Annotated in this window: 67 protein-coding genes, 1 tRNA gene and 4 pseudogenes (2 of these 72 cut by a window edge); 11 read left to right on the top strand and 61 right to left on the bottom strand. The window is 40.4% G+C overall.

Features of this window, described 5'->3' with window-relative positions; all coding sequences use genetic code 11:
* On the bottom strand, positions 1 to 1,069 hold the 5' portion of the coding sequence (locus RIN70_RS04955) for a DUF6688 domain-containing protein (protein WP_049506512.1). Its footprint begins 368 nt before the window's first position; the window shows 1,069 of its 1,437 coding nt (coding positions 1-1,069); it begins with the start codon at positions 1,067 to 1,069; the stop codon falls past the left edge of the window.
* Between the two features lie 241 nt (positions 1,070 to 1,310).
* Here RIN70_RS04955 and RIN70_RS04950 point away from each other — a divergent pair, with 241 nt between their 5' ends.
* The gene (locus RIN70_RS04950; RefSeq protein ID WP_049474876.1) at positions 1,311 to 2,219 is read left to right on the top strand and encodes a LysR family transcriptional regulator; all 909 of its coding nucleotides are present in this window, start codon (positions 1,311 to 1,313) and stop codon (positions 2,217 to 2,219) included.
* A 37-nt stretch (positions 2,220 to 2,256) separates the two neighbouring features.
* Here the strand turns inward: RIN70_RS04950 and RIN70_RS04945 are convergent, their stop codons facing one another.
* The 9 genes from RIN70_RS04945 to rpiA form a co-directional block, all read right to left on the bottom strand.
* Positions 2,257 to 2,988, bottom strand: coding sequence for an NAD-dependent protein deacylase (locus RIN70_RS04945; RefSeq protein WP_223345581.1), 732 nt, complete (start codon positions 2,986 to 2,988; stop codon positions 2,257 to 2,259).
* Positions 2,989 to 3,756: a hypothetical protein gene (locus tag RIN70_RS04940; RefSeq protein WP_272143573.1), complete on the bottom strand. Its 768-nt coding sequence runs from the start codon at positions 3,754 to 3,756 to the stop codon at positions 2,989 to 2,991.
* Positions 3,756 to 4,466: a purine-nucleoside phosphorylase gene (gene deoD, locus RIN70_RS04935; protein ID WP_070586244.1), complete on the bottom strand. Its 711-nt coding sequence runs from the start codon at positions 4,464 to 4,466 to the stop codon at positions 3,756 to 3,758. Before deoD ends, RIN70_RS04940 begins: the two co-directional genes overlap by 1 nt.
* Before the next feature lie 354 nt (positions 4,467 to 4,820).
* On the bottom strand, positions 4,821 to 5,534 hold the full coding sequence (locus RIN70_RS04930; protein WP_201087871.1) for a type 1 glutamine amidotransferase: 714 nt from the start codon (positions 5,532 to 5,534) through the stop codon (positions 4,821 to 4,823).
* Positions 5,531 to 6,763: a chloride channel protein gene (locus RIN70_RS04925; protein WP_272143577.1), complete on the bottom strand. Its 1,233-nt coding sequence runs from the start codon at positions 6,761 to 6,763 to the stop codon at positions 5,531 to 5,533. The genes RIN70_RS04930 and RIN70_RS04925 overlap by 4 nt, the downstream gene beginning before the upstream one ends.
* Before the next feature lie 4 nt (positions 6,764 to 6,767).
* Entirely contained in the window at positions 6,768 to 7,577 is an 810-nt protein-coding gene (locus tag RIN70_RS04920) for a purine-nucleoside phosphorylase (RefSeq protein WP_049491154.1), read from the bottom strand.
* 12 nt (positions 7,578 to 7,589) lie between these two features.
* The gene (locus RIN70_RS04915; protein ID WP_247913675.1) at positions 7,590 to 8,135 is read right to left on the bottom strand and encodes a DUF1697 domain-containing protein; all 546 of its coding nucleotides are present in this window, start codon (positions 8,133 to 8,135) and stop codon (positions 7,590 to 7,592) included.
* A 1-nt stretch (position 8,136) separates the two neighbouring features.
* Positions 8,137 to 9,348, bottom strand: a complete 1,212-nt coding sequence (locus RIN70_RS04910; RefSeq protein ID WP_272143580.1) for a phosphopentomutase — start codon at positions 9,346 to 9,348, stop codon at positions 8,137 to 8,139.
* A 93-nt stretch (positions 9,349 to 9,441) separates the two neighbouring features.
* Positions 9,442 to 10,113, bottom strand: a complete 672-nt coding sequence (gene rpiA, locus RIN70_RS04905; RefSeq protein WP_195487226.1) for a ribose-5-phosphate isomerase RpiA — start codon at positions 10,111 to 10,113, stop codon at positions 9,442 to 9,444.
* A 162-nt stretch (positions 10,114 to 10,275) separates the two neighbouring features.
* Here rpiA and mnmE point away from each other — a divergent pair, with 162 nt between their 5' ends.
* Positions 10,276 to 11,649, top strand: a complete 1,374-nt coding sequence (mnmE, locus tag RIN70_RS04900) for a tRNA uridine-5-carboxymethylaminomethyl(34) synthesis GTPase MnmE (protein ID WP_195623051.1) — start codon at positions 10,276 to 10,278, stop codon at positions 11,647 to 11,649.
* A gap of 40 nt (positions 11,650 to 11,689) precedes the next feature.
* Here the strand turns inward: mnmE and RIN70_RS04895 are convergent, their stop codons facing one another.
* The 14 genes and pseudogenes from RIN70_RS04895 to RIN70_RS04830 form a co-directional block, all read right to left on the bottom strand.
* Complete coding sequence (locus RIN70_RS04895; protein WP_195327117.1) at positions 11,690 to 12,502, bottom strand: PrsW family glutamic-type intramembrane protease; 813 nt, start codon at positions 12,500 to 12,502, stop codon at positions 11,690 to 11,692.
* A 153-nt stretch (positions 12,503 to 12,655) separates the two neighbouring features.
* Positions 12,656 to 13,147 carry a hypothetical protein gene (locus RIN70_RS04890; RefSeq protein ID WP_195327116.1) on the bottom strand — a complete coding sequence of 164 codons (492 nt, stop codon included), beginning with the start codon at positions 13,145 to 13,147 and terminating at the stop codon, positions 12,656 to 12,658.
* 169 nt (positions 13,148 to 13,316) lie between these two features.
* Positions 13,317 to 14,285, bottom strand: coding sequence for a DUF6287 domain-containing protein (locus RIN70_RS04885; protein WP_195327115.1), 969 nt, complete (start codon positions 14,283 to 14,285; stop codon positions 13,317 to 13,319).
* A gap of 471 nt (positions 14,286 to 14,756) precedes the next feature.
* A complete protein-coding gene (locus RIN70_RS04880) occupies positions 14,757 to 15,470 on the bottom strand; it encodes a DUF6572 domain-containing protein (RefSeq protein ID WP_229042370.1) in 714 nt (237 codons plus the stop codon).
* A gap of 174 nt (positions 15,471 to 15,644) precedes the next feature.
* Positions 15,645 to 16,067 carry a hypothetical protein gene (locus RIN70_RS04875; protein ID WP_031575749.1) on the bottom strand — a complete coding sequence of 141 codons (423 nt, stop codon included), beginning with the start codon at positions 16,065 to 16,067 and terminating at the stop codon, positions 15,645 to 15,647.
* A gap of 69 nt (positions 16,068 to 16,136) precedes the next feature.
* Positions 16,137 to 16,691, bottom strand: a complete 555-nt coding sequence (locus RIN70_RS04870) for a hypothetical protein (protein WP_031575747.1) — start codon at positions 16,689 to 16,691, stop codon at positions 16,137 to 16,139.
* 459 nt (positions 16,692 to 17,150) lie between these two features.
* Positions 17,151 to 17,222 (bottom strand) — tRNA-Arg (locus RIN70_RS04865).
* A gap of 43 nt (positions 17,223 to 17,265) precedes the next feature.
* Positions 17,266 to 17,613 carry a 50S ribosomal protein L19 gene (rplS, locus tag RIN70_RS04860; RefSeq protein ID WP_003003254.1) on the bottom strand — a complete coding sequence of 116 codons (348 nt, stop codon included), beginning with the start codon at positions 17,611 to 17,613 and terminating at the stop codon, positions 17,266 to 17,268.
* A gap of 123 nt (positions 17,614 to 17,736) precedes the next feature.
* Complete coding sequence (locus tag RIN70_RS04855; RefSeq protein WP_313790772.1) at positions 17,737 to 18,900, bottom strand: chloride channel protein; 1,164 nt, start codon at positions 18,898 to 18,900, stop codon at positions 17,737 to 17,739.
* A 46-nt stretch (positions 18,901 to 18,946) separates the two neighbouring features.
* Complete coding sequence (locus RIN70_RS04850) at positions 18,947 to 19,219, bottom strand: chorismate mutase (protein ID WP_313790744.1); 273 nt, start codon at positions 19,217 to 19,219, stop codon at positions 18,947 to 18,949.
* Positions 19,220 to 19,282: 63 nt separating this feature from the next.
* A complete protein-coding gene (locus RIN70_RS04845) occupies positions 19,283 to 19,726 on the bottom strand; it encodes a flavodoxin (RefSeq protein WP_009730912.1) in 444 nt (147 codons plus the stop codon).
* A 162-nt stretch (positions 19,727 to 19,888) separates the two neighbouring features.
* Entirely contained in the window at positions 19,889 to 20,587 is a 699-nt protein-coding gene (locus RIN70_RS04840; RefSeq protein ID WP_313790743.1) for a hypothetical protein, read from the bottom strand.
* Positions 20,588 to 20,684: 97 nt separating this feature from the next.
* A complete protein-coding gene (locus tag RIN70_RS04835) occupies positions 20,685 to 21,332 on the bottom strand; it encodes a hypothetical protein (RefSeq protein ID WP_013903472.1) in 648 nt (215 codons plus the stop codon).
* Positions 21,253 to 22,017, bottom strand: a pseudogene (locus RIN70_RS04830) (DUF3114 domain-containing protein); the annotation flags it as partial. The gene RIN70_RS04835 and the pseudogene RIN70_RS04830, both read right to left, overlap by 80 nt.
* Positions 22,018 to 22,153: 136 nt before the next feature.
* Between RIN70_RS04830 and RIN70_RS04825 the strand changes: the two are divergent.
* From RIN70_RS04825 to RIN70_RS04815, 3 genes are all read left to right on the top strand, one after another.
* Positions 22,154 to 23,098 (top strand): DHH family phosphoesterase, encoded by a 945-nt coding sequence (locus RIN70_RS04825; protein WP_313790742.1) that lies wholly within the window; start codon positions 22,154 to 22,156, stop codon positions 23,096 to 23,098.
* Positions 23,099 to 23,194: 96 nt separating this feature from the next.
* Positions 23,195 to 23,779 (top strand): DUF5336 domain-containing protein, encoded by a 585-nt coding sequence (locus RIN70_RS04820; RefSeq protein WP_070665942.1) that lies wholly within the window; start codon positions 23,195 to 23,197, stop codon positions 23,777 to 23,779.
* A 161-nt stretch (positions 23,780 to 23,940) separates the two neighbouring features.
* Positions 23,941 to 24,183 (top strand): type B 50S ribosomal protein L31, encoded by a 243-nt coding sequence (locus RIN70_RS04815; protein ID WP_021153079.1) that lies wholly within the window; start codon positions 23,941 to 23,943, stop codon positions 24,181 to 24,183.
* Here RIN70_RS04815 and RIN70_RS04810 read toward each other — a convergent pair.
* Positions 24,176 to 24,355, bottom strand: coding sequence for a hypothetical protein (locus RIN70_RS04810; protein WP_049497593.1), 180 nt, complete (start codon positions 24,353 to 24,355; stop codon positions 24,176 to 24,178). The genes RIN70_RS04815 and RIN70_RS04810 overlap by 8 nt on opposite strands.
* On the opposite strand from RIN70_RS04810, the gene RIN70_RS04805 reads away from it, so the two are divergent.
* Positions 24,342 to 24,761 (top strand): SP_0198 family lipoprotein, encoded by a 420-nt coding sequence (locus tag RIN70_RS04805; RefSeq protein WP_049497591.1) that lies wholly within the window; start codon positions 24,342 to 24,344, stop codon positions 24,759 to 24,761. The genes RIN70_RS04810 and RIN70_RS04805 overlap by 14 nt on opposite strands.
* A gap of 49 nt (positions 24,762 to 24,810) precedes the next feature.
* Here the strand turns inward: RIN70_RS04805 and RIN70_RS04800 are convergent, their stop codons facing one another.
* The 9 genes from RIN70_RS04800 to RIN70_RS04760 form a co-directional block, all read right to left on the bottom strand.
* On the bottom strand, positions 24,811 to 25,575 hold the full coding sequence (locus RIN70_RS04800) for a (S)-acetoin forming diacetyl reductase (protein ID WP_003006860.1): 765 nt from the start codon (positions 25,573 to 25,575) through the stop codon (positions 24,811 to 24,813).
* A gap of 467 nt (positions 25,576 to 26,042) precedes the next feature.
* A complete protein-coding gene (glpK, locus tag RIN70_RS04795) occupies positions 26,043 to 27,551 on the bottom strand; it encodes a glycerol kinase GlpK (RefSeq protein WP_313790740.1) in 1,509 nt (502 codons plus the stop codon).
* A 187-nt stretch (positions 27,552 to 27,738) separates the two neighbouring features.
* Positions 27,739 to 28,410, bottom strand: a complete 672-nt coding sequence (locus tag RIN70_RS04790; protein WP_313790739.1) for an ankyrin repeat domain-containing protein — start codon at positions 28,408 to 28,410, stop codon at positions 27,739 to 27,741.
* Positions 28,411 to 28,568: 158 nt separating this feature from the next.
* Positions 28,569 to 29,324 (bottom strand): CPBP family intramembrane glutamic endopeptidase, encoded by a 756-nt coding sequence (locus RIN70_RS04785; protein ID WP_313790738.1) that lies wholly within the window; start codon positions 29,322 to 29,324, stop codon positions 28,569 to 28,571.
* The gene (locus RIN70_RS04780) at positions 29,321 to 30,076 is read right to left on the bottom strand and encodes a CPBP family intramembrane glutamic endopeptidase (protein WP_313790737.1); all 756 of its coding nucleotides are present in this window, start codon (positions 30,074 to 30,076) and stop codon (positions 29,321 to 29,323) included. Before RIN70_RS04780 ends, RIN70_RS04785 begins: the two co-directional genes overlap by 4 nt.
* Before the next feature lie 60 nt (positions 30,077 to 30,136).
* Positions 30,137 to 30,988 (bottom strand): CbrC family protein, encoded by an 852-nt coding sequence (locus RIN70_RS04775; protein ID WP_313790736.1) that lies wholly within the window; start codon positions 30,986 to 30,988, stop codon positions 30,137 to 30,139.
* A 66-nt stretch (positions 30,989 to 31,054) separates the two neighbouring features.
* Positions 31,055 to 31,468, bottom strand: a complete 414-nt coding sequence (locus RIN70_RS04770; protein ID WP_313790735.1) for a hypothetical protein — start codon at positions 31,466 to 31,468, stop codon at positions 31,055 to 31,057.
* Positions 31,469 to 31,538: 70 nt separating this feature from the next.
* Complete coding sequence (locus RIN70_RS04765) at positions 31,539 to 32,048, bottom strand: DUF6630 family protein (protein ID WP_013903458.1); 510 nt, start codon at positions 32,046 to 32,048, stop codon at positions 31,539 to 31,541.
* Positions 32,049 to 32,133: 85 nt separating this feature from the next.
* Positions 32,134 to 33,021: a DUF4300 family protein gene (locus tag RIN70_RS04760; RefSeq protein WP_313790734.1), complete on the bottom strand. Its 888-nt coding sequence runs from the start codon at positions 33,019 to 33,021 to the stop codon at positions 32,134 to 32,136.
* 211 nt (positions 33,022 to 33,232) lie between these two features.
* Between RIN70_RS04760 and RIN70_RS04755 the strand changes: the two genes are divergently transcribed.
* The gene (locus tag RIN70_RS04755) at positions 33,233 to 33,355 is read left to right on the top strand and encodes a hypothetical protein (protein WP_013903456.1); all 123 of its coding nucleotides are present in this window, start codon (positions 33,233 to 33,235) and stop codon (positions 33,353 to 33,355) included.
* Positions 33,356 to 33,376: 21 nt separating this feature from the next.
* Positions 33,377 to 33,598, top strand: a pseudogene (locus RIN70_RS04750) (type II toxin-antitoxin system death-on-curing family toxin); the annotation flags it as partial.
* A gap of 141 nt (positions 33,599 to 33,739) precedes the next feature.
* On the opposite strand, the gene RIN70_RS04745 reads toward RIN70_RS04750, so the two are convergent.
* From RIN70_RS04745 to relB (RIN70_RS04680), 14 genes and pseudogenes are all read right to left on the bottom strand, one after another.
* Complete coding sequence (locus tag RIN70_RS04745; protein WP_003006843.1) at positions 33,740 to 34,051, bottom strand: hypothetical protein; 312 nt, start codon at positions 34,049 to 34,051, stop codon at positions 33,740 to 33,742.
* A 150-nt stretch (positions 34,052 to 34,201) separates the two neighbouring features.
* Positions 34,202 to 35,062, bottom strand: coding sequence for a MerR family transcriptional regulator (locus RIN70_RS04740; protein ID WP_101770532.1), 861 nt, complete (start codon positions 35,060 to 35,062; stop codon positions 34,202 to 34,204).
* Positions 35,063 to 35,281: 219 nt separating this feature from the next.
* Complete coding sequence (locus tag RIN70_RS04735; RefSeq protein ID WP_313790733.1) at positions 35,282 to 35,725, bottom strand: 8-oxo-dGTP diphosphatase; 444 nt, start codon at positions 35,723 to 35,725, stop codon at positions 35,282 to 35,284.
* A 59-nt stretch (positions 35,726 to 35,784) separates the two neighbouring features.
* Positions 35,785 to 36,324 carry an RDD family protein gene (locus RIN70_RS04730; protein ID WP_195915727.1) on the bottom strand — a complete coding sequence of 180 codons (540 nt, stop codon included), beginning with the start codon at positions 36,322 to 36,324 and terminating at the stop codon, positions 35,785 to 35,787.
* A gap of 84 nt (positions 36,325 to 36,408) precedes the next feature.
* Positions 36,409 to 38,157, bottom strand: a complete 1,749-nt coding sequence (locus RIN70_RS04725) for a glycoside hydrolase family 13 protein (RefSeq protein ID WP_313790732.1) — start codon at positions 38,155 to 38,157, stop codon at positions 36,409 to 36,411.
* 254 nt (positions 38,158 to 38,411) lie between these two features.
* Positions 38,412 to 38,711: pseudogene (locus RIN70_RS04720) on the bottom strand (Fic family protein); the annotation flags it as partial.
* A gap of 3 nt (positions 38,712 to 38,714) precedes the next feature.
* A complete protein-coding gene (locus tag RIN70_RS04715; protein WP_003017298.1) occupies positions 38,715 to 38,891 on the bottom strand; it encodes a hypothetical protein in 177 nt (58 codons plus the stop codon).
* 119 nt (positions 38,892 to 39,010) lie between these two features.
* Complete coding sequence (locus RIN70_RS04710) at positions 39,011 to 40,030, bottom strand: DNA/RNA non-specific endonuclease (RefSeq protein ID WP_313790731.1); 1,020 nt, start codon at positions 40,028 to 40,030, stop codon at positions 39,011 to 39,013.
* 186 nt (positions 40,031 to 40,216) lie between these two features.
* Positions 40,217 to 40,657 (bottom strand): GNAT family N-acetyltransferase, encoded by a 441-nt coding sequence (locus RIN70_RS04705; RefSeq protein WP_313790730.1) that lies wholly within the window; start codon positions 40,655 to 40,657, stop codon positions 40,217 to 40,219.
* A gap of 18 nt (positions 40,658 to 40,675) precedes the next feature.
* Positions 40,676 to 41,113 carry a hypothetical protein gene (locus tag RIN70_RS04700; protein ID WP_024054822.1) on the bottom strand — a complete coding sequence of 146 codons (438 nt, stop codon included), beginning with the start codon at positions 41,111 to 41,113 and terminating at the stop codon, positions 40,676 to 40,678.
* Between the two features lie 13 nt (positions 41,114 to 41,126).
* Positions 41,127 to 41,780 (bottom strand): DUF443 domain-containing protein, encoded by a 654-nt coding sequence (locus RIN70_RS04695; protein WP_313790729.1) that lies wholly within the window; start codon positions 41,778 to 41,780, stop codon positions 41,127 to 41,129.
* Positions 41,781 to 41,947: 167 nt separating this feature from the next.
* Positions 41,948 to 42,610, bottom strand: coding sequence for a hypothetical protein (locus tag RIN70_RS04690; protein WP_313790728.1), 663 nt, complete (start codon positions 42,608 to 42,610; stop codon positions 41,948 to 41,950).
* Between the two features lie 40 nt (positions 42,611 to 42,650).
* Complete coding sequence (locus tag RIN70_RS04685) at positions 42,651 to 42,989, bottom strand: type II toxin-antitoxin system RelE/ParE family toxin (protein WP_313790727.1); 339 nt, start codon at positions 42,987 to 42,989, stop codon at positions 42,651 to 42,653.
* The gene (gene relB, locus RIN70_RS04680) at positions 42,982 to 43,275 is read right to left on the bottom strand and encodes a type II toxin-antitoxin system RelB/ParD family antitoxin (protein ID WP_045001854.1); all 294 of its coding nucleotides are present in this window, start codon (positions 43,273 to 43,275) and stop codon (positions 42,982 to 42,984) included. Before relB (RIN70_RS04680) ends, RIN70_RS04685 begins: the two co-directional genes overlap by 8 nt.
* Before the next feature lie 432 nt (positions 43,276 to 43,707).
* On the opposite strand from relB (RIN70_RS04680), the gene RIN70_RS04675 reads away from it, so the two are divergent.
* The 3 genes from RIN70_RS04675 to RIN70_RS04665 are packed head-to-tail and all read left to right on the top strand — an operon-like array spanning position 43,708 to position 46,036.
* Positions 43,708 to 44,511 carry a MerR family transcriptional regulator gene (locus RIN70_RS04675; RefSeq protein ID WP_313790726.1) on the top strand — a complete coding sequence of 268 codons (804 nt, stop codon included), beginning with the start codon at positions 43,708 to 43,710 and terminating at the stop codon, positions 44,509 to 44,511.
* Positions 44,508 to 45,323, top strand: coding sequence for an ABC transporter ATP-binding protein (locus tag RIN70_RS04670; RefSeq protein ID WP_023917889.1), 816 nt, complete (start codon positions 44,508 to 44,510; stop codon positions 45,321 to 45,323). Before RIN70_RS04675 ends, RIN70_RS04670 begins: the two co-directional genes overlap by 4 nt.
* Entirely contained in the window at positions 45,320 to 46,036 is a 717-nt protein-coding gene (locus tag RIN70_RS04665) for an ABC transporter permease (protein WP_023917887.1), read from the top strand. The genes RIN70_RS04670 and RIN70_RS04665 overlap by 4 nt, the downstream gene beginning before the upstream one ends.
* 235 nt (positions 46,037 to 46,271) lie before the next feature.
* Here RIN70_RS04665 and RIN70_RS04660 read toward each other — a convergent pair whose 3' ends face one another.
* From RIN70_RS04660 to RIN70_RS04600, 13 genes and pseudogenes are all read right to left on the bottom strand, one after another.
* Complete coding sequence (locus RIN70_RS04660) at positions 46,272 to 46,715, bottom strand: GNAT family N-acetyltransferase (protein WP_023917885.1); 444 nt, start codon at positions 46,713 to 46,715, stop codon at positions 46,272 to 46,274.
* A gap of 15 nt (positions 46,716 to 46,730) precedes the next feature.
* A complete protein-coding gene (locus RIN70_RS04655; protein ID WP_003003236.1) occupies positions 46,731 to 46,982 on the bottom strand; it encodes a hypothetical protein in 252 nt (83 codons plus the stop codon).
* A gap of 200 nt (positions 46,983 to 47,182) precedes the next feature.
* Positions 47,183 to 47,521, bottom strand: a complete 339-nt coding sequence (locus RIN70_RS04650; protein WP_313790724.1) for a type II toxin-antitoxin system RelE/ParE family toxin — start codon at positions 47,519 to 47,521, stop codon at positions 47,183 to 47,185.
* Complete coding sequence (relB, locus tag RIN70_RS04645) at positions 47,514 to 47,807, bottom strand: type II toxin-antitoxin system RelB/ParD family antitoxin (RefSeq protein ID WP_247913655.1); 294 nt, start codon at positions 47,805 to 47,807, stop codon at positions 47,514 to 47,516. The genes RIN70_RS04650 and relB (RIN70_RS04645) overlap by 8 nt, the downstream gene beginning before the upstream one ends.
* 259 nt (positions 47,808 to 48,066) lie before the next feature.
* Entirely contained in the window at positions 48,067 to 48,804 is a 738-nt protein-coding gene (locus RIN70_RS04640) for a DUF4336 domain-containing protein (protein WP_048716239.1), read from the bottom strand.
* 32 nt (positions 48,805 to 48,836) lie between these two features.
* Entirely contained in the window at positions 48,837 to 49,613 is a 777-nt protein-coding gene (locus tag RIN70_RS04635; protein ID WP_070594504.1) for an alpha/beta fold hydrolase, read from the bottom strand.
* Between the two features lie 165 nt (positions 49,614 to 49,778).
* Positions 49,779 to 50,852 carry a hypothetical protein gene (locus tag RIN70_RS04630; protein WP_070594503.1) on the bottom strand — a complete coding sequence of 358 codons (1,074 nt, stop codon included), beginning with the start codon at positions 50,850 to 50,852 and terminating at the stop codon, positions 49,779 to 49,781.
* Positions 50,853 to 51,247: 395 nt separating this feature from the next.
* A pseudogene (locus RIN70_RS04625) lies at positions 51,248 to 51,538 on the bottom strand (alpha-amylase family glycosyl hydrolase); the annotation flags it as partial.
* Between the two features lie 28 nt (positions 51,539 to 51,566).
* A complete protein-coding gene (locus tag RIN70_RS04620; RefSeq protein WP_003003528.1) occupies positions 51,567 to 51,887 on the bottom strand; it encodes a PTS sugar transporter subunit IIA in 321 nt (106 codons plus the stop codon).
* Between the two features lie 13 nt (positions 51,888 to 51,900).
* Positions 51,901 to 53,214: a PTS sugar transporter subunit IIC gene (locus RIN70_RS04615; protein WP_003003586.1), complete on the bottom strand. Its 1,314-nt coding sequence runs from the start codon at positions 53,212 to 53,214 to the stop codon at positions 51,901 to 51,903.
* A gap of 10 nt (positions 53,215 to 53,224) precedes the next feature.
* Positions 53,225 to 53,527, bottom strand: a complete 303-nt coding sequence (locus tag RIN70_RS04610) for a PTS sugar transporter subunit IIB (RefSeq protein WP_003003699.1) — start codon at positions 53,525 to 53,527, stop codon at positions 53,225 to 53,227.
* A gap of 12 nt (positions 53,528 to 53,539) precedes the next feature.
* Positions 53,540 to 54,970: a 6-phospho-beta-glucosidase gene (locus RIN70_RS04605; RefSeq protein WP_003003486.1), complete on the bottom strand. Its 1,431-nt coding sequence runs from the start codon at positions 54,968 to 54,970 to the stop codon at positions 53,540 to 53,542.
* 148 nt (positions 54,971 to 55,118) lie between these two features.
* Positions 55,119 to 55,324 carry the end of a MurR/RpiR family transcriptional regulator gene (locus RIN70_RS04600; RefSeq protein ID WP_003014478.1) on the bottom strand. It continues 547 nt past the right edge of the window, so 206 of the gene's 753 nt are visible here — the last part of the coding sequence; its start codon lies beyond the right edge, outside the window — the gene reads right to left on this strand; it ends in the stop codon at positions 55,119 to 55,121.

The raw sequence follows: 55,324 nt of genomic DNA, 5'->3' as shown, positions 1-55,324 counted from the left end.
AGTGCTCATCAATGATAAGATTCTGAGGAGGGATCTTCTGTGAGAAGGCCCAATCAGCTGTATTGGTCCATGCCTTGATCATGGAATCCGGCTGCTGCCCAAAGAGCATGAGAACAAGGACAACAAGGGCAAGGGTTGGAATAGCGATAAGGACCGCTAGCCATGGCCAGTTGCGCGACTTGTTTAAGAGCTGATGGAGCCATTGAAGTAGACGATTCTCATAGCTTATCTCTGTTCGATCTTCCTGCCACTCCTTAATGCGAACCCATAAGAGATGGATGGAATAGATCAGTAAGAAAAAGGTGTGAAAACTTGCTACCTGCAGTTGATTATCAAAAACTAAGAGGAGAACCACTCCTCCTAGAATGCCACTAATACAGAAGACATTTGCTAACGGCGAAAGTGAATTCGCATCCCGGTAGGAATAGATAATCAAGGCTAGTAAAGTAAGAGCTGCCAGTGTAAAGAAGGTCGGATAGGCGCCAGACCAGATCAAGGCATGTTTCTGAGAATTGATCAAGGGCTCATTCCATTCGTAAAAGGTCATCTCCTTGACGATGTAAATGAAAATCGCTTCGAGAAAGCAACCAAAGAGACCAAACCAAAGAACAATTGTAGGCTGTTGCTTTTTCTTTTTGACAGGCTTAGGATTAGGTGATTCTTGCTTTTCCTTCATAAGAGATGCGTCATCTTCTCTTGTCCCTTTTCCTTCCTTTGGCACCCTATCTTCAAACAAATCCGGATCTTTGAGAGCTTCTTCTTCAGCTTCTTTGAACTGGAGGCTAGACCACCGACCGATCCCATAGATAATGACAAAAATATTGGGAACAAAAAGGGCTAAGGTCACACCATAGGGCAAGACCTCCATCGTAAAGGATACTATAGCAAGAAAACTAAATTGAATGAATGGATCCTTAATTGCGTAGAGCGACTGACTAATAACCAAATAGATGTAAAAGGCCAATAGAATCAGAGCATTGGTCACAAAATTGATCTGCAACAGACCAGCTGTGAAATGGGTTTCCAATTCCTTATCCTTTTTCTTATACCAGGAAACGAGTTTTTTCATAAGATCTCCTCAATCAATTTTTTACCATTCTATCAATCAGATCTTACCTTCAGCAAGGCAAAACTGTATTTTTCCATCAAAATCAGTCCCCAGATGTAGATTTTGTTTCCAATCTTCTATTTTTTAACTATTTGATCTAGCCTACTTCCTATTACCTACCTCAGCCTGTCTTATTCTCATACAGTCCTTGAAAGACCACATTTTACGGGAAAAACGCGCTTTTTTATGTTAAAATAAAAGCATGAGAATACAACAATTACAATACATTATCAAAATCGTCGAAACCGGCTCTATGAATGAGGCCGCAAAACAACTCTTCATCACTCAACCTAGCCTTTCCAATGCTGTCAAGGACTTGGAAAATGAGATGGGAATTGAAATCTTTATCCGAAATCCCAAAGGGATCACTTTGACCCGCGATGGGATGGAGTTCCTCTCTTATGCCCGCCAGGTGGTGGAGCAGATTGACCTCTTGTCCGAGCGCTATAAAAATCCTGTGGGCTCTCGTGAGCTTTTCAGCGTCTCTTCACAGCACTACGCCTTCGTGGTTGAGGCCTTCGTTTCACTATTGAAGAAAAGCGACATGGAAAAATACGAGCTCTTCCTACGGGAGACGCGGACTTGGGAGATCATCGATGACGTCAAGAACTTCCGCAGCGAGGTTGGCGTACTCTTTTTGAATAGCTACAACCGCGATGTCCTCTCTAAGATGCTGGATGATAATCACCTGATTGCCACCCACCTCTTTACAGCGCAACCTCATATCTTTGTCAGCAAGACCAATCCTCTTGCCAAGAAGGAGATCGTCCACTTGTCAGATCTGGAAGATTTCCCATACCTTAGCTATGACCAAGGAACCCACAACTCCTTCTACTTCTCAGAAGAGATTCTCTCTCAAGAGCATCATAAGAAATCCATCGTTGTCAGTGACCGGGCGACCCTCTTTAATCTCTTGATTGGTCTGGATGGCTACACCATTGCGACCGGGATCCTCAACAGCAATCTCAACGGAAATAACATCGTCTCCATTCCCCTTGATATCGAAGACACAATCGAGTTGGTCTACATCAAACATGAAAAAACAGCTCTCTCAAAAATGGGAGAAAAATTCATCGAGTACTTGCTTGAGGAAGTGAAGTTTGATAAATAAAAAATATCTGAGTGTCTCATGTTCACTCAGATATTTTTTATTGTCTTAATTGTGAAAATACTTGGCCAATTTTCCCTTCAATAACCAGGTCTGCTTGTTTGTCTTGAGGGATACTGGTTTTATTGATGACAACCAGCTTCTTCCCTTGAAAATACTGGATCAAGCTAGCCGCTGGGTAGACCACAAGGGAAGTTCCACCGATAATCAGGAGATCAGCCTCTTGGATTGCTTGGGCTGCTTGGCTAAAGACGTCCATATCGAGAGGTTCCTCGTAAAGAGTCACATCAGGCTTGACCACCTTGCCACAGTTCAGGCAATGTGGAACCGGGCCTTCTAAAGCTAGAAAGGCCTCCAAATCATAAAATCGCTGGCAACCCGTACAGTAATTGCGGTCGGCACTGCCATGGAGCTTCAAAACTTTTTTAGAACCAGCCATTTCATGGAGACTATCGATATTTTGTGTCACCACTGCCTTGAGCTTACCAGTCTCCTCAAGCCGAGCCAGATACTGATGGGCTGCATTGGGCTTGGCATCTGGGTAGAGCAAGTACTTCTTATAAAAGTCGAAAAAGTCCTCAGGATAGCGCTCAAACATGGTATGGGAGACCAATTGCTCGGCTGTCAAATGCCGCCCTACCTGAACACTATAGACCCCGTCTGAGCTTCGAAAATCTGGAATGTTTGACTCCGTGGAAACTCCTGCCCCTCCGAAAAACACGATCCGTTGACTCTGATCAATCATCTCCTGTAGTTGAGCAATTTTATCCATCTACTTCTCCTTTAGTAGCTCTTCCATGACAGCATTGGCCTGATCAAAATAAAAGTTAGCTTGATCATAATGGATGCCTGTGTAGCTTGCAAGGTCAATCAAATTCTTCATAAAATCCTGAGAAGAGAAACCCGTCGTCCGATGGAGCTCTTCTTCATCAAAGGGCTTGATCAAGTGGGCCAAGGGGTTGCGAACTGATTTTTCTAACTCCCGCAATTGTTGGGTCGCAACTTTGACGCTATCTGACAAATCCAACTGCACAATCAACTCCGTCAAACTGGAGGAATTGACCACACTTTCGCTGTGGAATTGCTGCAGGATAGGGTTATCAGACGCATGCAGGCTCTCAAACTTCCAACGGTCATAACTCGATTCTTTGGAATTATGGATATAGTTTGTAATATCAGGAATTTTCAACTGAATCAATCGCATAAAGATCCGATAGATGGCTGGGCTGACGGCACGAACAAAGTCAATGATCTGTTCATTTCGCAATTTCGCCTCTAAGTCATAAAGGTAGTTGGCCAACTGTTCATCTTCTGGATCCTCATGCCAAAAAAGCTGAAAACCAGTCGCCTCTAGCAACTCGGTTCTCAACTTTTGATTCATGACGGGTTGGATATTGAGCTCTCGACGTTCCGCCATTAACTGCAGTAAACTCACAAGCAAATCCGGTACTTCTTCCTGCTGCTTGATAGAGCGCAGAGCCCGGCTGTAGTGATAATTTTGGAGATCGTAGAGCCATTCATCATGAAAGAATTTTGCCATTAGTCTGCAATCAAGGTCTCAAGACCGACTTTCATCATGTCTGTGAAAGTAGTTTGACGTTCTTCAGCAGTTGTGTCCTCATCTGGATTGACCAAACTGTCTGAAATAGTCATGATAGCAAGCGCATCAACATGGTGTTGAGCAGCAAGATAGTAAAGAGCTGCTGCTTCCATTTCTACAGCTTTCACACCCCATTTACCAAGCTCGATATTCTTTTCACCATAGTTTGAATAGAAAACATCTGATGACAAAACATTACCGACGTGAGTCGTCATGCCAAGGTCTTTGGCAATATGGTAAGCCTTGTCTAAAAGATCAAAGCTAGCGATTTGTGGGAAATCGTATTGAGGCCAGTCGTTGCGGATGATGTTTGAGTTGGTTGCAGCAGCTTGTGCCAAGACCAATTCACGAACATGGACATCCTCATTCAAAGAACCAGCCGTTCCCACACGGATCAATTTCTTCACGCCGTAGTCGACAATCAACTCACGCGCATAAATAGAGATCGATGGCATCCCCATTCCAGTACCCATGACAGAAACACGATGACCTTTATAAGTACCTGTGTAACCAAACATGTTACGGACTTCGTTGAAGCAAACAGCGTCTTCAAGGAAGTTTTCAGCAATAAATTTCGCACGAAGAGGATCTCCAGGAAGAAGAATTTTATCAGCAATTTCACCCTGCTTAGCAGCAATATGGATAGACATAGTTTATGATACAAAGAGCGACCAGAAAGCGACTGAAAATTAGGAATCTGACGAGAAATCCTGATTTCTCAGTCAGATTATCTATTTTCCGAGCTTTCCGCTCGTGTTCAAATCAGAACACATGCTCTACCTTTCTTTTTTATTTTTTAGAATAGGCGTTAAAGAGGCAAAGTAAAAATAGGAAATCCGACAAAGATGCCTCGCATCTAGGAGGATTTATCTTTTTTACACAGTTCTCCGCCCGTATTCAGTTCAGCGAATACGGTAAACCCATCCTTTCTTTTTTATTGAGTAATTAGGAGAGCTTTCCGCTCGTGTTCAAATCAGAACACATGCTCTACCTTTCTTTTTTATTTATTTTGTTAATGAATCCAAAAACTCAAAAAGTTTGGCATTCATTTCTCGATAATCGTAAGCACGAATGGCTTCAGGTTTTTGAACAAAGGTCAATTTTTGACTTTGTTCTTCTATAACCTCTTCACCGTCCGCAGCAATCAAGAGATCAACTGCTTCTGGATCAAATTCCAAGTGGGCTTGGAAGGCATAATGTTTAGGACTGAAGCGAATCATCTGACGTGGACACCCTTGACTGGTCGCAAGAACAACAGCATCTTCTGTCAATCCTGGCATATCACCATGCCAGTGACCAGTTTCAAGAGTTTCTCCAAACTCACCGACATGCGGATCTGTGAGTCCTTCAGGCGTCAAGGTCACAGGATAAACCCCAATCTCACGTTCCGGACTGTGCTCATACTTCGCGCCATAAGCAACAGACAGGAGCTGGGCACCAAGACAGACCCCAACAATATAACGATCAGCCTTGATGGCTTTTTGAATCAGGTCGATCTCTGCCTGAGGATCGTAGTATGGAAAAGCTTCTCGATTTTCATCTGGCGATTGAGGTCCTCCCATTACGATCAAAAAATCAATCTCATCCACTGTATCAGGTAATGCTTCGTTCTCATAGACTTTGGTCGTGGTCACTTGATGACCACGCTCCTGTGCCCATTTTAGATAAGCGCCCGGCACTTCAAAAGTTTCATGCAGTACAAAATGTACCTTCATCATTTCTTCTCCCATCTCTTTCGAATCACATAAGACAGACCAGCCGCAAGTACAAGCGGGATTGTCAAACTCCAAGCTTGGCCTGTAAATCCAAGGCTAAGAGCAATGGCTGTCAAAGGAGCTTCTAGGGTCGTCCCTAAAAAGACGGTCGCTCCAAGTAACATCCCTATAGCTGGATCCAGATGAATCCCAAGGACTGTCAAAAGCAAGGTCACTAGATAGCCAGATCCAATCCCAAGGGCAAATGATGGTGTCAAAGTTCCTCCATAAGCACCATTGCGCAAGAGGAGGTAAACCAGAAGCCCCTTCACTGCAAGAGTCAGTGGAAGATAAGGAATCGACTGGCTAGACAAAAGGGCTTGCGCTAGTACCTGGCCATTTCCCATAAAGATAGGGAAAAAGGTTACTAGGCTCCCTAGCACTAGAAAGGCTAGAGGAAGAGCCCAAAGAATCGTCCCATCTTTCCGCCGTTTGTGACTAGCCCGCTTGGCGAGGAAAGCAAAGGCCAGAGCCAAGGGAGTGACCAAGAAAGCAATCAAAATAGCCTGTAAGAAACTGCTAGCCGACCATGAGCCTGCGGACAGGTGATAAATGGCCTCCTGACCAACGATGGGCTGGGCAACCCAGGTGGCCAGATAAGTACTGGTCAAAACCAGTAGAAGGTTCTGCAAACTGTAGGCAAGTCCTAAGGTCTCAAAGACAAACAAGCTACTGGCAAAGGGGACCTGATAGACCGCAGCCAAACCAGCTCCAGCCCCACAGGCGATCAAGACTTTTCGCTCTTTGAGAGCTAGTGAGAACCCCTTCGCCAAACGACCAGCTAGAAGAGCCCCGACCTCACGTGGGGCTCCTTCTTTTCCGACCGATGCTCCTGCTCCAACAATTGCCACCTGCATCCCTGCATGAAGGAGGTGGGCTAAGGGCGCTGGATCCCTGTCTCCAGCTAAGTCAATTTGCTGGCGAATAGACAGGATCTGATAACGCTTTTGCAGGACATACCAGAAGCCAGCTGCCAAGCACCCAGTCACACATAAGATCAAAAATCTACGGATACCTCCAGCTTCTTGAAATTGCTGGAGCAAATCGGAACTAGCTTGGTCAAAAGCCAGCTCTTGCACCCCTTCTAGTAGATAATGACAGGCAATTCCGACCAGGCCCGTCCCAATCCCTAATGATAAGGTGGCTAGAAGCAACCTCAGTCCGTAGGGCAGATTTTGAAGTCGTACTTTCATTGGATTAGAGTTCAGCAAGAATCGCTTTCAGCAATCCTTTGAAGTCGCCTTTGACGCGCTCTGTCACTTCCACTACTTCTTCGTGGTTGAGCTCTTCTTGGAAACCAGCCGCAAAGTTAGTAATACATGAAATACCAAGAACCTTCAAGCCAGAATGCGCTGCAATGATGACTTCCGGAACAGTTGACATTCCGACAGCATCTGCTCCAAGAGTCTTAAACGCACGGATTTCAGCTGGAGTTTCATAAGTAGGACCTGTCACACCGATATAAACCCCATCATCCAATTTGATACCCAATTTGTCTGCTACTTGATGAGCTGTCTCACGGTATTCAGGTGTGTAAGCTTTCGACATATCTGGGAAACGTGGACCAAAATCATCCAAGTTTTCACCGATCAATGGGTTTTGACCAGTCATGTTGATGTGGTCTGTGATAGCCATCAAAGTACCAGGACCAAAGCCGATACCACCGGCAGCGTTGGTAACAAGAACCCCTTCACAGCCCAAAACTTTCATGACACGAACTGGGAAAGTCACCACTTCTAGTGGGTTTCCTTCGTAGAAATGGAAACGTCCTTGAAGGGCCAAGACTTTACGTCCAGCGAGATCACCATAAACCAATTTACCAGCGTGTCCGACTACTGTTGAACGACCCCAGTTTGGAATTTCAGAGTAGTCTACTACGACTGGATTTTCGATTTCTTCAGCCAGTTCTCCAAGACCTGATCCAAGGATCAAGCCAAACTCAGGTGCTTCCATTCCTTTGCCTTTCAAAAAAGCAGCTGTTTCATTGATTTTTGCTAATAATGTCATTGCATATCTCCTTTATGATTTCCTTAAAAATTGGCCAATTTTGTCAAATGTATTGGCATTGCGAATGGTCAACAGACGGTAATCTGGCATCTTGAGGACTTGTCTGTGGTAAGTTGTCTTTGTATAGGTCTCTTCTGAGTATTTGCCCCAGTAGATCCCTAGATTCCCACGATGGATGATTTCATCACCGAGTGAAAAAGAGGAGACCAGCTCCCAGACAGCATCCTGATCAAGGCCTTCTGTGTAAAAAAGAACATCCTTGCGGGCCAGATCCTCCTGCCACCAGGCTGGTAGAGCAGCGAGATCTTGCGCATAGTCCTCAGCTGAAAAGAGAGAAAAAGACTGGATAAAGGGGTAGTGATCACGAAAGAAATGTCCCAGCAAATCTACCAATTCTGCTTTAGAAGCAGCAGATTCAAAGAAGATATTGCCACTATTGATGTAGGTCTCTACCCCATCCAGCCCGATCGTTTGAAGCTCCTTTCGAAGCTCTGCCATCACGACCTTGTTTTTCCCGCCAACATTGATCCCTCTTACGAGGAGAGCGAAGCGTGTCATCTTAGTTCAATTTATCTAAGAAGCTTTCACCGATCATGGCTTTTTCAACACCAAAGTTCTCTGCAATTGTCGCAGAGATATCAGAGAAATGTCCGACTGGAATCACACCATTGCCCTTGAAGGATGGGCTATAAGCCAAGAATGGGATGTATTCACGCGTATGGTCTGTACCAGCGTAAGTTGGGTCATTCCCGTGGTCTGCAGTGATCATCAAGAGGTCATCTTCACGCATGACTGCAATGATTTCTGGCAAGCGTTCGTCAAATTCATGCAAGCAATCGCGGTAGCCGTGAGCATTGCGACGGTGACCATAAAGAGCATCAAAGTCTACCAAGTTGGTAAATGAGAACCCTTCTTGGAATTCAGGAAGTCCCATGGTCTTAATCAAGGTATCCATACCGTGGCTATTTGATTTGTTGTGGCCCATATCGTGGTTAATGCCAGCTCCGTTAAAGATATCGTTGATCTTACCAACTGCATAAGTATCGATACCTGCTTCGTTCAACTTGTCCAAAACAGTTGGCGCAAATGGTGAAACAGCCAAGTCACGACGGTTGGCTGTCCGTGTGAAGTTGCCTGGTTCCCCAACATAAGGGCGGGCAATGATACGTCCTAGAAGAGCTGGACGTTCCAAAGTGATGGAACGAGCGTATTCACAAATACGGTAGAGTTCATCCAAAGGAATGACGTCTTCGTGAGCTGCGATTTGAAGGACAGGGTCTGCTGACGTATAGATGATCAACTCACCAGTTTCCATTTGACGTGGTCCAAAGTCATCGATCACCGCTGTACCAGAATAAGGCTTGTTAGCTTCACGGATGACCTTACGTCCTGAGAATTCTTCAATTTTAGTCAAAATTTCTTCAGGGAAACCATTCCAGAAAGTATCAAAAGGTTCTGTAATGTTGAGCCCCATGATTTCCCAGTGACCAGTCATGGTGTCTTTCCCAAGAGAGACTTCTTGCAATTTTGTCGCATACCCAGTTGGGTTGCTTTCAGCTGGCACCGTCTTCAATGGTACTTCACGAGGAATATTTCCAAGACCGATTTTGGCCATGTTTGGTACATTTAAGCCAACGGTTTTAGAGATGTGACCCAATGTATCAGATGCTCCATCTGGAACACCTGCATTGACAAAGTTATTGGCATCTGGTGCAGCACCGATTCCAACTGAATCCAGCACAACTAAGTGCATGCGTTTAAATTTTGACATATACTGCCTCTTTCCTTTATTAAACTAGCTATATTATACCATATCCCTATAAGAAGAGAGCCGTTGATAGATCCGGCCCCTCTTTAGAGAAACCTATTTTTCAATGATGACAGGGCCATCTGGTGTCCCTACAATCACTTTTGATATCATGTTCAAGAATAAACCGTGCTCTACAACCCCGACGGTATGATCCAATTCATTGGCTAGAGCTTCTGCATCCTCGATCACTTTGAGATCCAAGTCAATGATAAAGTTACCTTGGTCTGTTACAAAACGTTGATCATCCGCGAGACGGAAAGCAGGATGGTAACCCTTTTGCTCAAAGTGACGGAAAAGATTTTCAGCACCGTATTGCACTACTTCCACTGGAAGTTTGAAAGCCCCAAGAGTTGTGACTTGTTTGGATTCATCCACGATCCAAATGCAATCTTTTGAATTGGTTGCGACGATCTTTTCCATGAGGAGAGCACCACCGCCACCTTTGATCCCATTCAATTGAGGATCCACTTCATCTGCGCCATCCACTGTCACATCGACCACTTCAACATCGTCGATAGCCTTGAGCGGGATGCCTAAACTTTCAGCCTGATCATAGGTCACACTAGAAGTTGTGACAGCTGTGATCTGCAAGCCTTCTTCTTTGATGCGACGACCCAATTCAGCCACAAAATAATAAGCAGTTGACCCTGTACCGAGACCGACAATCATGCCGTCTTTGACAAACTCAGCCGCTTTAATTCCTACCTGTTCTTTTAGGTTTACCATCATAGACCTCCTTTTATATTCTATTACAGTATAGCATATTCTGTAAGAGATTTCACTAATTATTTGAAAACCTTTCCATCTTTTAGTTCTAAAAGCAAAACCTTGCCCGTCCGCTGACTTTACGATAGAATAGAGATGAATCTACAGGAAAAGAGAAATGACATGATTACTAAAGAATTTGATACCATCGCTGCCATCTCGACTCCTCTCGGTGAGGGGGCGATCGGAATCGTCCGCTTGAGCGGAACAGACAGCTTTGCCATTGCGCAAAAGATCTTCAAAGGTAAAGATTTGACCAGCGTGGCTAGCCACACCCTCAACTACGGTCATATCGTAGATCCAGATAAGGACGAGATTCTCGACGAGGTCATGGTTGGAGCTATGCGATCGCCGAAGACCTTCACCCGTGAAGACATTATCGAGATCAATACCCACGGCGGGATTGCTGTGACCAACGAAATCCTGCAATTAGTCATCCGTGAAGGAGCTCGTTTGGCTGAACCTGGTGAATTTACCAAGCGGGCCTTTCTGAATGGTCGGGTCGATTTGACACAAGCCGAAGCCGTCATGGACATTATTCGCGCCAAGACCGATAAGGCTATGAACATCGCCGTGAAACAACTCGATGGTTCCCTGTCTGACCTCATCAACAACACACGCCAAGAGATCCTCAATACTCTAGCCCAGGTTGAAGTCAATATCGACTATCCTGAGTACGATGATGTCGAAGAAGCAACCACTGAGATCATCCGCGAAAAGACCAGTGAATTTGAAGCCCTCTTGACCAACCTTCTCAAGACTGCCCGTCGCGGTAAGATCTTGCGTGAAGGGATCTCTACTGCTATCATCGGTCGTCCAAATGTCGGCAAGTCCAGCCTCCTCAATAATCTTCTTCGCGAGGAAAAAGCCATCGTAACTGATATCGAAGGAACCACCCGTGACGTTATCGAAGAATACGTCAACATCAACGGCGTTCCCCTCAAACTAGTCGATACGGCCGGAATCCGGGAAACCGAAGACATCGTTGAGCAAATCGGTGTCGAACGGTCGAAAAAAGCCCTCAAGGAAGCTGATTTGGTTCTTCTGGTCCTCAATGCTAGCGAGCCCTTGACCGACCAAGATCGCCAACTCCTTGAAATCTCTCAAGACAGCAACCGCATCATTCTCCTCAATAAGGTCGATCTCCCAGAGAAGATCGAAATCGACCAACTGCCGGAAGATTACATCAAGATTTCCGTTCTGAAAAACCAAAACATCGATCAAATTGAAGACCGGATCAATGCTCTCTTCTTCGAAAATGCTGGGCTGGTTGAGCAAGATGCGACGTATCTTTCTAATGCTCGTCACATCTCACTTATCGAGAAAGCTGTTGAAAGCCTGCAAGCGGTCAACGAAGGCTTGGCCCTCGGTATGCCGGTAGACCTGCTTCAAGTCGATCTCACCCGCACCTGGGAAATCCTCGGAGAAATCACAGGGGATGCTGCTCCAGATGAGCTCATTACCCAACTCTTCAGCCAGTTCTGTCTTGGTAAATAACAAAAATGCGTATGTTTCCACACATACGCATTTTTTGTTCTTATTTTGCTTGTTCTAATCGCTCGACGGTCTGATACGCTTGGTAGATTAGGAAGAGCCCTGTAGCATTCAAGATTGGAATCGCAATCGGCAACTCGGTCACGATTTGTGAGAAAGGTGAATTGCCAACAAAATGGAGTCCAAACCCTGCTACTAAATATCCCCAACCTGCTAGACCTAGATCCTTGCGTCCTCTGCTTGCTTGGACAATTAGGAAGAGCCCCAGCATGACAAGACCTGTGTAGACCCAGTGAGACATGGGCGCATTGGCCACACGACCAAGAATCCCTGACACCGTGTAAGAGAAACCTTCCGGCAGATCCTGACGGATATAGGCAAAGTCCTCGACGATCTGGAAACCAAGACCAGAGGCAATCGCTAAGAGGAAAATCGACTTGATGCGACGGACGCTGAACAAATAGAGGACAAAGAAGATTGGAATCAACTTAAAGGGTTCCTCAAAGAGTGGCGCAGCGATGGCACTCTCGTACTGGTTCCAAAAGTCGCTATTTGGAGCGATCGCTTGAATCATATCATGGAAATAAGTATTGGCAAAGCTAGACAACCAACCGGCAACAAAGCCCCCACCTAATAGAGAAAAGAGAACCGGTACCCAAGACAACTTCCACTTCTTAGCAAAGTGAAAAAGAGCCCAGACAGCAGGAAGTGCATAGACCAAGAGGATCAAGGTTGAAAGTCCCACAATCCCGTACTGACTACCAGACATCCAACCTTCCGTCAGTGACTGGGTCTCATAGGCTAGGCCGATCGCTAGCAAGAGTAAATAGAGAAACAAAATCGATTTGCGTTTCATAAAAGACCTTTCTAAAGTGAAATGAAAAAGGCTGGAAGCCCAGTCTTTTCCGAGTACTATCATTGTAACAGGATCAGCTTAAAAAAACAATAAATGTGGATTCGTGAGAAAAATGTAAAACGTAGATGGCGACAAATGGTTGACTAAATTTAGTTACTTAATCACCAACGCTCCATTTTCCTCCGTTGCCAAGAGCTTCTCGTCTTTATCATATATTTTAAGTTTTATACTGCTTGGTGTGTTTTGAGTTGCATTGTATTGCTTTACTATCTCTTCTTTTAGATCAAAAAGCGTCTTACAATAATCTTTTGGATTTATATTTGCTAAAGATAGCATATTTTCTGATACAGAGAAGACAAGGATCAGATACTCTTCATTATAATACACTTTCGCCATCTCAATTTCGCCATTGATTTGATTTTGAAGCATATAAGCAAATACTACATTAGGTTTTTCATTTCCAACCAATGAGGTAGGGGCTTGATTCATCCCTTTGACCACTGATTCTTTACTTTCCTTTGTAGAATCTTTTACATTCTGTTCAGTAGACTGCTCTTTTTTGTCTTCATTCTTCACTTCTTTTTGCGCGCACGATGACAGAAATAGCGAGAGAATGGTCATTGTTGCAAACATAGTTTTTTTCATAGATTTTCTCCTTTTATTTTTACAAGTAGAAAACGACCTGTAATTGACCAAAATTGCATAAGCTTCCTGTAAAAGATGTTCCAAATCTTTAATTTCATAACCTTATAACTAATTAGATCTTTAATAGTTTAAAAAATTATTATCTAATATTATTCTACCATAATCTCTCTTACTTCAGTACTGCAAGAATCTGACGAATCATGTCTGGATCCCCGTCTGGCAATGTCACCGTTTCAGCATGGTCCAAGATCCCTTGGGTAAATTGCGTCATAAACTCTTCACTATTGAGTTCATCTGCAGACTGTTGCCAATGGCTCGGTACAGGATAGATCGTCACCGTCCCATCACCGTTGGATGCATAAGTCACATGGCCTTCTGCAGAAATAGGAGTAAACAACTGACGAACGTCTTTGGGATAATCAACTCCTAGCCCACCATAGTAAATTTTCGTACCAGCACTCTTCTCATTAATACTCAATTCTGTCGGTACAGACTTGATCACATAAGCCCAGACACGCGCAGCTTCGACCTGAGCAGCGGTGTAGCCTAGATAATCATTCTGATCCGCCTTCTTCGAAGACTTGACCTCGCTATCCGATCGAGTATTCCACTTTTTGGCCTTACTCGTTTTAGACGTACTACTGCTATCATCTGTATCAGCTTGCTCCCGATCTTTCGGTTGCTCTTTCTTGCGATAGTAGAAATTGTCATCATCGCCATAAGCCGGTGACTGACCAGCCCAGATCCGATCCTTGGACTTATCCGAAGCATCGTCTTTGCCCGCTTTCTGACCCTTTGGAAGGAGCAAAAGACCGTAGCCTCCAACACCCGACTTGGCACTAACCGTCATCTCAGCGATCTGGTCCTTCTGCTTAAAACTCGATGCATCAAGCTCGACATCCTCGCTGACCAAGCCCTTATCATCAAAGACCAGCTCATTACCACGACCATCGATCCAAGTCCCCTTGATACTCGAGTAGTCCTTAGCCTTGATGGCTTTCAAATCCATACCAGACTGTTTCTTTTCCGAAGTGCTGGACTGCTGGGTATCCGAACTCTTAGGCGACACCGTCTTCTGAGGACGACCACACGAAGCCAAGACCAAAACAGAAAGCAAAATTACCAAACCTTTTTTCATATTAATCTCCCTTCACATACCTACTATTTTAGAAAAATAAGAAAGGAGAGTCAAAGAAAAAGTGGAGGGCGAGAATAAATTAATGACCTAAAACTCTGTAAAATTATGATTTGAATGTCTCAAAAAAAAGAAGCTCAATGTAACGAGCTTCTATACCATCATCTTTTATTTTTCTTGTTTTGGGACCGTTCGAAACAACACAGCTCTAAAACGTCAACACTCTGTCATAAGTGAACTACTCCCCAAAAGTTAGACAGAAAAAATCTAACTTTTGGGATGCAGTTCAACTGCCAGTGTTTTCTTTTCTATCTCTGTCCCCTGCCGAAATATAAAATAGGCTTTTAGAAAATTTTGGTCTACTTTTGGTCTACTTTTGGTCTACTTTTTAGCCATCTTATTTTTTGACTGACCTTCGCTTTAATATTATTTATCCCTCATAAATTGATTAATTTTATTCTTCTTAGTTGTTCTTTACTCCGGTAATTCTACCTTCAAGCTCATATCTGTCGGTTGCAATACTTTCTGAACAGCGGTGAGAAAGGATAGTCCATTATCCGATGGAGAACATTGGAAGGTGATATGAATGACTTTTTTATCAAAGCTATCGCCATATCTATCCACATATTGCTTGCTTTCGAGGAAGTAGATATAGTTATTGAGTTTTTCTTGCAGAATTTCCAGATGGACTGCTTCTATCTCTTCCTGCCAGCCGACTGAATCCACCAGAAGAAGCTCTAAATGATTATCAACTATACCAATAGCGTCAAGTTCGCTAGGTTCTAGTTCTGAAACAATAGTTTTTTTTACAAGAGCTTTAAACTCTTCAACATCAAACAACTCACGTTGATCTTCTATATTTGGTAGCATAGTTTCAGGATGATTACGTATATAGTTTCTATCAATATCATCTTGCTTACTTAAGGGCCAGTGCCCTGTTTCGGCATAAATCATCACCTCATATGCTTCCCTAGAAGATTGAAATGCTTTATCCATTAGTTCCTTAGTAATGGGATAGCATACTTCTGGGCCCATAGCTCCTCCAACTTCTTTAAAGAAGCTAATTTCGTAATAACCATCTGTTTCATATACAACAAATCCATCGCCTCTATGTACAATCGTATTGGAATGATTATAATCATCTAACTCATCTGCCTTTGGCCAACGATGATGTTCACAATAAAACATTACTTCTAAAGCATCTTTTTCTGATTTTGAAACACGTTCTGCTAATTTTTGGCTAATGGGAAAGTTAAGCACTTCTTTCCCTCTACTCCACAGGATCTGATAATCATTCTTGTTTTTTAATATCGTACAATTTTTGTATTGTTGAATTTCTGTTGTCATACTATTTCTTTTTGTCTATTTCAATGGTGATACATAATCATCTGGAAGTTTACCCATTGATTCTATCCATTGTTGTTCCGCTTTGGGAATAAGTATTTCAAGTTCTTTGTTACTAAAAAGCAACTGATTTTTACGGTTAGAAATCAGCACAATTGGCTTTTTTCTAGCTCTATCTTTTCTAATTTCGTTCTTTTCTTCTTCTGACGGTGGCCAAGAATCGTGTTTAATCTTCCAAGATACTTCGCTTAGCGTTCTTTCCCCACTATCTAATAAGGCAAACAGCTCATTTGGTAATTCATAGACAACTAACCAAGAAACTACGGTTCCTTCTTCTAAAACCAAATAATACTTGTCCTCATCTCTCCATATATGCTGACCGTATCCTTTTACCTCTTCAAACTTGGTAACATCTTCCCATTCTAGTTTTGTTGGTTTCATTTGTATTCTCCTAGTGCAAGTTATTTTCTCAACCAGAATATCATAAAATCAGGCTTCTTTTTCTCTTCCTCAATAGGCGATGCCATCTTTTACCCATTTTCTAGTTTCTAACTCCAAATTAAAATAGAAATCTCTTCGACCAGATTTATCAAAACAATCCTCTTTAAGAGCCTCGCATACAATTCCCAGTTTCTTCTTACTTATCTCAGAAATATATAGCATAGTAAATCCTGCAGGAGATTCAATTTGGTCGATTTTCTCACCTTCTAAATTATAAACCTCTAGTTCTGATGGAACGTCAAAATCGCTGGATGAGCGAAATATACTGAAGATTCGCTGATATTTAGGGCTAAAGCGAAGATAATGTAAATGATGAAAACTAATCTGATGCTTCCCATTATGATTCCAATCTAGGGTTCCTTCTAGTATATTTTGTTGCCCTAACAATTTTCCTTCTAAACTAAAGTAGAAAATGATTTTGCTTACAAAGTTTTCTCCACTATAGACGATAACAATGTTCTCATCTTTATTATATTCCGCATGAATGATATCTGGTTGTTCTATCTTTATTACACAACCATCCCACTCCCATATGACCATCCGTTCACCGTAATCGATTTTCATCATCCTTCTCCTACTCTAACTCAGATAAATTCGAGATGCATTGTTTGCTCAGTCATCATGGACTGCACTTCCTCGACAAGTTTATCAATCTCGTTCTGTGTGATACGAATGTGGTTGAATGATGCCTCACAATTCTGTATACTTGACCTATATACAGTAAAACTTCCATCAATCAACAATTCTCCCTTTTGCTTTTAAAACATTACCATTTTCATAATCAAAAGTGATGATAGACCTTGGACTAGAAATTTTCATTTTCCTTCCTTTTCTTATATCCCTTTTAGACTAAACTTGCAGAGCACTCATAATCTTCTTAATTTGGTATTCCAACATGATAGAATTACCTTAAAAGACAATGTTACGTTTTCCACTATTATACCATACAAGAACTTTCCCCAAGAACCATCCTTGCATAAACCAACAAAAAAACACTGAAGATTCAGTGTTCTTTTCTATTTATGTCCCCTGCCGGAATCGAACCAGCAACTACTCCTTAGGAGGGAGTTGTTATATCCATTGAACTAAGGGGACCGATAAAAAAAGAAGCGAGATCACTCCCGCCTCCTTGTTCGTCTTAACGACGGATTTCTTTAATACGAGCTGCTTTACCTTGCAATGCACGAAGGTAGTACAATTTCGCACGACGTACTTTACCGTAACGTACAACTTCAATCTTTTCTACACGTGGAGTGTGTACTGGGAATGTACGTTCAACACCGACACCGTTAGAGATTTTACGAACAGTGTACATTTCAGTGTGTCCTTGACCTTTACGAGCGATAACAACGCCTTCAAAGATCTGGATACGTTCACGAGATCCTTCGACAACTTTCGCGTGTACACGAACAGTGTCACCAGGACGGAATGCAGGGATATCAGTACGAAGTTGACCTTCAGTCAAGCTTTGGATTAATGGATTCATTTTATTCTCCTATCTTCGTCAATCTTGAGGGACCTCCCTCAGCGGATAAACTGTATTTTTGTGCTTCCATTACGCACAGAAACTATCATATCAGATAATTTCAGGTTTGTAAAGCTCTTTTCTCTACTTTTTCGCAACTTTTTGTCCGGAATAAATGCTCCACTCTTTTGGTAGGCAATAGGCGATGGCGCAAGCAATGACAAAGAATGGCAGGTTGGCATAGCCAAAGACTTCTCCTCCGATCAAGATCGGTGCGAGCAAGGTCGTCGTCGCACTGCCAAAGACACTGGCATATCCGATAGCAGCCACGACTAAGACTGGAAGACCTAGCATAGGAGCAAGGAAGACTCCAAGCGTAGCTCCGATCGCAAAGAGCGGGGTCACTTCTCCCCCTTGGTATCCAGCAGAGATGGTCACTACGGTAAAGAGGAGCTTCAAGATCCAGTCATAACTCTGCGCACTGCCCTGATGAAAAGCCATATCAATCAGATTGGTTCCAAGACCACTGTATGTTCCGACCTTGGTCAGCTGGAGGGTTAAGAGGACCAAACTAAGTCCAGCCCCTATAAGCGCAATCCGGATATAAGGATTAGGTAAGACTTGAGCGACTGTTTTCTTCAACCATGAAAGGCTAACAGCAAAGAGTTTCCCAGCGAGACCAAAAGCTAGGCCAAGAAGGGCAACTTTGATCAAGGTCTCTGGTGTCCAGCTCAGCGTTTCTTTTAGTGGCACAGCAAATTTCTCCAAGCCAAGGGCATGAGAGGTGAAGCTAGCCACGATTGAGGCAATGAGCGCTGGATAGAGAGCCATCAACTGCAACTCCCCAACTGTCAAGACTTCAAGAGCAAAGAAGGTTGCTGCCAGTGGCGTCTGAAAGAGACCCGCAAAACCGGCTGCCATCCCGGTCATGAGAAAGATACGCGAAGCATCTGGAATCTTGATATGACGCGCAAAACGATGCGAAAGGGTCGCTCCGATCTGGACCGCTACGCCTTCCCGACCGACCGAACCACCAAAGAGGTGGCTCATCCAGGTCGTCAGCATGATCAAAGGCACCAAGACCAAGGGGATTTTCTCCTCACGCGCGTGTCCGACATCAAAGATGAGGCCCATCCCTTTTGAAGCCTTGCCACCAAAACGTTTATAAAGATAAACAATGACAAGCCCCGCTAAGGCCAGAAAAAGAATCAAAGGCCAATGCTGGCTTCGGACATCTCCAATCAGGAGCAATCCTTGACCAAAAATCATGTCAATGGCACCAACCAAGAGACCAATGAAAAGCGCCATCCCTGTTAGGACCACATACTGTTGTACTTTTTGCTTGATAGATAGACTAGTCACGCGTCCTCACCTCCTCTTGGAAGTCTCTCGAGCGCTTCATCATATCTTGAAACTGAGCTTGAATAGTCGCCCGATACTGCTCCTCCGTCACGAGAGAGCCGACTTTCTCAAGTACTTCTCTCTCCCTTCTCTGATCGAGCACAGGTAAACTCTGTTGCTCCTTATATTCTACAATTTGACCGACACAGACCATCCGTCTTTCCAGTAAGGCTACTAGCTCTTGATCGATCTGGTCAATGTCCTTACGAATCTGATCTAAATCCATGTGTCTCCTCTTTATTTTGGATATAAATCGAGTCTGTAATCCATCGATCCAGCCTCATTGTCATTAATTTGCTTTTGCTACAAGTTCTTCTGCAAAGGCTTCTAATTTTTCAATGTCTTCGTCTTCTGCAGACAAATCAACTTTGACACACTCAGAACCTTTTTCAGCACCAGTCGCAGCGAAGCAACGGTCGAAATCATCAACTGCTTTACAGAATTCATCGTAGAAGGTATCACCTGATCCTACCACACCGTAAAGTTTGCCTTTGAGATCAAGGCCAGCCAAATCTTCGTAGAAATCTTGGATCTCATCTGGAAGCTCTCCATCACCGTATGTATAAGTCGCTACCACTGCGATATCTGCTTCAAGGAAGTCCTCCGCATCCACAGTTGTACACTCATCCACATCTACTTCGACACCAAGATCACGGAATTTGTCCGCTACGATATCAGCAATTTCTTCAGTATTTCCAGTCATACTAGCAAAAACAATCTTCGCTACAGTCATAATTTCCTCCCAAAAGCTATTTCCCGTATTATACCACTTTTTCAAGCATTTTGCACGAAACCTTTCCCGATAAGCTGAAAGAAGGGACACGTTTCAAGAATTTGGACCGATTCAACCTAATCACCCTCATTTTCTTCTTGAATTGCTTTAATAGTTCAATTATTATCTGTTTTCCTTCTCCAACTCGTACTCCTCTTTAATATCTTTAATACGCTGGATTTCTTCATCTAGTTTTTTATTAAATTCAGATTCAGTCTTATATGGATATGAAAAACGGCTCCAGGTATACCACTTCAACCCATCTTTACCTTTAAAATACCATTCAAGTTTGATCGGTAAATAATCTTGATTATAGGTGATCCGAACTTTGGAAAATTGATTCTTTTCATTTAAAACTTTGGCTTCAAAATCAGGTGTCTTCCCTTCCTTCACTAGAGATTTAGTAATCAACGATTTCGGATCTCGCTCAATAACAAAGTTTGATTTTTCGATCTCTTCTCTCGAAACTTTTAAGTTCAAAATTGCGGAAGTAATATTTCGGTATAAGTCTCTATGATACCTATCGGATGGTTTTTCGTCCGAATAACTGCCATATTTTTTCCCATATTTTACTACTACTTGAGTTTTACTATAAGAATTATTGCTCCTCAAGTCATAGCCATTCTCAAAATAAGATCGATATAAATTTTCATCGCCCGAATCATCCACAACAATAAACCGCTGTTGTTCTAATATCGATTTTGAATTTTCTTGAATCTTGCCTCTGCGGAATGCAATGAAAACACCAGCAACAACTACTAGAGACAAAGCAACTAGAAAGACTTTCGAACTGAATCCTCTCTGTTTAATTTCTTTCATCATATCCATCACATTCTAGCAAAATATACATCCAAAGTGAAGTGTTAAACTATTCAAAAAGCTGAGACATATGTAAGCTCAGCTTTATCTCAAAACTAGGTTAATCTCCCTCATTTTCCTCTTGAATTTCTTTAATATTTTCAATTTCTTCATCCAGCTTTTTATCAAAATCAGACTTATTTTTGAAGGGATACGAATAGGTGCGCCAAGTGTACCATTTTAGTCCTTCTTCACCCTTATAGTACCACTCAATTTTTGTTGGTAGAAATTCTTTGTTGTAGGTGATACGGACTTTGGAAAACTGACTATCCTTGATAGAATATCTACCTTCAAATTCAGGCGGATGTTTTTCTTCTAATAATTTTTTATTGATGAATGAATCAGTTGAACGAGTGATTTGATAGTTGGAATCTTTTATATCTTTAATATTAATTTGGTGATTTAAAAGTGCTGAAGTGAGCTCAATATCTAAAGCTCTTTTATAATACTCCGCAGCACTATATTCCTGACTACCACCATACAATTTATTATTTTTTATTGCAGCTCCATGGTAATAAAAAAAATCTTTTTCTTTTAAATCAAAACCTGCACTGATTGATAATTTTTTATCATTATCTGAAATACTTTGAGTCTCAATATAACGTTTATTTATTAATATTGAATGAGTATCACTTATGCTCTTTGATGTACTCAGGGCTACGAGTATACTTATTATACCCGCGATCGCTAGGCTTAATGCCACTAGCATAACTTTTATATTTATTATACTCTTCCATTTTTTCTTTTTCTGACATTCCTTTTGTATTACGTTGCCATGCTTCATAGTCTTCATGTCCTCCTCCTTTTACAATATCCGCAAATTGACCTACATGAGCAGTTTTTTCATCTGTTTTACCCAAATCATTTTCATAGCGAAATAACTCTTTAGCTCTAACTCGAGTAGCTGGTTCAAGAGTGCCATCTACATCAAGCATTCCATGTTTACCTTCGTAAAACTTAGTAACATCTGAATTTTGACCTGTTGAAGGCCCATAGTTAAAGGATTCCGTGTTAGCAATCTCCCTTAATTCTTCTTTAGAAAATTTGCCTGGATCTGAATCATAGCGACCATTTGCTAGTTTATGATTGTCATAGGCATCCCATTGACTGTCAAACTCGCCAGTGTCTATATTCACAATAAACTCCACCATCCGTGCGTTGTTCAAATCTTTTCCTTTAGCTGAATTGCCCTGAGGGACTTGAACCTTCATATTATAGGGGCGTTTGAATCCATCTGATTTCTCAAAGCGGTTATGGTAGTTAGCACCAGTCGTGTAATCAAATTCAATATTATTTTCTTTACCATATGCTAATAGTTTTTCATAATCATTTGCGCCTTCGTAATGACTGCGAATATAGTAAATTGCTTGACGATCCAGATAATAGCGGAAGAAAAACATGTTCTATTGGTTTCATTCTAACAAAATATCTATCCAATGTAAAACCGCTTCCATAGCTCCTAATTAGTGATAAATGCTTGCTGGATGGGCCTTTCTTATGTTAAAATTGACAGAGAAAATGAGGTAATGTATGAACGTAATGAATGAAATTCTTGAAAAGATTCAAGCTTATGACACGATTATTATCCACCGTCATCAGAATCCGGATCCGGATGCGATTGGTAGCCAGGTGGGCTTGCGGGATCTCCTGCGTGCGCACTTCCCTCAAAAGCGGGTCTTGGCAACTGGCTATGATGAACCGACCTTGACTTGGCTTGCTGAAATGGATGAGGTTAAGGACGAGGATTTTGAGGGAGCTTTGGTGATTGTCTGTGATACGGCTAATACTCCTCGCATCGATGACAAGCGCTATACGAATGGTGATTTCCTGATCAAGATCGACCACCACCCAAATGACGATGCTTATGGCGATCTGCTCTGGGTCGATACTGAGTCTAGCTCTACCAGTGAGTTAATCGCACTTTTTGCTAAGGAATTGGAGCTCGAACTTCCTGTGAGTGCTGCTCGTCTCCTGTATGCTGGGATTGTCGGAGATACAGGTCGCTTCCTTTATCCTGCTACTTCAACTCGGACCTTTGAGATCGCTGCCTATCTTCGAAGCATTCCTTTTGATTTTACTGCCCTTGCTCGTCAAATGGATACGATCAATCTCAAGACGGCTAAGCTTCAAGGCTATGTCTACGACCATCTCGAGATCGATGAACATGGCGCTGCGCGTGTGACCTTGACACAAGAGCTCTTGAAGAAATTTGATCTACGTGATTCTGAGACTGCTGCGATTGTTGGAGCTCCTGGACGCATCGATACCGTGTCTGTTTGGGCTATCTTTGTTGAACAGACTGACGGTCACTTCCGTGTCCGGATGCGTAGCAAACGAAAAGTGATTAATGAGATTGCCAAACGTCATAATGGTGGTGGCCATCCACTAGCTAGTGGAGCTAACTCCTACTCCCTCGAAGAAAACGACCAAATCTACAAAGAGCTACAAGAAGTGGCACGCACAAACGAAGGCTGAGAACGGTTTCTCAGCCTTTTTATCTTGGTCATGGGGTTTTCATTTGATCTTTCTTATGGTAAAATAAAGCTAATAAAATTTTTAAGGAGACTTATTATGGAAAAAAATCGTTTGTTTATCATTATCTCTGCTGCGGTAGCGATTCTTAGCTCTTTCTTGCCATGGGCAAGCCTGAATGCTGGTGCCTTTGGTTCATACAGCTGGAATGGCCTTCGCGGAGATGGATGGTTCGTTATTATCTTCGCAGTCGTTGCGATTGTCCTTGCTTGCTTGAACGATGTGAAATCTTCACTACCAAAAGGTTTTGCAATTGGTGTTATCGTATCAGGGGCTCTCTCAACTATCGTAACATTGATCGATCTATTTGGTGTAAACAAATATGCTGTTGACTTCAATGGTTATGGCGTTTCAATTGGCTTTGGTTTGATCCTTGCTTTGATCGCATCAATCGCTATTGTTGTAACTGGTCTCTTGGCGATGTCAGGTGGTAAAATCACTAAAGGAACATTCGAAGAACTTGCTGAATCTGGTAAAGGATTTGCACAAACAGTTGGACGGGTGACAACTACTACAGTTAAAACTGCAGTAGATGAAATCAAAAAAGAATCACACGAACACACTGAAGGAAAAGCTGATCAACCAGTTGAAGCACCAAAAGATCCAAATCAATCTGAACAATAATAAGATTATCATCACCTTAGCATAGCTAGGGTGATTTTTTTGATCATTAATTTAAATAAAATTAGTGAAAATACTTGTCAAGATCCTGGAAATTTGGTAAACTAGCTTAGTAACAATCTATGGCTCGGAAAGAGACCATGGCAGAAAGGAAATATTGCAAAATGAAAAAAGATATCCATCCAGAATATCGCCCTGTTGTCTTCATGGACACTACTACTGGTTACAAGTTCGTCAGCGGTTCAACTAAGTACTCTAGCGAAACAGTTGAATTCGAAGGTGAAACTTACCCATTGATCCGTGTTGAAATTTCATCAGACTCACACCCATTCTACACTGGACGTCAAAAGTTCACTCAAGCAGATGGACGTGTGGATCGTTTCAACAAAAAATACGGTCTCAAATAAGAACCAACACAGAACCACTTCCCTTTCGGGAGTGGTTTTTTTGATCTAAAAAGATGAACATATAAAGAATTCTTTCTCCCTTTTCTGAAAAATCATTTTCATTGTCTTCTCCTCTATCCTCTGCTATATTTGGATTATCAAAGAAAGGAGACAAGCCGATGACATTGTCCAAAAAACTCACACTTTCTCTTGCCTCACTGGCAGTTCTTGGTCTTTTAGTAGCCTGCTCGAACCAGACAGCTCAAACACCTGCAAACTCTGCTAGTTCACAACAGGTTTCTTCGAGCACTTCAAGCTCTAAAGGTTCACAAACAGCTAGCCAAGCTGAAAATCTAGACGGTACATACAAAGGGACTGATGAAAATGATCAGATCACTCTGACCCTCTCTGGTAAGATGGGCACATGGGAAGAGGTTGAAAGGGATGGCGAGAAAGAAAGCAAGCCTGTAACCGTTCACTCCGACAATCATACTCTCACTGTGGGAGATGATCTCAAATATTACAAACTAGAAGGTAACCAACTCACTATTGAAGATGACGATCGCGATCCTTCTGATACCATTGTATTAACGAAATAGCATAAAAAATAAGAGGTTAGGATGTTGATCCCAACCTCTATTTATTATCTTAATGGAACTGCATCCCACCATCTACGATAATGGTTTGTCCTGTGATGTAGTTTGAATCAGGTCCAGCAAGGAAGCTGACCGCTGCTGCTACATCTTCAGGTTCTGAAAGACGTTTGAGAGTAATATCTTTAGCGAATGTTTGCATACCCCATTCGTCATCTTTACCTGCGTTCTTACCAACTTCATGAGCAATGTCAAACATCATTGGAGTCTTCACGATACCTGGTGCATAAGCATTGACAGTGATTCCTGAATCCGCTAAGTCACGCGCCAAAGTCTGTGTGATACCACGAACTGCAAATTTAGTACCACCATAAACAGTCAAGTTAGGGTTACCTACAACCCCTGCTTGTGAAGTTGCATTGATGATTTTTCCGCCATGGCCAAGCGCTTTGAATTGAGCTTGTGCAGCTTGAGCACCCCAAATCACGCCACCAACGTTAATAGCAAATGTACGCGTAAATTGTTCTTCTGTAATTGTATCAAGTGGTGTAGTTGGCGCAACACCTGCATTGTTCACGACAACATTCAAATCTCCAAAATGGTCAACAACTTTTTGGAAAGCTGCAGCTACTTCTGCTTGTTTGGATACATCAGCAACGACCGCAAAAGCATTTTCTGCGGACAACTCAGCAACTGCTTTTTCAGCTGTTTCAGCATTGTAGTCCAATACTCCGACCTTGAAGCCATCTTGCACCAAACGTTTTGCGATTGCAAAACCGATTCCTTGACCAGCACCTGTGACAATAGCTACTTTAGACATATGATTCCTCCTTGGTATCAACGATACCAGCAAACGTTCCTATCAGAACAGCAAGGGTTGACAACTAGTTTTGATGGGATCTATTATAAATATCCGACAAAACTATGCTAACAGTATACTCCTTTGTGAAAAAAGTGTCAAACTCTGGCCTGTTATTTTTTAAAAAAAGTTCATTTATATGATATTTTTATTTAGTGATAAGTGAAATAGAATATGGCTTTTAACCAAAACAGATAACTGTTCTATTCTGTAAAAACTACATGAGGCTGGGACAAAAGTCCTAGCCTCTCAATTATTTTTGGATTGTCAAGCAAGACGCAGTGGTTGAGTGGGCTCTACTACGCTGATTTCATCAGCTTTTACAGCCCTACTCAACTGTGTGGAGGTGGGACGACGAAATCGAATTCTAACGAATGACCGATTTCTGTCCCACTCTCTCTCATAAACTATTCATTTGATTGATCCCTTTAGTCATCAGACTCCGCAAATACTTGAGTAGCTTTGACTGCTTTCTTCCACCCCTTGTACAGCTCTTCCTTACGAGATTCATCCATCTTGGGTTCAAAGATTTGAGCTGCTCCATGAAGAGATTTTAATTCTTCCAAGTCTTTCCAATAGCCTACAGTCAGACCTGCTAGGAAGGCCGCTCCTAAAGCAGTTGTTTCCAAGTTTTTCGCGCGGGCAATTGCAATTCCAAGAATATCTGCCTGAAACTGCATTAAGTAATCATTTTTCGCTGCTCCTCCGTCTACTTTTAGGAGAGGGATAGGAGTCTTGGCATCCACCTGCATGGTGTCAATAATATCACGTACTTGATAGGCAATGGATTGAAGGGTTGCTTTGATAAAGTCTTCCTTGGTTGTTCCCCGGGTAAGTCCAAAGACAGAACCACGCGCCTCTTGATTCCAGTATGGTGCTCCAAGACCCGTAAAGGCAGGAACCACATAGATTTCATCCTGGTTCTGAGACTTCAGAGCATAGGCCTCGGATTCAGGTGAACTGTCGATCATACGCAAGCCATCGCGGAGCCATTGAATGGCACTTCCAGCGATAAAGATCGATCCTTCAAGGGCGTAGTAGACCTTGCCATTGATCCCATAACCAATCGTCGTCAGCAAGTTATTTTCTGATAACTGCATCTCCTCACCCGTATTCATAATGATGAAGGATCCAGTTCCATAAGTGTTTTTGACCATCCCAGGTTCAAAAGCCAATTGACCAAAGAGGGCCGCTTGCTGGTCTCCCGCCATCCCTGCAATCGGCACTTGTCCACCGTAGAAATGGAAAGGCGCTGTCTTGCCATAGATTTCAGAGTTTGAACGCACTTCAGGAAGCATGGCTTTAGGAATGTTGAGAATGTCTAAGATTTCATCGTCCCATTTCAGTTCCTTGATATTGTAGAGCATGGTACGGGCTGCATTGGAATAGTCTGTCACGTGGGCAGCTCCATCTGTCAGCTTCCAGACCAACCAAGTATCAATGGTCCCAAAGAGCAATTCACCTTTCTCCGCACACTCTTGTGCTCCTTCTACGTGGTCCAAAATCCAACGAACTTTAGTCGCTGAGAAGTAGGCATCAATGACTAGACCTGTCTTTTGGTGGAAGGTTTCTACATAGCCTTGGTTTTTAAGTTCTTCAGCCAGTGGAGCCGTTTGCCGTGATTGCCAGACAATGGCATTGTAAATAGGAAGCCCCGTGTTCTTATCCCAAACAACTGTCGTCTCCCGTTGATTGGTAATGCCGATCGCCTCGATTTGATTGGGCTTGATGCCACTTTCGATAAAGACCTCAGCGATCACCGACTGCACCGAGTTCCAAATTTCATTGGCATTGTGCTCCACCCAACCAGCCTGCGGAAAAATCTGAGTGAATTCCTTTTGACTAGAGCTGACTTGCTCGCCTTTTTTATTAAAAATGATAGCCCGCGAACTAGTGGTTCCCTGGTCAATCGCCATGATGTAAGTTTCTTGAGACATAAACTGCCCTCCTGAATTGGGTACTTAAAAATCTTGTTCTTTCATAAACTAGTATACTCTATTTCATCATGGATTTGTATCCATTTTTTTAAGAAAATCCGGTCTAACATTTTCATAGTACTTCCAGTTCTATCAGACAAAGTTAAAAGAGCCCCGAGGCTCTTTTAACTAGTGGTTCAAATGCTTATCAAGATCTGCGCTGTTTCAAACGATTTAAAAATTCCATAGTCGGGCTGTCCTGGTAAAGTTCTTTGAGAGGAATCTTCTGATAGACAGCTATTTCGTCAGCAGTCACACCGTAACGAATCAATAGATCATAAATACGATTTAAATCATGTCGCAATTCATCCGTGATGAGGACATTATCGCTTGTTTCTTTTGTTTTCCAATAATAAGATGGCAGAACTTCCTTGGTTTCAATTAAAATAGTTTGCAATAAGGTTCCCCCATGACTATCCTTCTGAGTGATATCTGCCCCAAGTTCCAACATTTTCTCAAAAACCTTGAAAGACTGGTCCGCCTTTTCCTTAGACGAATACATTTCATATTGGCCATTCCAACGTTTGATCATGCGCCTGCAGTCAAATACAGCTCGTCCACCCGCTGTTTGGAGGACTGGTTGACAAAATGGATTCAGCTCTGTCGGCTCTTCGATAAAGTTAAGATCTGCTCCTCTATCAATGAGTAAGTCTGCAATATCTAAATGTCCCGATTTGATAGCGACTTGAAGGAGCGACTGTCCCTGATCTCTTTTAGGTTTGTCACCCGAAACAGCATTGACTTCTTCAGGCTTTTTATCCAATATCTGACGGACGGCCTCTAGATCTCCTCTTCGCAACAACTGAAAGGTTTTTTGCATGGTCTTGCCCCTCTCTCATTATAGATAAGAATGACACTGTGTTGATACTTTGATCCTATCTCTAGGTTCTTCGTTAAACTGATTATACCATTTTATGGACTCTTAATTAAAGTCCTAAAGGGTAAATATGACAGACTCCCACCGAAAGAGGTATAACCCTATTTCAATGATTTTCGTATAGCCACTAGCCAAGAGGCTACTAGGATTTCGAAAATAACTAGAAGGATGATCTGAGGAAGAGAACTTTGAACCAGCATAAGGACAGCCAGACTATCGATCAGCATATGAGCCAGGATACAAGGGACAGCTCCTTTTGAATACTCCTTGAGCGCTCCAAATAGGAAGGTATTCCCTAAAATCATCAGGTAAAAGATGAGATAGTTGGATGAACCTGCGGTAATCCAAGGGAGTTGATAAATAGGGATATGCCAGAGGAACCAGACAATGGAGAGAACCATCATTTTAGGTATAAAGTGCTTACTAAAGGAAAGATGATCTTGTAAAAACCAACGCCAACCGACTTCTTCTAGACCGCCATATAATAATGTCCAGGGGAAATAAAGGAAGAAGGCCAAGAGGGAGTTCCCAGTAAAGCGAACGTTCATAAGCAGGATGGAGATCCCATAATAGATGACGGGGATGAAGAATGCTAGGATCCATGACAGAGGACTTTCTTTTTGAAGAAAAACCTTTTTGAAAAAATCACCCAAGTATTTGACTTCACCCAGGACAAGAGAAAAGACCGCCGCAGTAATCAGGGGAATACAGTTCATTAGGATAAACAGTAGTGAGGCACCTATACTAGTCCCATCAGGGAAAAACCAAAGGATCACTTGCCCGACTAGAAAGGTAGCTAGGAGCGCAGTCAGTGCATACCAACTAGCGACTGATTGTTTTGAAATAAATTTGCTCATTTTTCCTCCTTTACAGTTACATACTTCTTTCTTGCAATCATGATTGCTAAACTAATAATAAGAATTTTACTGACGATAGATAGCCATACCTCTTCATTCACTAGAATCTGAGACAAGGAATTAATACAGGCATGAGTCATGACACAGATCCATAAATTTTGCGTTTTATGATACAAGGCCGATAAGATAAAGCAGTTAGTTAGCAGACCTACTAGAAACGGAAGCAACTGAATGACAGCTAAAGAACCATCAATATAAAAGTATAGTAGATGCCAACTAGACCAGGCTAAAAAGGTGATCAAAGTAGCTGAAAGATAAGGTATTTTTTTCTGCAAAGTTGGTTGAAAGAAATAACGCCAGCCAATTTCTTCAACTCCACCAAAAAGAAGAGCCTTGAAAAAGAGCACCACTGGCAAGACCAACGATTGAGTAGTGATCTTACCACCAAAGATAAAGGGGAAAAAGTCGAGTAGCAAGAAAACGAGCACTAAACAATAATTAGCTAACCTGTCTTTGACTTGAAAAAAATCTTTGAGAAGTTGTTTAAAACTAGATTGATGGTAACTAATGCTTGCAAGACTACCCCAAAAAGCAGATGATAAGCCACCTAAAACAACAGCGATGATCCCCATTGGTGATGTAAAATCAACCTTCGCTCCTCCTGCTCTTAAAAACCACACCAGAAGGCTGACTCCTAATACTTGACCAAAGGTCCCTATCAAATACATGGAAAGGGCTTGCTTTCTATTCATTCGTGATTCCTTTTCTATTCTTTCATCTAGTTCATGACTCTATTAGATTTGGAGCATCCCCTAATCCGCATCAACCCACAGATGGTATTGTTCACAATGGAGACATCGAAAGAGATAGCCACACATTGAACCATCCTTGACTAAGTATTCAGCCACATCCTGAAATTCATTACGTGCCTCGTATTCTGCTAATACTTGCTCTGCAATGCCCATTTCTTCCAATTCACGAGTGCCAACTGTCCCCAGATAAGCACAGTAGTCTCGGCAACAGGAGAGCCAATGTTCCCCCTGCCAGCTACTATAGCCTGGAGTTTGACAGAATAGGACCTGATCTTTTTCCTTATCCATGACCCCTTGCCAATCAGCATCTTGGATAAACTCTGCTTCAAACTTCTGGGCAGCACGACCTGTAGCAATACAAGTCGGACAGAGATGGCTTAGCTCCTCCACACAATAAGGTCTCAGAACATAATAGATGGTGTGGTCTTCCCCACACGAAGGACAGGTCTTAGGCTCCCCTTCCTTAAAAGCACCAGTCCCTAGTGGATCCGGATGATAGCGGAAGGTTGGCAAGGAACTGATTTTCTCTTTATGAGTCTCTTTTTCTTTTTCAGTCAAAGGACGAGGGAGAGCAAAGCGATCTCCATGACTGAGACTCATCTTTTCTAAGGTAAAAAGCTTCTTAACTTGCTTGCGATCAGACTTGTCTACTAGCTCTAAGAAGAGGGAAAAGGCACTAGCATACAAGCCCAACTCTTGGTAAACATCCACCAAGACCTGCTTGGCTTCTGGAGTTTCCAGTAAAGCCAGCCGATCCGCAAATTCATAGAAAGCCAGCACGCTGGATGAATCCTTCTCTTGCTCTTGGAACTGCTTTTTAAGATGGATATATTCTTTCATAGAATCGTTCATAGGACTACTCGCTTTCATTTTTAAAGGAATCAAATCGTAGATCCTATTTCTACAGATGATTGTATTCTAACCTGGATCATGTACTTTAAACCCATACCTACCTGCATTTCGTTTGAGCTTCTCCACCAGCTCTTCATTCCGCTTGCTTTTTCCAAAAAAGAAGGGAATAGTCTTTCCATTTCTAAGCTCTATATAAAAAGCATAGCGAGCCCCGCCACCAGATCGTCCACGAAAAATTGCATAGGTGATTTGCTTGATCTCTTTCAGTGGGATCATTCGCCGACTGAAACACAAAGGCACATGAATGTAGAAGATGCCACGGTTAATATGGAAGGGAGCAAAGAAGGGACCACCACTACGTTTCACGATTGCCCTTCTTCTCTGGAAGAGGAGAAGACTGAAAAAGAACAAGAAAACTAGCACATATAGAATTGGAGCATATAGTTGCATTCCTTCAAACTCTATCACATGACTAGCCATTCTCGCTCTCCTTCCTGTTTTTACTTGGTAATGTCAGTTCTTAAATAGTAGCTGTCACCACTTTTTTGCCTTAGAGATTTTTTGCATGATCAATACGCTGATCAATGCGATTGCTCCATTTTGTTAATTCTTTTAGCGTCTCCACTTCACAAATAAATAGGACGTAACTATCGCTATCAATGTCTATTCCACCTACACAGAAACCTTCTGTTTCCCATTTCCTATCGAGCATAGAGCACCAATTCGTAATAGTGTCCTCTTCATCAAACCAATCATCTTCCATCTGAAGATTCTTCTTTTCAGCCAGTGATTTCATGAAGTAACTAAAATCTTCTAATTCAGGATTCCAATCTAATTCAACAGCTTCATTCGCATCTATCAATTCATCTGCAATGCCAAGCCAAATAATAGTTTCTTCTGTTTCATCCTCATCAATTCCACGCTCATCATAGCGATCAATATTTTCCTCAAAATAAGACCAAGGTGATTCTAAGCAATTTTCAATAGCATCATAGATAGAGCTGTCCTCAGTCAGTAACCGAACGATACGAGTATACTCTTCTTTCGCTGTTTGATTCATTTTTCGTTATCCTCACTTTTCTATAGTTTCCTTTGTTCCTAGATTTCTAATCTTATATAAAATTGTCACTTTCCATTTGGGGGTCTTATTTCATCTCAACCCATTTTTCATTGTCCATGATAAAGGGCTTGGCTAGACCTTCGCCTGTGTAGTTCTGGTATTTGGTCTCCAAGTATTTGTAAACATCTTCCTTAGTCGCAAACTTGATGGCTTGATAGGGCTCTTCAAAGGTCAGCTTTTCAACAAAGAGATAGCCATCCTTGGCAGGAACCAAGACACCGACGTGGCCGACAAAAAGAGTATTTCCATCTAGGTTATCATGAACGATGATGGAAAGCATGCGAGCATTTTCATTGAACTTGAAATGAGCAAAATACTCTTCCATCTTCTTGGCATGGACCTTGACATCCGTTGTAGCCTCTGTTGGAACCCGTGAATACAGAATGTTAAAGTCTTCCTTGTCTGCCTCATCGAAGACTTTTCCTTTGTCAATGGCATCATTGTCCACAAATAAAAGTTCACTATCCGCTTTCATCTTAGGAATCTCGATGCGATTCTTCAGAAGAGTATAACTATTGATCCGGCAGTTGGTCCCGACGAAATCGCCCTTTTTCTTGGTCCACAAGTCACTGATCTTCTCAACATTGTAGTCTGTTTTCTTGAACTTACTGAAATCACCCGTCAATCCGACCGAGCCTACAATGCTATCGTAATCCGTTACTAGACCCAGAAATTTATCTACACTGTCCTGATCCAAATAAGCAGATAGGAGAGCCCACACTTCTTTGACACTTGCTTTGCTGTTGAGGTTGCTGTAGCTTCCCTTGTAGCGCTCCTTATCTGAACTAGATTTCTGCACAGTGGAACTTGCCTGCTTTTCCTTGGATTGCTTTTGGTTGCTACCACAAGCCGCTAAAGCAAAGATCGCCAAGACGCAGCTAGTAAGAAGCATGATTTTTTTAGATGGTTTCATAAAATGGTTCCTTCTAATAATTGTTGTAAGAATCATTTATTTTAAAGTTTCTTAGCTTCATTATATCAATAAATAGATTGAAACAGAAAGAAAAAACTCTCTACTATAATAATACTGATTTTAAAACTATAGTTGAGGATCTTGTGTTAAAAAAACTATTTTCTTACATACTATTAATTATTTGATATAATACTCCAAAGGAGGTAGGCAAATGGTAGTAGAAACTGTAAAAGAAGGAAATTCAACCAAAGAAGATAACAATCTTGACTCTGATTTGACTAATGATATTTTTGATGAATATGATGATATTTTCAAAGCTTTAGTCGGAAACTGACAATCTATCTAATAGAAAAACAGATTGATAAAAAAGCATGTTTTTGCCAATGTCAATAAACGAACAGCCTTTTACGTTTTGGTGAAATTTTTACGATTAAATGGTTATCATTTTTCTGTCACAGTTGATGAGGCCGTTGAGATGTGCGTTAAAATAGCTGTGGAGTCATTAACTGATGAAAAGTTAGCAATCTACTCTAAATGGATTTCTGAACATTCATGTAAGGAGACTGGCAAACAATAAGATTACAAGTCTAATTTGATTTAGCATAAAAAATAAGAAAAAAGACAATATTAGAATTCTGGAATTCAGAAAACTGATATTGTCTTTTTTACGGAATGTTTAATCGTAATTGTAGAAATAAATACATTTCCTTTAAAACTCTTATTTAATCTTGTGTTTGTTCATCTTTTCTTCAAAGATAGCTGTCATAATTTTGCGGAGCTCTTCGCCTTCTTTTTCAGGAAGGTCCCCTTGACGTTTTGCCACCGCATAGAGTTCAGGGTATTGCTTGGCTACACGCTCAACTGTCTTGGTTGTCGCATGCCCTCTGACAAAGAAAGGAATGCGTTTGATCCATTCTTGCGGTACAAGGGCAAGCAACTTCTTCGCTGCTTCTTTATCAGAAATCTCAGCCGTACTCAATCCTTGCTTGATTTGTTCTTGTTCTTTTTCTGTAAAATCTTTTAATTCCATAGTAAACTCCTCATTTGTTTATCTAAGGACACATTATACACCTATGTAGAGGAAAGTACAACTAAAGAAACTGAAAAACAGAGCAAGGGTAAGTCATCCCTGACTCTATCTCTTAATCGTTAAATCTTATGAAGTATATTGATTTCCGATTTACTGTGGAGCATCTCCCTTTTGCTTTAAATAATAGTCACTTGCCTCAGTTAGTTTTTTATAATAATGATCGTAACTCTTACTAAATTGTCTAATCAGAGGAATAGCTACTTCATAGTAGTGATGGTTAATCAAAAATGTTTTCAGTTGATCTTGAATATTTTTCATTGGACTTGTTTTGTAATCATCACTGTTCAAATAGCGATCAAAAATAGAAATTGTGTCCTTATTTTCATTATGCCACTTTTCATAACTTTCTACCGCAGCTATCTTAGCTTCATTAACCTCTTTTAAGGTCTTCATATTAAAACTAGAACTCAGTTCATCAACATAATCCTGTTCTTCTCTGCTTAACTCAAAGGTTGGAAGGCTATCTAAATATTGAATATACTTCTTAAATGCTTCTTCTCCATCTTTTGACAAGGGTTCCTGTAAAAAAGGCTGATAGGCAGCAAATAAGCATTGCCCCAAGTATCCTGGAAATGCTCTTTCGAGTCTCTTATAAAGTGAGTCTTCAGCTTCGATGACCGCAAGTTTTTCATTGATCAGATCCGTGTCTGCACCTTTAATATAGAGATCGAACACTACTTTCCGTTTCTCATCACTTTCTAGTTCTTGCTCTTTTCTTCTGAGAATACTAGATGCAGTAGCCCCATCTGACTTCAGACAGTCCTTTATTTCTGTTATGGTTAGCCCTAATTTTTTAAACAAGGTAATCTTATTCAGAATCTCTACATCCTTTTCCGAATATTCCCTATACCCATTTTCTAGTCTTCGAGGATGAATAAAACCTTTTTCTTCATAGTATTCTAGTGCTTTTCGAGTTAAAGCTGTTATTCTTTGAATATCATTTCTTAACATGATCTTGCCCCCCTTTACTATATGATACTCCTGTCCCCAAGGGGCATGTCAACCTTTACCTTATAAACAGAAGACAATCATTTTTTTAATCTCATTTATCTCTTATTATAACAAGCTTCCACGAATAAATCAGTCATTAAAAAAGAAAAACAGCCAACCATTGGGTTAACTGCTTAAAAAAGTTGTCTAGTTAATTATTAGAAGAATCAGTATCCAAATTTACTTTAAATCGTACTTACAGTCTTCTCCATCTTGGTAGTAGAAAAATTCAGAAAGGTCTTCTTCAAAGAAAATACGAAGCATATCCTCCATATCTAAGGAGAGGTCTAGTTTTGGAAATTCTTTCAGGTCCTCCCACCAGACTTCCCCCTCTTCAGAGGATATTAATTCTCCGTCAAACTTTTCTGTCTTATAAAAGAGAACTACATAACGAATGCCGTCTTCTACCCAATCTTTCATTCCACAAATCTGGGGAGAAGCTATCCTTAAGCCAGTTTCTTCCTTCACTTCACGGATCACTGCTTCCGTAAATGACTCTCCCACTTCGACATGACCTCCAGGAAATGTAATGCCTGGCCAGTCCTCTTTTTTACGATTCATAACAAGAACTCTATCGCCATCTCTTACCATACAAAGATTCGTAAACTCGACGTTTTCATTCATATAGATACTTCCTAACTATGTGTATTTTTCCATTGAGGACAGAATAGACAATCTGTATCCTAGTCACCTTTTTGCTGAACTTGCGTATGGGCTAGCAGGTCACCTAGATGCCTCTTATCTTTTCTAAACATTGTCATTGCCAGTAGCAAAACTGCGAGGAGAGTCGCCGAAATAGAGAGGCTAATGGATAACACATCAAACTCACTATAGACACCATGTATCGTGCCCATATGACCGAGTTGCCAAGGCAAAAATTTAATGGTGTTTCTAATCAAGCTAGCTTGCACTGTTTTTTTCTGGTAAACCAATTGAAGTCCAGCTTTCGCCTTCCCAAAACTCCCATTATTTGTATAATCTAAGAATGTAAAAAGTAGAGTGATTGGCAAAACAGAGGTAAAAAATGCAAGACACTGCGACTGAATTTCTGTAAACTCTGGGATACCATTAAAAAAAATAATGTAAAAAGTCATACAACCTAAAAACAGAAGCGCTAAATAAGCTATTATGAAAAGATAATCAAATAGTAATTCAATCATTCTTTTTTTAAACGAAATAGAATTAATTGCTAAAATCTTCATCACCGTCTCCCCCTTTCTCATCTCCTATTATAATATAAGGGTGCGAATAAAGATACTATTTATAAAAAGAAGCCTGCAATCTCTCGATTCCAGTCTTCTTCATTCCTAATCTTCCCTATAAATAACAAAGCCATTTGGCTGAATGTTCAATCGATCATCAGAGATGCTCCCAAGACTGATCAGATCTGCTTGTCCTCTTTCTAAGACAAAGTCTTTCCTGGAGTGGTTAAAGTAGGCTTTGAGAAGGTGACCTTCATGCTGCCATTCTACTGCTACTACATCTGGGTCTACTTCTTTCAGACTCACTTTACCATGTTGAATCATGCCCGCCACTTCTTTTCGTAGCTGGATCAAGTCCTTCATAAAGTTTAGCATGTCATTGTCTGCTGACACGCGCTCCCATGGCATGACACGGCGGCAATCCGGGTCTGGGCCACCGATGAGGGCTAGCTCCGTTCCATAGTAGATACACGGCGTTCCCCGTTGCAGGTAGAGGAAGGCAAGAGCAGACTTGACAGACTGAAGATCGCCTTTGGCCGTCGTCAAGATGCGCTCTGTATCATGCGAGTCCAAGAGGTTGAACATAACCTCAGAGATCTGCTGCCTGTAGTACATCGACTGGCTATTAATCTCCCAAATGAAGCGTTGCGTCTCCTTATGCCCTCGCAGGAAATAATCCTTGATACTTTCAGAGAGGGGGTAATTCATCACCGCATGGAACTCATCGCCATTGAGCCAAGGTTGGGACGAATGCCAGATTTCTCCGAGGATATAGAGGTCTGGCTTCTTAGCCAAGACCGCCTTACGGAAATCTCGCCAGAATTGATGGTCGATTTCATTGGCCACGTCCAGTCGCCAAGCATCGATATCAAACTCTTCAATCCAGTATGTCGCCACCTTCAAGAGATAGTCCTTCACCTCTGGATTAGCCGTATTGAGCTTAGGCATATAGCCCGCAAAGGCAAAAGCATGGTAAGACAAGTCGCGACTATTCCACAGATTTTCTGAGGAGACAGGGAACTTTTTAATATGGAACCAATCCTTGTAAATCGAATCCTCCCCGTGTTTGACCACATCCTGCCATTGGGGTGAATCATAGCCAATATGGTTGAAGACGGCATCCAGCATGATCTTCATCCCACGCGCATGAGCCTCTTTCACTAGTTTGCGGAAGGTCTCTTTATCACCAAAATGTCGATCAATTTCAAAGTAATCAATGGTGTCGTATTTGTGGTTGCTTGGTGATTCAAAAATCGGGCAAAGGTAGAGCCCTGTAATTCCTAGATCCTGCAAGTAGTCCAAGTGATCGATGATTCCCTGCAAATCTCCACCAAAGAAATCCAACATTGTAGGGGCAATTGACGCATCCCAAGGACGGACACCTTCTGGGGAAATGGCTGGATTCCCATTGGCAAAACGCTCAGGAAAAATCTGATACCAAACTGTCTGAGCCACCCAGTCCGGAACAGCACACCCATCAATCTCATGGATAAAAGGAAGCTTAAAGCCGTTCATGACGAAGTCCAGGTTCTCCTTTTTATAGGCTGCCACACCCCGGTCTCCATACAAGATCTTCTCTCCCGCTGTATCCTCTAATTCAAAGAGGTACTGGATCCGTGCATGGCTGACAGATACCGACACTTGCCAATAATCAAAGAGGTCGTCGGTCGTCACCTTGTCCATTTCCTTGGTTGCCTCATATAGATCCTCTATAAAAATAAAAGGATCCCCATAATGCAAGACAATCCGTTTGATATCCTCTTTCTTGGTCCGGATGCGAATATGGAGTTGACCGTCCATATAAAGATAGGCGTACTCCGATTCAGGCCGGTGGTAAATCGCTGTTAATTCCATCTGTCTCGTCTCCTACTATACTCTCTTCTCATCATTCATCAGTTTATGCAAACGATTACACAAAACTCACTCTAGTATACAACTTTAGAAAAAGGTTTGCAAGATCTTGTGAGATAATTTTAGACTACTAACTTGTTAAGATTCTAGTGCAACACAAAAAGCCCAGCGATTGGGCTTAAAGATCTTTGTTGAAGCAATGACTTTACATTATAAGCATCACTTTATACTGTTTCCTACTAAAATATACTACAGATCTATATTTCTGTTAATAGTTTATTGAACAGTTGTTCGAGTTTACTAGTATCTCCATAAACTGTTCCATCCATATATAAGTGATAGATATCATCATCTAAACCAATTGAAATTTCACATTCATAGCCTTTCATCAAAGCTAAAGAACGGATAACTTCTCGTTGAGTACGACCGTTTCCTTCTCTAAATGGGTGAAAATAATTTAGATTATCTAATATCTCAGCTAAACTTTTACAAATCTCAATTTTATTATTTGCGTTAAGTAGATAGTTTGAAATCAAAGTATTTAAATATTTTTCTGACCATTATCCAACTCCTAATGCAACTGCCTCTTCTCTCAGTCGCTCCACGTCTTCTACCGTGGGATGCCATCCTTCAATCATATTGGTGCTAAGAGCAAACCAGACGCTCTTAAAAACCTTTTTGTTGTCAAAAATCACACCCATAATCATCATTTTTTCTTTATCTACATCTAAGGTCATATTCTACCTCCGTCCTATTATTATAGCATATTTTCAATCATTTTAGTTCTCCTATTTAGAACTTACCCTACACAAAAAGCCCAGCGATTGGGCTTTCTCATCATCTAAATGACTGATACTCATTCCTTACTTGTATGCCGTTTTCCAAGACTGAGCGCTTGCTCTTCTGACATTTCAACTACTTTCGCAAAGTTGGTATTTCGTGGCATGCTATCTTTAGAATACCAATAAACATCAGCACTCCCATTTCTGGCCACATAAACAACTGGAGCTAGTTGACGAGTTGGCGCTACAGGCTCTACAGGTTGAACTGGCTGTGCAGGCACTGCTGGCTGACTCGGTTGAGGGGCTTGACTTGGTTTCGTCTCTACAGAAGGACTGGCTGGTTGTGGTTGACTACTTGGTTCCGTCGGCACTAAAGATGGCTTGGCTGTCCCCTTCAGATAGTCAATAGTCGCATTCTTAGAGTAGTTATCCAAGGTAACAGTGGTGATCCCATAAGCATCTACCGACTCTTTGGGACTACTTAGATGGATAGGCAGAAGGTTGCCATCTCGATCAATTCCTACATATTGCAAGGTCACCTGCCGAGGGATCAATTCATCCCCCGTATAGACAGGCGTCACCTTATAATCCAGCCAATAATTGGGGTGGGTGGCCAGCCAGCTATCGAGTCGTTTCTCGTAGTAGAGCATGCCCTCCACATTACTATCCGCTGTCCCTTTATAATTCCCCGTATTGGTCCAGGCAGTTAGAGGAACCAGATTTTTCCCTTCATCGGTCAGACCGCTAAACTGATAGCCAATCAGATGCCCTCTATGGAACAGCCAGGCCTTCTTCCCTTTGTTTCCATAAGCAATCTTATAATTGTGCCAGCCAACCGGATTATAGTTGAGACGTGGTTCTCTTTTTTTCTTTGGCTCATCCTTGTCCTGAAGCTGAATATGGGCTGAGGTCGCACGACCTAAATGATCAAAATCCCCCAGTACAAGCTGCTTACTGCCATTAAAAGGCAGTAGATGAAGGCTCTGGTAATCGAGGCCCGTTTGCTGAGCTTGAGCCCCTTGAACAATGGCCAAGGACATAAAAACCGAGACCATCGCAACAATAACATTTTTCAAAAACCGTTTTGTAACCATGATTGAAACTCCCACATTTCTATCTAGTGATATTATAGCAGAAAACAGCGGTTACAAACATAGAAGATAGGCAATTTCTTCTCCTATGTCAATTAGATTTTTTAATAAGTTTATTTTTACTTTAATATTCTTTAGTGTATAAAATATTGACTATTATTTTAATACATAAAATGATACACAACTATTCTAAATCAACTTATATTCATACCACTCTTCATCTACTTTCTGAAATCCCAAAGCCAAAAACATTCTTTGACTTTGAGTATTAAAAGGATAAATTTGAGCAGTTACCTTAACCATTTCTTTCTCTTTGGCCAACTGTATCATTTCAGAAACACATCGTCTTCCGATATGTAAATTCTGATACTCTTTGCTGATCACTATAGAAAGCTCTGAATTATCTTGAAGTGTCACATCTCCAACTAACACTCCCTCATATTGGATATAATAGCAAGAACCATGTGAAGATAGGTAATCATACATTTTATGAAGTTTTGTTACATCGTAAATCTGATCAGTATTATCCACTTGTTTGCAAACCTCACTATCTTGATACCAAAGAAGGGAGATCTCATCATTTCTATAATAGGGAATAAGCGTTATCTGATCGTCTACTATTCTATTCATTCTTACTTATTCTTATTTCTATTTAGAGGTTTCTTCCGATACTTCAATATTCCCAATCAACCAATTGGACATCTTTTTGCCCTTGTCTTTATAAGGATTGGGAGGAAACAAGGTGAAAGGGGGAATGCTGGCATCTGGGAAGAATAGTTCTACGCTTATCGTTCGCTCGCGATTATGATCAACGTAGGCTGTAAAATAGATATGGTAATTTCCACTAACATCACCACCATTATCATACTCTCCTCTAGCAGTATTTGGTAAGAGCGTCACAGATTTTATGTCTTGCTTTTCCTGAGCTAAGTGTGCGATGATCTCCTCCTTAATAGTAGCCTCATGATTTCTGACGAAATTCCCATCATCACTGTATCCAGGATGCTCACTAAGAGAATAGAAAACAATGACCATCAGAAAGGGGAGAGAAATTAAAAAAATGATTAGCTTATTGGATTTTAACATGGGGGTTCCTCATTCATTTTTCTTTTGAAAGCTCCTCAATTTTAATCAAAGATAAGGTTTTATAGTACTCTGGGATTTGTGGCATTCTCATGATCACAAAACCGAACCACGATATAAGGCCATTCACAATAAATAATGCCCCTTCAGTTCCATTATTAGTTCCGATAAAAAAACTCAAACAAACAATATTGGCCACTACTGTGATATACCAATCGATCATTCGTTTCCCTTTTGGTTCAAAAACAAGACAGTATGATTTGCTATCTTTAGGAATTCTCGAGTCAAATGTCCGTTTGGCACGTTTTCCATACCAAACCGCCATTAGATAGGATAAAAGCATAGAGAAAGCAAATATACCTAATTTCAAAATAATTTGTTGACTGACTCCCCAGCTGATAAACGCCTTTTTCATGAACCTATAGGAAATACCGACCAGTGGTTGAACCATAATGGCTATTGTAGATGTTCCTAACCGAGTTTTAGATCTTATTTCAAAACTGTCATTGGAAGGAGATAACTCAACCATATTTGCAGTAACTTTCTTGGGAAGCCAACCCAAGAAATAGGTTTTTCCTTTTATCGAAGTAGAATCTAAAATAAATTTTTTATTGTTATACTCAACGATTCTAAAAACTGCTATATTCGAATATTTAAATTTTAAATCCATATTTATCTTTCTAACTTTATCAGAGTCAAATTACCCCTGAGTTAAAAGAATTTATTCAATTTCACGAATACCTTCAAATGTGACAATTCCAATTTTATAATGCATCCGATAATACTGCAGACATTTCAACTCGGCGATTACTCTTTTCAATTTCGTTCATGGAAACCTCATTCTTTTTCAAAAATAACACTACTAATTTGCACAATCTTTTGATTAGATTTTAGTTGAATAGTTACTCTATATATAGTTGAGCTAGAATGATTTACTAATACTATACATGTTGTTTCCTCTGGTAAATCATATTTGCTTTTTAGATGTTTATAGAGGTCAGAGTTATTTTCTGGCTGATATACAATCTCACGAAGTTCTGTTTCTGCACTCTTAAAGGTCTCCTTTACATCTAAAGAAGTAAAGAAATCTCTTTGTACCACTAAATTAAGAATTTCTTCATCATATAAAGGAGTTACCTCCGACCCATAATTTAACTTCCCATTAGAATATGTAACCGGAACAGTTTTGTTATCCTCGCCAAGTGTTATTGTATAATCACCTTTAATATCAGATTGAGTGATATCTAAATCTACTTCGTATTTTTTTACTTCATCTTGATTTTTTATATAAACTCTACTAGTGTATGCCTTTAATCCTGTAAACTCCTTCTTGTCTTGTTCCAAAAATTTAAACAAAGGTTCAAACGTTTTTTCAAATTCGTACTGTTCCTTTGTTCTGTTTTTGGGAATGGTTTCACCACCAAATCCATTAAGGAATGCTAAAGTATACAGAGCAATTCCTGCAAACATTATCCATAAAAGCCATTTAAATTTTTTCATATTTCCTTATTACTCTCTTTTAAACACAAAGTCCTTCAATCTACTTATAAAAAATCTTGACCAAATCCTGCTTTGCACTGAGGATACGAGCAACATACACTGTATGCTTCTCCATATAATAAAATGCGAGATAGTTCTCTATTGGCATATAACGATAGGGTTTTCCATCATTTGTCATATCACCATACCCCCGGCTTGATACCAGAGGACAGGCTTCTGGAAAGAGTTCTAGGGTCTCAAGAGCACTTAATAGCAAATCGACTTTGCCATCTGCAGCTTGCTGGCTATAAAAATTTACAAGAATATAGTCGTGAATATCACGCAAGTCCTGCTTAGCTCTATCTGTAAGGAAGACCTGATAGCGTTTCAACTTAGTCAAGACCAAATTCCTTTCTCACATCGGCTACAGAAGTGACTTTTCCTTGAGCAATTTCCTGGTGCCCAACTAAAATCTCCTTCTTTAAGTCCTCAAAAGCCACTTGATACTGCGTGTTCTGCAAATCACTTGAAACAAATTCTCTTGGATCCACAGTCCCGTTGGCAATTTTTCGAAGTGCTGCATTCAGGACATCTGACACAGAAATTTTTTCATCTGCAAGTACTTCTTTTGTTTTCTGGTAAAATATCGCATCTGCGCGAAAATTAACTGCTTTTGTGTTTGCCATTTCTACCTCTCCTTTGTACATACAATTTGTATATACATTCTACCATACGATAGAGAAAGGATTCAAGTGAAAAATGGATTCTTCTTTTACCGAATATAAGTTGAAATAGATAAGAAAGCTGAGTTCATAACTGGTGATAAATAGTTTTGACAGAAAAAGGTGATAGATTGTTCTGTCTATCACCTTGTGTTTGCTATTGATCATATTGTAATTGTGCTTTGCTTTTCTAAATCATGACACATACTCATCAATAATATTCTAAAGGGTAGGAATTATGTCAATATTTTGGACTTATTTTGTCACATTCTACTTTTTCTATGAAGTCTCTTTCTTTTCTCGAAAATGAAAAGGTCTTTTTCAATCAAATTCTTTTAAAATAATCTTGTTTATGACCTTACGTCATGATGTATAATAGGTATGAGGAGGTGGGTAATGATGGCTAAATATAGAGCAATTCCGGAAGGATTTATGACAGTGGGGGAACTTGCTAAGAAAATGGGCATTACCATCCGTACTCTACAATATTACGATAAAGAGGGGCTACTTTCCCCATCGGCAGAAAGTGAGGGAGGTCGCAGGCTCTATACCGATAAAGACTTAGTGTTACTCCATCAGATATTGTCTTTAAAATCATTAGGTTTTTCTCTCAAGGATATAAAGGGGCGTTTGATCTCTTTGAAAACACCTGATGATGTTGCCAATGCTCTTACAGAGCAAGCAGATACTATTCGTAAAAATATTGAACAACTTAAGGATTCTTTAGTCGCAATAGAGCAGTTAAAGGCAGAAGTTTTACAAATACAGACGGTCAATTTTAAGAAGTATGCAGACATCATCGTCAATCTACAGATGAAGAATGACTCCTACTCTCTCATTAAGCGCTTTGATGATAATACACTCGACCAGATACGCAGTCGATTTGACAAGAAAAGCGGACTTGACTTTATGGACAGATTGAACCGCCTAAGTGATCAAATCGTAGAGCTTCAAAAAGAAAACGTACCAGCTGAAAGCGAACAAAGCCAACAGGTTGTGAAAGAATACTGGGGCTTGATTATGGAGTTTACAAATGGTGATATGAGCATGCTTCCTAAGTTGATGGAAGTTGGTACTATTGATACCGCCTCAAACGCTTGGGAAGAAAAGCAAAAAATCGTCAATGATTATATAGGACCCGCCCTACAAGTCTATTTTTCAAGGCTTGGAACAAATCCTTTTGAGGAGGTAGAACCATGAAAAACGCAATAGAGGTTTCTGGATTAAAGAAAAGTTATGGTAGCAATATGGTTCTTAGTGGTCTCGATTTTCAAATCAAACAAGGAGAAATCTTTGCTCTGCTCGGAGTGAACGGAGCTGGTAAAACAACAACGCTTGAATGTATCGAAGGTCTGAGAAAATATGACGAAGGCACTATCGTTGTAAATGGGAAAACCGGAATTCAACTACAGTTCTCCTCTCTACCCGTCCACATCAAACCAATGGAAGCCATAAAGCTCTTTGCAAAATGGAATCATACATACATTGATGATGCTATGCTAAAGGCCCTTGGAATAAAAGAAATTGAACAGTCGCAATACATAGAATTATCCACCGGTCAAAAAAGGAGATTACATCTTGCTCTTGCACTTATCAGTAACCCGGATATTATTTTTCTCGATGAACCGACAGCGGGACTTGATGTTGAAGGACGACTATCTCTCCATGAACAAATCCGAAAGCTCAAATCACAGGAAAAGACAATCGTCTTGGCAAGCCACGATATGGCCGAAGTTGAAACCCTATGTGACCGCATTGCTATTTTGAATAGTGGAAAGATTGTCTTTTGTGGTACTCCTTCAGAACTGACAGACAGGTTGGGAAGAAAATATTTCATCCATTTAAAGACCCGGGACGGAGAGGAATCTTTTGAAACAGATACGATCGAGGATAGCTTAATTTCATTATTGGAAGAATGCAAACAGAAAAATATCCAGATATTGGATATCAAGGTTGATCGTGGCACACTGGAGCAGCATTTCATTGAAATGGCAAGGAGGGGTTTGGAATGAATGGTTTTTTATATAGCCTAACATTACAGTGGAAATTGGACATACGAAGTAAGTCTCTCTTGGTTACTTACTATATTGTACCGATTATTTTCTTTCTTCTCATGGGTGGTATTTTTACTTCCGTTATGCCTGAAATGGGTAGCACACTTATACAGTCAATGATTGTCATGAGTGTTTCAATGGGAGCCTTTCTCGGTTTACCGCCTTCCTTGATTGAAACATACGGAAGCGACATAAAAAAGATTTATAAAGCAAATGGTGTGCCTATTCATTTAGGATTGGTGACCATAGTTCTCTCTGCCTTTGTTCATTTGATAATGACTTGCATAGTGATCCTACTACTTGCTCCAATTTTATTTAAAGCAAGTCTACCAAGTCAATTTCCCTTATTCTTTCTCGCGCTTGCCATCTACATTTTTGTATCGTTGAGTATCGGAAGTATACTGGGCCTTACTGTAAAAAATCAAGCAAAGCTGACCATGATAGCGCAACTTGTATTTTTACCCTCAATTATGCTCTCAGGAATCATGTTTCCCATCACCTTACTGCCTGATTTTCTTCAAGCAATCGGGCGTCTTTTCCCCGCTTCTTGGGGATACCGCTTGATGCTAGATCATGGTTTTGGTCTTGAAAATCTTTGGTATCTGATTCTTGTATCTTGCATTGCAATAATATCATCTATCCTCCTGTTGAATAAACAAAAATCTAACTAGATGCCTGAATAATTCCATGCCAGCTTTTACTTTAAAGCAAAAGCGAGATAGATCGTAAAATCAAATGAAGAGAACACCAACAAAAAATCATCTGTTGGTGTTCTCTTCATTTTTAGATTTCTGAAAAAACCTCTTGTCCATGTATCAGTAGGTACCCTTTAACTCTATTTTTCATGAACATTGTTTTATAAACAGTAGATTACAGTCTTAATATATATGGAGATATACAACTGTTCTATATCAACGTATATTCATACAACTTTTCATCTACTTTCTGAAATCCCAAAGCCAAAAACATTCTTTGACTTTGGGTATTAAAAGGATAAATTTGAGCAGTTACCTTAACCATCTCTTTTTCTTTGGCCAGCTGTATCATTTTAGAAATACATCGTCTTCCGATCTGTAAATTTTGATACTCTTTGCTGATCACTATAGAAAGTTCTGAGTTATCTTGAAGTGTCACATCTCCAACTAACACACCCTCATATTGGATATAATAGCAAGATCCGTGTGAAGTTAGGTAATCATACATTTTATGAAGTTTTATTAGATCGTAAATCTGTTCAGTATTATCAACTTGTTTGCAAACCTCACTATCTTGATACCAAAGAAGGGAGATCTCATCATTCCTATAATAAGGAATAAGCACTATCTGATCATCTACTATTCTATTCATCATGACTTGTTCTTATTTCTATTTAGACGCTTCCTTTGATACTTCAATATTCCCCATCAACCAATTGGCCATCTTTTGGCTCTTGCTTTTATAAGGGTTAGGGTGAAACAAGGTAAAAGGGGGAATGCTGGCATCGGGGAAGGATAATTCTACTCTTAACGTCCTCTCAGGGTTATCATCAGCATAGGCTGTAAAATAGATATGGTAATGTCCACTTACATCACCACCATTATCATACTCTCCTCTAGCAGTATTTGGCAATAAGGTCACGGACTTTATGCCTTGCTTTTCCTGGGCTAAGTGTGCGATGATCTCACTCTTAATAGCAGCTTCATGATTTCTAATGAAATTACTATCATCACTATATCAAGGATGCTCACTAAGAGAATAGAAAACAAGGACCATCAGAAAAGGTAGAGAAATTAAAAAAATAATCAGCTTATTCGATTTTAACATGGAGGTTCCGCATCCTACTTATAAAAAATCTTGACCCAATCCTGCTTTGCACTAAGGATACGAGCAACATACACCCTATGCTTCTCCATATAATAAAATGCGAGATAGTTCTCTATTGGCATATAACGATAGGGTTTTCCATCATTCGTCATCTCACCATAGCCCCGGCTTGATACCAGAGGACAGGCTTCTGGAAAGAGTTCTAGGGTCTCAAGAGCACTCAATAGCAAATCGACTTTGCCATCTGCAGCTTGCTGGCTATAAAAATTCACAAGAATATAGTCGTGAATGTCACGCAAGTCCTGCTTAGCACGATCTGAAAGAAAGACCTGATAACGTTTCAACTTAGTCAAGACCAAATTCCTTTCTCACATCGGCTACAGAAGTAACTTTTCCTTGAGCGATTTCCTGATGCCCCACTAAAATCTCCTTCTTCAAATCTTCAAAGGCTACCTGATACTGTTTGTCCTGCAAATCACTCGAAACAAATTCTTCTGGATCCACAGTCCCATTAGCAATTTTTCGAAGTGCTGCATTTAGGACATCTGACACAGAAATTTTTTTATCCGCAAGCACCTCTTTTGTTTTTTGGTAAAACATCGCATCTGCTCGAAAATTCACTGCTTTCGTGTTTGCCATTTCTACCTCTCCTTTGTACATACAATTTGTATATACATACTACCATAAGATAGAGAGGGGAATCAAGTAAAAAATGGATTCTTCTTTCACTAAATCTAATTAAGAGATACCGATAGCTAATCTATATTCTTTCTCTCGTGTCATCTGATACCTCCTAGAATCAACAATTTAAGTAGATTCCACATCTTAATTTGACAACTCCAAGTAATTGTAGTCAATTATATTAGATATATTTTATTAATTTCTTTATAGTAAATTACTATTTCTCTAGCCAAGAGAACGCTTGGTTTAGCATTTCTTTTGCTTGTCCAACTATACACGGTCCATGAGAAATAATAATATTCTTAGGTTCCCATTTCTTTATTCTATGATAACTCTTCAATGCTTGTTTTTTACCAAATAAAAAAGTCATTCTTAAATCTCTTGGTGTTTTACCATTTGGATAGTGATTATCACCTATTTTTAACAGTAGCTTTTCAAAAATCGATAAATTTTCTGTTTCTATGTTTTCAATAAGATCCGTTAAAATTAGAGTTGAACTTTCAGTATGGAAAAAAACAACCTCTTTCACGTAAAAACTTCCCTCAAATGTTGTAAAACAAATTTCTTCGTTCCAATTGGCCTTGCTTAATTCCTGACCATAATCTAAACTCATTCCCGATTTTCTGGCACGCTTTTGAACACCACTAGCTAGCCAAACTTTTGCTTCAGGAAATAGTTGATGCCATTCACCTATATAACTATAATGTAAGACATTGGGTGCAATAAGGTGTTTCACCTCACCTAATTGCTTGATTTCAAAAAGTAAATTGTCATTAGGCTTAGTCGGTGAATGCACCCAAAGACCACCATTCTGTAAACGGATAACTGTCATTCTAGTTGAAAAAGGCACTTTGAAGAATTTGAAATCCATCAGTACTTCTTCCCCATCCACAACCCATAGATTATCTGCTATCTTTTTTAAGGAATTGAGGGGACTATATTTTTTGACTTCCATGGAACTCTGCTTTCTAAATTAATAAAGTATAATCAATTGTTATTCTCCAAAAATGGAACAACCAACTTAATCCACTCTTGAGGTATATAAGCTGATAAATAGCCGTGGTTATAGCCTTTAGCTTCATACAGGATCGTATTGGGATGGAGCTGCTGAAATAATTTCGCCGATGCTTTCACACAGTTCAATTCTTTTTCACCGTAGATATACAGTACCTGGGCCTTACTAGTAGAAATTGTGTCCTTCAACTTGTAACGCCCCATATAGGTTTTGTAAATGGTCACCAATGTTTTGATAGACGTCCTTGGCAGATCCTCCAAATAATATGCTTTTATCTCCTCTGGATAAGCCAGGTTAGGATAGAGTTTGTTCATCATGCTTAACTGGAGTTTGCAAGAGAATTTACTGAACATCAGTTTACCAAATAGTGATACTAGAAAGATGCTGATTTTAGCTAACCTTGGTTGAGGAATACAGAGGCTTCCGTCTATGATGGCCTTCTCAGCAATTTCGCTGTCTAAGGACAAAAGCTCCATAGCAATTTGACCTCCAAGCGAAACACCACCAATCGCAAACAACTTCCCGCCACAGTGTTCTTTGATATAGTCTAGGATCTCCAAAGCAGAATCTTCCGTAGAAACATAATCAAGTTGATATTCTTCGCCGTGGCCATTCAAAGTAGGTAAAATAACACGGTATTCTTCTGATAAGATCCGTGCTTGGCGAAGATAATTCCACCAAGAACTGCCACCGCCATGTATCAGCAAGATAGGAGGCAAATTCTTATCACCAAATTCATGGAATTTCATGTTTAAACTCCTTACTGTGGGATTTTCACTAGATACATCCATATTAAATCATTTTGAACAAGCAGTGATACTGCCTCAACATGTGATGCTAGCAAACATCTATATTATCGAACGAAAAGTGACTAGTATGGCTTTGTTATTATATGATTGAACGAATTTATCACTTTAAGAAATGTAAAAACCTACCGATAAGTCTTCATCAGATTCATGTGGTTTCCAAGGTACATTAAAACCGTAGCTATAGCTCCAATCTGGATGCCAGTCCTTATAATATGGGACACGACTGTATTTGCCAAGTGTCACTTCATCCTCCTCTGATGATTCCTGACAGGTTATCCCAAACTGGATACCATCAAGTTCCCAGTAATTTCCCCAAACATATTCATAAGAAATGACATCAACCCAGCGGGAAGCGTCAATCTCAAAGTCGGTACATAACTTTAACGATTGGAAAGTACTATAGTGCATATTGTAAGGTTTGATATGTATAGCGCAGTCAACGTGATACTTTTCATAATTGGTATTCAATAGGATAACCTTCATTGGAATGGGAACGCCATTCAGTTCCAACCACCAGTATCCAAGTTTATTGTGCAAAATATCAAAATATTCGTCTGTTGCTACTGATTTAGAAAAATCATTTATTTGCAAACATCGACCTGACCTTAATAATTCAGCTGCAATCTCTCTTGCTTTCCCTTTATCAAAATCAGAGTAACGCTTAATCACACGCTTTAACTTGTCAATTGGATATGAGATGTCTTTTTGCGAAGCCTGATATATCTTCACAACATGAGCAATCTTTTCAACGTCGTTGATTCCAACAGGTACAACCACAAAATGGTCTTCCCTGATTGATTCATCCTCACAAATATAGATGTATTCCTCACCAAACTCTGAAAAAGTGACTGATGCAACTCTGTAAACTATATCTGATGAATTTGAATCAGTTTCTTGATCAGATAGCTCCTTCTCTTTACTATCTAAATCTATCCACTTATAGAAAGTATAACGATTTGGATTCTCATCCTCACCGAATACCATCAAGCTATGACAATTTGGACATTGCCAAGCATAGTACGAAGCATCAGTAATATCATAATAATCAATCTTATTATTTTCATCTGCGGTATCCGTTATCTCTTCCCATAACTCATCCGAGAATACCGAAAAAGCATTCGGGTCTGGAGCAGCATGGTCATTCATTGGATATCCGCATTGACAAGTCCACTTACCCATAATATAACTCCTACAGCTAGTAACCAATCTTACCGTTTATCGTTTTAGCATATTATACCACGAAACAACACAAAAAACTGCAACCTTTCGATTGCAGTTTCCTACAAGTCAACTTCTCTTCCTTCAAGGAAAGTTACAGGAATCTGCCCACTTCCTGAGATTGTGATGTTGTCGAGAAATTGGCACATGATATTCCTGTCAAAATAACTACTCAACTTGACCAAAATCCTATCCAGTTTACCATCTCTACAATCCTATATCAGTCGGTAAAAGGCATCACCACACTATGCAGTTCTCTGTTACCGTATCGTTTCGTCTGTTTCCCTCCTCATTCTATGAGACCTATACCCCATGATACCTTCTCGACCTTCGGTTTCACCTTGTCGCATGGGCGGATCATCTTTCTTTTCTAGGAAATCAAGGAAATAAGGCGACTTGGCTGAGATATGGTTAATCATGAAATCAAACATGAGATAGTAGTCTTGACTGAGTGCCTCAATATCGCTCCAATCTCCAAAACCCTCATCAACCTTGGTATAGTCCACGGGTGCAAACCCGCGGTCGCCTGACGATGGAAAGAAGGGAAGAATGTGGACACCACCGACCACATCTTTCAAAGGGCCTTCTAAGACCTGCTTCAAGTCTTTCAGATTTTTTCCAAGACTGTCTGAAAAGGTAATTAACATTGCTTAATTTTTACTTTCATAACTTGCTCTATTTACCTTCCTCAAAGCGTTTATAGACTGCTATAAATTCCTCAGCAATCGTTCGAAAACCTTCTGCACTCAATAACTGATCCTCAGCGTGCATCAGAATTAGACCTGTTTGGTTTAATTCCCCATTCATTTCTTTTGTCAAAAGTGAGTGGTGAGCATTGTGTCCCTGTACAAATGCTTCTTCGCCTTGTTTAATTCTATCTTTAGCCTGCTCAAATTCACCCTGCTTAGCCAATTGAATAGCATCGATGTACATAGATTTTGCTGTTCCTACATAGGTGATAATTTGAAAACACACTTCGAGTACTTTTTCGTCCATTTTAATGCCTCTCTTACCAATCTTCGTCTTCTAAATCGCTTGTTTCTTGTATTTCAGCTTGTAAAGCTTGTTTATCCATCTGTTTAATAAACGGATAATAAACAAAGAAAGACATAACCAAAATAAGTGTTTGCAACAAGGCTGTTTTCCAACCACCGATGATAAATCCTGAAATAATTGGAGGACAAGTCCACGGAACTTGAACGGCACCATACATAGGTGTCAGTCCAAAATAAATCGCTGAATACTGGATGATACAAGATAAAATAGGCGTTAATATAAAGGGAATTGCTAAAACTGGATTCATTACAATCGGCAAACCAAAGAGCACCGGCTCATTGATATTAAAGATGGCTGGAACCATTTCAAGACGTCCAAGAATTTTTAGTTGTTTTGATTTTGCAAATGCAACCATGTAAACTACCAAACCAATCGTAATCCCGGCACCTGTAACATTGATAAATTGATCAAAAAATTGAATCGTCACAATATGACCACCATTGGCTAGATTTAATTCAAGGCCCTTATCTAAAATGGCTTGGTTTTCCAAAGCATTCGCCTGTAGCAAGCCACTCATGATGCCACCAACTACAGTTGAGCCGTGCACCCCAAACATCCATAAGAATGGTACAAGGAAACACATAAGCACCGCACCAAACAATGAGTCAGTCAAGCCTTGCATTGGTGTTTGAATAAGATTATAAATCACTTCAATCGTTGTGACCTTAAACAATTGTTCAACAAGTCCGACAAAGATCGTTGCCGCTGTGATGATAACAGTAGCAGGAATCAAGGCTGAAAATGCGTTGGCTACACCAGTTGGTACGCCATCTGGCATTTTGATTTTGATATTTTTCTTCAAAAACCAAGAATAGCTTGCTCCTACAATCAAACCAACGATAATGGCACCAATCATCCCTTTCCCGGAAGTCCAATCCTTCAGAATAATGTTACCAACTACATCCCCATTTTTAGAAATCAAACTGGAGGGCTGGATTAGCAAGAAAACTGCTAAGGCAATGACACCTGCCCCAAGCGGCTCCTGTTTTTCTAGCTTAGCATAGGTATACGCAATCCCAATGACTGTTACAATCGCACTGATATTAAAGGTCGCACCAATTGCTTGATTGAGAACAGGGGTAATACCACTAGTTTCTAACATCGTTGCTAGAGCTGGAACTGGAAAATTGGCCAAGATAAGAAAGATGGAGCCAACAATCAACAATGGCATAGAGAAAACAATACCATCTTTTATCGCTGTTACACCTTTGGTATTGACAAAGGCCATCATCCGATCAACAAACTTTTTAATTAGTTTATCCTTCATCATCTTCTCCTTATTTTTTCATCATGTAAGCTTGTTTAAGAACTGCCATACCGTTTACAGTGCCATAATCAGCCATTGCAATCACTTCTACAGGAACATTGTGAGAAGCACAAATTTCTTTTGCTTTTTCAAGTTGGAAACCAACCTGTGGGCCTAATAGAGCCACATCAATATCTCCAACTCTTTGTTCCAATTCACTGATGGAATAAGCTGCAATTGTTGCATCTTTCCCTTTTTTCTGAGCCGCTTCTTTCATACGCTCAACCAAAATACTTGTTGACATACCTGCTGCACAAAACAATCCAATATTCATTTTAATTACTCCTTATAATTCGTTTCCATTTGATGTAATCACTTTTTGATACCATGTAAAGGAATCTTTCTTCATTCGTTGCAAAGTTCCTTCGCCATTATTATTCTTATCGACATAGATAAAGCCATAACGCTTCTCCATTTCACCTGTACCAGCACTAACAATATCGATACAGCCCCAAGGGGTATAACCAATGACATTTACGCCATCTTCTTCAATCGCTAACATCATTTGTTCAATGTGTTGTTTGAGGTAATCAATGCGGTAAGAATCATGGATTCCATCAGGCTCTACCTTATCATAAGCACCGAATCCATTTTCAACTATAAAAAGCGGACAGTGATAGCGATCGTATAAAAGATTTAAGCTATAGCGTAATCCCTCAGGGTCAATCTGCCAACCCCAATCGCTTGATTCAATATAGGGATTTTTCTTAGTATAAACATCTTTGAAAAGCTCTTCTGTTTCCTCAGATGCTGTAGCAGTCACTGTATCACTCATATAGTAACTCAAGCCAATATAATCTACACAACCTTCTTTTAGAGTTTCTAGATCTTCTGGTAAAATATCCAGTTTGATATTATTTTTTCGACAAAAGGCCTCGATATAGTAAGGACGCTCTCCAAAAACATGAAGATCTCCATAGTGAAATAAACGATGCTCCATTGCCTTCTGGCTAGCAAGTATATCTTTTGTATCACATGTATTCGGGTAAAATGGTACCATTGCCAGCATACAACCAATTTTGAAATTTTTATTGATTTTCCGACCCAATTGAACAACTTTTGCAGAAGCCACTGACTGATAATGGATAACCTGCTGTAGTACCTCAACTGGATTTTCATCTTCTTGATAAATGACACCAGAATTAGTCCATGAGCACCAAGGAACATTAATTGCACCTTGATTATTGATCTCGTTAAAGGTCATCCAATACTTAACTTTGTCCTTATATCGTTCCATGACGACTTCCGCAAAACGAACAAAGAAATCAATCAACTTGCGATTACGCCAAGCACCATACTTAGTAACTAGATGATAGGGCATTTCAAAGTGACTGAGTGTGATGACCGGTTCAATTTGATGAGCTAGCAGCTGATCAAATAAATCATCATAAAATTTCAACCCTTCTTCGTTAGGTTCTTCTTCATCTCCATTTGGGAAGATACGAGTCCAGGCAATCGAAGTTCGAAAACACTTAAATCCCATCTCAGCGAATAATTGTATATCGTCCTTATAGGTTCTGTAAAAATCTATTGCATCATGATTCGGATAATATTCGTCAGGTAAGACGCCATCAGTAATCTGTCGAGAGTGGCTAGCACTTCCAACCGTCATCACATCGGCTATCGAAATGCCTTTTCCACCTTTATCATACCCTCCTTCAATTTGGTGAGCAGCAACTGCCCCACCCCATAAAAAGCCTTCTGGTATTTTTGCCATTTTACCTATCCTTTCTGTATTTTGTACTAGCGCTATGAACAAGTCTATTTTATAACATACTGTACCTGCTGACAATAGATATTGAGATAGAAAATATATGTACAGTCGAACAATATTTGTTACATAAAAAAAACAAGAGTTTTCACTCCTATTTTTTTAAATAAACTTGGTAACGTAAGGATTCTAAAAAATAGACAACTGGAATCTGAGTGGTCAAATTAGTGGAACGTAGCGAGGAATCTGCGTAGGCAACTGGCATAAAGTAGGATAAATTTATATCCGATAGCTGTGATAAAGTGGAAATATCTGTATTTGTCAGACTAACAATCTTAGCATTTCTTTCTTTGAATCCCT

The organism is Streptococcus parasanguinis (assembly GCF_032163505.1).
GTDB lineage: Bacteria > Bacillota > Bacilli > Lactobacillales > Streptococcaceae > Streptococcus > Streptococcus parasanguinis_V.
The sequence above is the reverse complement of the archived record's forward strand: the minus strand, read 5'-3'. Positions and strand labels throughout refer to the sequence as shown.

Bases quoted from the DNA above. Each gene is read 5' to 3' on its own strand.
- RIN70_RS04690 (WP_313790728.1), bottom strand. From the start codon at position 42,610: ATGAAAAAATTTAAATGGCTTTTATGGATAATGTTTGCAGGAATTGCT.
- RIN70_RS04635 (WP_070594504.1), bottom strand. From the start codon at position 49,613: ATGAAATTCCATGAATTTGGTGATAAGAATTTGCCTCCTATCTTGCTG.
- RIN70_RS04770 (WP_313790735.1), bottom strand. From the start codon at position 31,468: ATGGCTAGTCATGTGATAGAGTTTGAAGGAATGCAACTATATGCTCCA.
- rpiA (WP_195487226.1), bottom strand. From the start codon at position 10,113: ATGGTAAACCTAAAAGAACAGGTAGGAATTAAAGCGGCTGAGTTTGTC.
- RIN70_RS04615 (WP_003003586.1), bottom strand. From the start codon at position 53,214: ATGAAGGATAAACTAATTAAAAAGTTTGTTGATCGGATGATGGCCTTT.
- RIN70_RS04735 (WP_313790733.1), bottom strand. From the start codon at position 35,725: ATGAATGAAAACGTCGAGTTTACGAATCTTTGTATGGTAAGAGATGGC.
- RIN70_RS04930 (WP_201087871.1), bottom strand. From the start codon at position 5,534: ATGATGAAGGTACATTTTGTACTGCATGAAACTTTTGAAGTGCCGGGC.
- RIN70_RS04755 (WP_013903456.1), top strand. From the start codon at position 33,233: ATGGTAGTAGAAACTGTAAAAGAAGGAAATTCAACCAAAGAAGATAAC.
- RIN70_RS04640 (WP_048716239.1), bottom strand. From the start codon at position 48,804: ATGGAAGTCAAAAAATATAGTCCCCTCAATTCCTTAAAAAAGATAGCA.
- RIN70_RS04760 (WP_313790734.1), bottom strand. From the start codon at position 33,021: ATGAAACCATCTAAAAAAATCATGCTTCTTACTAGCTGCGTCTTGGCG.
- RIN70_RS04880 (WP_229042370.1), bottom strand. From the start codon at position 15,470: ATGTTTTATTGTGAACATCATCGTTGGCCAAAGGCAGATGAGTTAGAT.
- deoD (WP_070586244.1), bottom strand. From the start codon at position 4,466: ATGTCTATCCATATTGCTGCTAAGCAGGGTGAAATTGCTGATAAAATT.
- glpK (WP_313790740.1), bottom strand. From the start codon at position 27,551: ATGTCTCAAGAAACTTACATCATGGCGATTGACCAGGGAACCACTAGT.
- RIN70_RS04895 (WP_195327117.1), bottom strand. From the start codon at position 12,502: ATGAAACGCAAATCGATTTTGTTTCTCTATTTACTCTTGCTAGCGATC.
- RIN70_RS04710 (WP_313790731.1), bottom strand. From the start codon at position 40,030: ATGGTTACAAAACGGTTTTTGAAAAATGTTATTGTTGCGATGGTCTCG.
- RIN70_RS04780 (WP_313790737.1), bottom strand. From the start codon at position 30,076: ATGAATAGAAAGCAAGCCCTTTCCATGTATTTGATAGGGACCTTTGGT.
- RIN70_RS04815 (WP_021153079.1), top strand. From the start codon at position 23,941: ATGAAAAAAGATATCCATCCAGAATATCGCCCTGTTGTCTTCATGGAC.
- RIN70_RS04915 (WP_247913675.1), bottom strand. From the start codon at position 8,135: ATGACACGCTTCGCTCTCCTCGTAAGAGGGATCAATGTTGGCGGGAAA.
- RIN70_RS04945 (WP_223345581.1), bottom strand. From the start codon at position 2,988: ATGGATAAAATTGCTCAACTACAGGAGATGATTGATCAGAGTCAACGG.
- RIN70_RS04870 (WP_031575747.1), bottom strand. From the start codon at position 16,691: ATGAAAATCGATTACGGTGAACGGATGGTCATATGGGAGTGGGATGGT.
- relB (WP_045001854.1), bottom strand. From the start codon at position 43,275: ATGGCAAACACAAAAGCAGTTAATTTTCGCGCAGATGCGATATTTTAC.
- RIN70_RS04875 (WP_031575749.1), bottom strand. From the start codon at position 16,067: ATGAAACCAACAAAACTAGAATGGGAAGATGTTACCAAGTTTGAAGAG.
- RIN70_RS04820 (WP_070665942.1), top strand. From the start codon at position 23,195: ATGGAAAAAAATCGTTTGTTTATCATTATCTCTGCTGCGGTAGCGATT.
- RIN70_RS04845 (WP_009730912.1), bottom strand. From the start codon at position 19,726: ATGACTGTAGCGAAGATTGTTTTTGCTAGTATGACTGGAAATACTGAA.
- RIN70_RS04660 (WP_023917885.1), bottom strand. From the start codon at position 46,715: ATGATGAATAGAATAGTAGATGATCAGATAGTGCTTATTCCTTATTAT.
- RIN70_RS04605 (WP_003003486.1), bottom strand. From the start codon at position 54,970: ATGGCAAAAATACCAGAAGGCTTTTTATGGGGTGGGGCAGTTGCTGCT.
- RIN70_RS04705 (WP_313790730.1), bottom strand. From the start codon at position 40,657: ATGAATAGAATAGTAGACGATCAGATAACGCTTATTCCCTATTATAGA.
- RIN70_RS04775 (WP_313790736.1), bottom strand. From the start codon at position 30,988: ATGAACGATTCTATGAAAGAATATATCCATCTTAAAAAGCAGTTCCAA.
- RIN70_RS04825 (WP_313790742.1), top strand. From the start codon at position 22,154: ATGAACGTAATGAATGAAATTCTTGAAAAGATTCAAGCTTATGACACG.
- RIN70_RS04740 (WP_101770532.1), bottom strand. From the start codon at position 35,062: ATGTTAAGAAATGATATTCAAAGAATAACAGCTTTAACTCGAAAAGCA.
- RIN70_RS04620 (WP_003003528.1), bottom strand. From the start codon at position 51,887: ATGGACGAAAAAGTACTCGAAGTGTGTTTTCAAATTATCACCTATGTA.
- RIN70_RS04665 (WP_023917887.1), top strand. From the start codon at position 45,320: ATGAATGGTTTTTTATATAGCCTAACATTACAGTGGAAATTGGACATA.
- RIN70_RS04835 (WP_013903472.1), bottom strand. From the start codon at position 21,332: ATGCTAGTGGCATTAAGCCTAGCGATCGCGGGTATAATAAGTATACTC.
- RIN70_RS04910 (WP_272143580.1), bottom strand. From the start codon at position 9,348: ATGTCAAAATTTAAACGCATGCACTTAGTTGTGCTGGATTCAGTTGGA.
- RIN70_RS04800 (WP_003006860.1), bottom strand. From the start codon at position 25,575: ATGTCTAAAGTAGCTATTGTCACAGGTGCTGGTCAAGGAATCGGTTTT.
- RIN70_RS04925 (WP_272143577.1), bottom strand. From the start codon at position 6,763: ATGAAAGTACGACTTCAAAATCTGCCCTACGGACTGAGGTTGCTTCTA.
- relB (WP_247913655.1), bottom strand. From the start codon at position 47,807: ATGGCAAACACGAAAGCAGTGAATTTTCGAGCAGATGCGATGTTTTAC.
- RIN70_RS04745 (WP_003006843.1), bottom strand. From the start codon at position 34,051: ATGGAATTAAAAGATTTTACAGAAAAAGAACAAGAACAAATCAAGCAA.
- RIN70_RS04725 (WP_313790732.1), bottom strand. From the start codon at position 38,157: ATGGAATTAACAGCGATTTACCACCGGCCTGAATCGGAGTACGCCTAT.
- RIN70_RS04805 (WP_049497591.1), top strand. From the start codon at position 24,342: ATGACATTGTCCAAAAAACTCACACTTTCTCTTGCCTCACTGGCAGTT.
- RIN70_RS04950 (WP_049474876.1), top strand. From the start codon at position 1,311: ATGAGAATACAACAATTACAATACATTATCAAAATCGTCGAAACCGGC.
- RIN70_RS04730 (WP_195915727.1), bottom strand. From the start codon at position 36,324: ATGAGAAAGGGGGAGACGGTGATGAAGATTTTAGCAATTAATTCTATT.
- RIN70_RS04715 (WP_003017298.1), bottom strand. From the start codon at position 38,891: ATGACCTTAGATGTAGATAAAGAAAAAATGATGATTATGGGTGTGATT.
- RIN70_RS04670 (WP_023917889.1), top strand. From the start codon at position 44,508: ATGAAAAACGCAATAGAGGTTTCTGGATTAAAGAAAAGTTATGGTAGC.
- RIN70_RS04855 (WP_313790772.1), bottom strand. From the start codon at position 18,900: ATGGCGCTTTTCATTGGTCTCTTGGTTGGTGCCATTGACATGATTTTT.
- RIN70_RS04695 (WP_313790729.1), bottom strand. From the start codon at position 41,780: ATGGATTTAAAATTTAAATATTCGAATATAGCAGTTTTTAGAATCGTT.
- RIN70_RS04920 (WP_049491154.1), bottom strand. From the start codon at position 7,577: ATGACATTATTAGCAAAAATCAATGAAACAGCTGCTTTTTTGAAAGGC.
- RIN70_RS04785 (WP_313790738.1), bottom strand. From the start codon at position 29,324: ATGAGCAAATTTATTTCAAAACAATCAGTCGCTAGTTGGTATGCACTG.
- RIN70_RS04790 (WP_313790739.1), bottom strand. From the start codon at position 28,410: ATGCAAAAAACCTTTCAGTTGTTGCGAAGAGGAGATCTAGAGGCCGTC.
- RIN70_RS04675 (WP_313790726.1), top strand. From the start codon at position 43,708: ATGATGGCTAAATATAGAGCAATTCCGGAAGGATTTATGACAGTGGGG.
- RIN70_RS04850 (WP_313790744.1), bottom strand. From the start codon at position 19,219: ATGGATTTAGATCAGATTCGTAAGGACATTGACCAGATCGATCAAGAG.
- RIN70_RS04885 (WP_195327115.1), bottom strand. From the start codon at position 14,285: ATGAAAAAAGGTTTGGTAATTTTGCTTTCTGTTTTGGTCTTGGCTTCG.
- RIN70_RS04940 (WP_272143573.1), bottom strand. From the start codon at position 3,756: ATGGCAAAATTCTTTCATGATGAATGGCTCTACGATCTCCAAAATTAT.
- RIN70_RS04700 (WP_024054822.1), bottom strand. From the start codon at position 41,113: ATGTTAAAATCCAATAAGCTAATCATTTTTTTAATTTCTCTCCCCTTT.
- RIN70_RS04630 (WP_070594503.1), bottom strand. From the start codon at position 50,852: ATGGGTAAGTGGACTTGTCAATGCGGATATCCAATGAATGACCATGCT.
- RIN70_RS04765 (WP_013903458.1), bottom strand. From the start codon at position 32,048: ATGAATCAAACAGCGAAAGAAGAGTATACTCGTATCGTTCGGTTACTG.
- RIN70_RS04610 (WP_003003699.1), bottom strand. From the start codon at position 53,527: ATGAATATTGGATTGTTTTGTGCAGCAGGTATGTCAACAAGTATTTTG.
- RIN70_RS04890 (WP_195327116.1), bottom strand. From the start codon at position 13,147: ATGAAAAAAACTATGTTTGCAACAATGACCATTCTCTCGCTATTTCTG.
- rplS (WP_003003254.1), bottom strand. From the start codon at position 17,613: ATGAATCCATTAATCCAAAGCTTGACTGAAGGTCAACTTCGTACTGAT.
- RIN70_RS04840 (WP_313790743.1), bottom strand. From the start codon at position 20,587: ATGATGAAAGAAATTAAACAGAGAGGATTCAGTTCGAAAGTCTTTCTA.
- mnmE (WP_195623051.1), top strand. From the start codon at position 10,276: ATGATTACTAAAGAATTTGATACCATCGCTGCCATCTCGACTCCTCTC.